At 52.0% G+C, this 57,415-nt stretch carries 55 protein-coding genes and 1 pseudogene (2 of these 56 only partly in view); 31 read left to right on the top strand and 25 right to left on the bottom strand.

Annotated features, from left to right (window positions below):
• From A9165_RS06505 to A9165_RS06480, 6 genes and pseudogenes are all read left to right on the top strand, one after another.
• Positions 1–183 carry the end of a YgiQ family radical SAM protein gene (locus A9165_RS06505; RefSeq protein WP_083216233.1) on the top strand. It extends 2,094 nt beyond the left edge of the window, so the window shows 183 of its 2,277 coding nt (coding positions 2,095–2,277); its start codon lies off the left edge, out of view; it ends in the stop codon at positions 181–183.
• Between the two features lie 157 nt (positions 184–340).
• Complete coding sequence (locus tag A9165_RS06500; protein ID WP_065955321.1) at positions 341–1,591, top strand: ectonucleotide pyrophosphatase/phosphodiesterase; 1,251 nt, start codon at positions 341–343, stop codon at positions 1,589–1,591.
• A 4-nt stretch (positions 1,592–1,595) separates the two neighbouring features.
• Positions 1,596–2,750 carry a 23S rRNA (uracil(747)-C(5))-methyltransferase RlmC gene (gene rlmC, locus A9165_RS06495; RefSeq protein ID WP_065955320.1) on the top strand — a complete coding sequence of 385 codons (1,155 nt, stop codon included), beginning with the start codon at positions 1,596–1,598 and terminating at the stop codon, positions 2,748–2,750.
• Positions 2,751–2,876: 126 nt separating this feature from the next.
• Positions 2,877–3,539 (top strand): translesion DNA synthesis-associated protein ImuA, encoded by a 663-nt coding sequence (gene imuA / locus A9165_RS06490; RefSeq protein ID WP_065955319.1) that lies wholly within the window; start codon positions 2,877–2,879, stop codon positions 3,537–3,539.
• A 10-nt stretch (positions 3,540–3,549) separates the two neighbouring features.
• Positions 3,550–4,953: a DNA polymerase Y family protein gene (locus tag A9165_RS06485; protein WP_065955318.1), complete on the top strand. Its 1,404-nt coding sequence runs from the start codon at positions 3,550–3,552 to the stop codon at positions 4,951–4,953.
• Positions 4,954–4,962: 9 nt separating this feature from the next.
• A pseudogene (locus tag A9165_RS06480) lies at positions 4,963–8,075 on the top strand (error-prone DNA polymerase).
• A gap of 29 nt (positions 8,076–8,104) precedes the next feature.
• On the opposite strand, the gene A9165_RS06475 reads toward A9165_RS06480, so the two are convergent.
• Entirely contained in the window at positions 8,105–9,661 is a 1,557-nt protein-coding gene (locus tag A9165_RS06475) for a methyl-accepting chemotaxis protein (RefSeq protein WP_065955317.1), read from the bottom strand.
• Positions 9,662–9,886: 225 nt separating this feature from the next.
• On the opposite strand from A9165_RS06475, the gene A9165_RS06470 reads away from it, so the two are divergent.
• Complete coding sequence (locus A9165_RS06470; RefSeq protein ID WP_065955328.1) at positions 9,887–10,309, top strand: YqaA family protein; 423 nt, start codon at positions 9,887–9,889, stop codon at positions 10,307–10,309.
• Between the two features lie 76 nt (positions 10,310–10,385).
• Entirely contained in the window at positions 10,386–10,778 is a 393-nt protein-coding gene (locus A9165_RS06465; RefSeq protein ID WP_065955316.1) for a DUF2750 domain-containing protein, read from the top strand.
• A gap of 80 nt (positions 10,779–10,858) precedes the next feature.
• Here the strand turns inward: A9165_RS06465 and A9165_RS06460 are convergent, their stop codons facing one another.
• Together A9165_RS06460 and A9165_RS06455 are read right to left on the bottom strand one after the other, a co-directional pair.
• Complete coding sequence (locus tag A9165_RS06460) at positions 10,859–11,839, bottom strand: 2-hydroxyacid dehydrogenase (RefSeq protein WP_008608112.1); 981 nt, start codon at positions 11,837–11,839, stop codon at positions 10,859–10,861.
• A 70-nt stretch (positions 11,840–11,909) separates the two neighbouring features.
• Positions 11,910–12,389 (bottom strand): glutathione peroxidase, encoded by a 480-nt coding sequence (locus A9165_RS06455; RefSeq protein ID WP_008608113.1) that lies wholly within the window; start codon positions 12,387–12,389, stop codon positions 11,910–11,912.
• An 80-nt stretch (positions 12,390–12,469) separates the two neighbouring features.
• Between A9165_RS06455 and A9165_RS06450 the strand changes: the two genes are divergently transcribed.
• A complete protein-coding gene (locus tag A9165_RS06450; protein WP_008608114.1) occupies positions 12,470–13,351 on the top strand; it encodes an NAD(P)-dependent oxidoreductase in 882 nt (293 codons plus the stop codon).
• A 568-nt stretch (positions 13,352–13,919) separates the two neighbouring features.
• On the opposite strand, the gene A9165_RS06445 is transcribed toward A9165_RS06450, so the two are convergent.
• The 9 genes from A9165_RS06445 to A9165_RS06405 form a co-directional block, all read right to left on the bottom strand.
• Positions 13,920–15,431: a leucyl aminopeptidase gene (locus A9165_RS06445; protein ID WP_065955315.1), complete on the bottom strand. Its 1,512-nt coding sequence runs from the start codon at positions 15,429–15,431 to the stop codon at positions 13,920–13,922.
• 146 nt (positions 15,432–15,577) lie between these two features.
• Positions 15,578–16,237, bottom strand: coding sequence for a CoA transferase subunit B (locus A9165_RS06440; RefSeq protein ID WP_057789013.1), 660 nt, complete (start codon positions 16,235–16,237; stop codon positions 15,578–15,580).
• Positions 16,238–16,247: 10 nt separating this feature from the next.
• Complete coding sequence (locus A9165_RS06435; RefSeq protein WP_008608117.1) at positions 16,248–16,949, bottom strand: CoA transferase subunit A; 702 nt, start codon at positions 16,947–16,949, stop codon at positions 16,248–16,250.
• Positions 16,950–17,652: 703 nt separating this feature from the next.
• Positions 17,653–18,564 (bottom strand): hydroxymethylglutaryl-CoA lyase, encoded by a 912-nt coding sequence (locus A9165_RS06430; RefSeq protein ID WP_065955314.1) that lies wholly within the window; start codon positions 18,562–18,564, stop codon positions 17,653–17,655.
• Complete coding sequence (locus A9165_RS06425; RefSeq protein WP_065955313.1) at positions 18,561–20,543, bottom strand: acetyl/propionyl/methylcrotonyl-CoA carboxylase subunit alpha; 1,983 nt, start codon at positions 20,541–20,543, stop codon at positions 18,561–18,563. The genes A9165_RS06430 and A9165_RS06425 overlap by 4 nt, the downstream gene beginning before the upstream one ends.
• An 81-nt stretch (positions 20,544–20,624) precedes the next feature.
• The gene (locus A9165_RS06420) at positions 20,625–21,416 is read right to left on the bottom strand and encodes an enoyl-CoA hydratase/isomerase family protein (protein ID WP_008608124.1); all 792 of its coding nucleotides are present in this window, start codon (positions 21,414–21,416) and stop codon (positions 20,625–20,627) included.
• A gap of 697 nt (positions 21,417–22,113) precedes the next feature.
• Positions 22,114–23,721, bottom strand: a complete 1,608-nt coding sequence (locus A9165_RS06415) for a carboxyl transferase domain-containing protein (protein ID WP_065955312.1) — start codon at positions 23,719–23,721, stop codon at positions 22,114–22,116.
• Position 23,722: 1 nt separating this feature from the next.
• Positions 23,723–24,892 carry an isovaleryl-CoA dehydrogenase gene (locus A9165_RS06410; protein ID WP_065955311.1) on the bottom strand — a complete coding sequence of 390 codons (1,170 nt, stop codon included), beginning with the start codon at positions 24,890–24,892 and terminating at the stop codon, positions 23,723–23,725.
• Between the two features lies 1 nt (position 24,893).
• Positions 24,894–25,307 carry a MerR family DNA-binding transcriptional regulator gene (locus A9165_RS06405; RefSeq protein WP_008983789.1) on the bottom strand — a complete coding sequence of 138 codons (414 nt, stop codon included), beginning with the start codon at positions 25,305–25,307 and terminating at the stop codon, positions 24,894–24,896.
• Positions 25,308–25,569: 262 nt separating this feature from the next.
• Between A9165_RS06405 and A9165_RS06400 the strand changes: the two genes are divergently transcribed.
• The 10 genes from A9165_RS06400 (at position 25,570) to A9165_RS06355 (ending at position 34,418) form a co-directional block, all read left to right on the top strand.
• Positions 25,570–26,754 (top strand): acetyl-CoA C-acyltransferase, encoded by a 1,185-nt coding sequence (locus tag A9165_RS06400; protein ID WP_008983788.1) that lies wholly within the window; start codon positions 25,570–25,572, stop codon positions 26,752–26,754.
• A gap of 185 nt (positions 26,755–26,939) precedes the next feature.
• A complete protein-coding gene (locus A9165_RS06395; protein WP_065955310.1) occupies positions 26,940–28,436 on the top strand; it encodes a CoA-acylating methylmalonate-semialdehyde dehydrogenase in 1,497 nt (498 codons plus the stop codon).
• A gap of 134 nt (positions 28,437–28,570) precedes the next feature.
• The gene (locus A9165_RS06390; protein WP_065955309.1) at positions 28,571–29,728 is read left to right on the top strand and encodes an acyl-CoA dehydrogenase family protein; all 1,158 of its coding nucleotides are present in this window, start codon (positions 28,571–28,573) and stop codon (positions 29,726–29,728) included.
• Positions 29,729–29,854: 126 nt separating this feature from the next.
• A complete protein-coding gene (locus tag A9165_RS06385; RefSeq protein WP_065955308.1) occupies positions 29,855–31,000 on the top strand; it encodes an enoyl-CoA hydratase/isomerase family protein in 1,146 nt (381 codons plus the stop codon).
• A gap of 50 nt (positions 31,001–31,050) precedes the next feature.
• Positions 31,051–31,944 (top strand): 3-hydroxyisobutyrate dehydrogenase, encoded by an 894-nt coding sequence (gene mmsB, locus A9165_RS06380; protein ID WP_065955307.1) that lies wholly within the window; start codon positions 31,051–31,053, stop codon positions 31,942–31,944.
• A 213-nt stretch (positions 31,945–32,157) separates the two neighbouring features.
• Positions 32,158–32,916, top strand: coding sequence for an SDR family oxidoreductase (locus A9165_RS06375; RefSeq protein ID WP_065955306.1), 759 nt, complete (start codon positions 32,158–32,160; stop codon positions 32,914–32,916).
• A 134-nt stretch (positions 32,917–33,050) separates the two neighbouring features.
• A complete protein-coding gene (locus A9165_RS06370) occupies positions 33,051–33,287 on the top strand; it encodes a hypothetical protein (RefSeq protein WP_057788048.1) in 237 nt (78 codons plus the stop codon).
• Positions 33,280–33,579, top strand: coding sequence for a type II toxin-antitoxin system RelE/ParE family toxin (locus tag A9165_RS06365; RefSeq protein ID WP_065955305.1), 300 nt, complete (start codon positions 33,280–33,282; stop codon positions 33,577–33,579). Before A9165_RS06370 ends, A9165_RS06365 begins: the two co-directional genes overlap by 8 nt.
• A gap of 18 nt (positions 33,580–33,597) precedes the next feature.
• Complete coding sequence (locus tag A9165_RS06360) at positions 33,598–34,023, top strand: nuclear transport factor 2 family protein (RefSeq protein ID WP_065955304.1); 426 nt, start codon at positions 33,598–33,600, stop codon at positions 34,021–34,023.
• A 98-nt stretch (positions 34,024–34,121) separates the two neighbouring features.
• Positions 34,122–34,418 (top strand): DUF6482 family protein, encoded by a 297-nt coding sequence (locus A9165_RS06355; RefSeq protein WP_065955303.1) that lies wholly within the window; start codon positions 34,122–34,124, stop codon positions 34,416–34,418.
• An 84-nt stretch (positions 34,419–34,502) separates the two neighbouring features.
• Here A9165_RS06355 and A9165_RS06350 read toward each other — a convergent pair whose 3' ends face one another.
• From A9165_RS06350 to wecA, 3 genes are read right to left on the bottom strand one after another with little or no spacing between them, the layout of a single operon-like run.
• Positions 34,503–35,660: a polysaccharide pyruvyl transferase family protein gene (locus A9165_RS06350; RefSeq protein WP_065955302.1), complete on the bottom strand. Its 1,158-nt coding sequence runs from the start codon at positions 35,658–35,660 to the stop codon at positions 34,503–34,505.
• A gap of 13 nt (positions 35,661–35,673) precedes the next feature.
• Positions 35,674–36,981 (bottom strand): flippase, encoded by a 1,308-nt coding sequence (locus A9165_RS06345; protein ID WP_065955301.1) that lies wholly within the window; start codon positions 36,979–36,981, stop codon positions 35,674–35,676.
• Positions 36,978–38,039, bottom strand: a complete 1,062-nt coding sequence (wecA, locus tag A9165_RS06340; protein WP_255365661.1) for a UDP-N-acetylglucosamine--undecaprenyl-phosphate N-acetylglucosaminephosphotransferase — start codon at positions 38,037–38,039, stop codon at positions 36,978–36,980. Before wecA ends, A9165_RS06345 begins: the two co-directional genes overlap by 4 nt.
• 200 nt (positions 38,040–38,239) lie before the next feature.
• On the opposite strand from wecA, the gene A9165_RS06335 reads away from it, so the two are divergent.
• From A9165_RS06335 to A9165_RS06315, 5 genes are read left to right on the top strand one after another with little or no spacing between them, the layout of a single operon-like run.
• Entirely contained in the window at positions 38,240–39,259 is a 1,020-nt protein-coding gene (locus tag A9165_RS06335; protein ID WP_065955299.1) for a glycosyltransferase family 4 protein, read from the top strand.
• Entirely contained in the window at positions 39,256–39,993 is a 738-nt protein-coding gene (locus A9165_RS06330; RefSeq protein ID WP_065955298.1) for a WecB/TagA/CpsF family glycosyltransferase, read from the top strand. The genes A9165_RS06335 and A9165_RS06330 overlap by 4 nt, the downstream gene beginning before the upstream one ends.
• A gap of 10 nt (positions 39,994–40,003) precedes the next feature.
• Complete coding sequence (locus A9165_RS06325) at positions 40,004–40,897, top strand: glycosyltransferase (RefSeq protein WP_065955297.1); 894 nt, start codon at positions 40,004–40,006, stop codon at positions 40,895–40,897.
• On the top strand, positions 40,894–42,234 hold the full coding sequence (locus A9165_RS06320) for an O-antigen ligase family protein (protein ID WP_065955296.1): 1,341 nt from the start codon (positions 40,894–40,896) through the stop codon (positions 42,232–42,234). The genes A9165_RS06325 and A9165_RS06320 overlap by 4 nt, the downstream gene beginning before the upstream one ends.
• Positions 42,231–42,920 (top strand): YdcF family protein, encoded by a 690-nt coding sequence (locus tag A9165_RS06315; protein WP_065955295.1) that lies wholly within the window; start codon positions 42,231–42,233, stop codon positions 42,918–42,920. The genes A9165_RS06320 and A9165_RS06315 overlap by 4 nt, the downstream gene beginning before the upstream one ends.
• On the opposite strand, the gene rrtA is transcribed toward A9165_RS06315, so the two are convergent.
• A complete protein-coding gene (gene rrtA / locus A9165_RS06310) occupies positions 42,907–43,485 on the bottom strand; it encodes a rhombosortase (protein WP_065955294.1) in 579 nt (192 codons plus the stop codon). The genes A9165_RS06315 and rrtA overlap by 14 nt on opposite strands.
• Positions 43,486–43,554: 69 nt before the next feature.
• Here rrtA and ggt point away from each other — a divergent pair, with 69 nt between their 5' ends.
• Complete coding sequence (ggt, locus tag A9165_RS06305) at positions 43,555–45,294, top strand: gamma-glutamyltransferase (protein ID WP_065955293.1); 1,740 nt, start codon at positions 43,555–43,557, stop codon at positions 45,292–45,294.
• Between the two features lie 13 nt (positions 45,295–45,307).
• Entirely contained in the window at positions 45,308–46,042 is a 735-nt protein-coding gene (locus A9165_RS06300) for an enoyl-CoA hydratase-related protein (RefSeq protein ID WP_065955292.1), read from the top strand.
• A 62-nt stretch (positions 46,043–46,104) separates the two neighbouring features.
• On the opposite strand, the gene A9165_RS06295 is transcribed toward A9165_RS06300, so the two are convergent.
• On the bottom strand, positions 46,105–46,554 hold the full coding sequence (locus A9165_RS06295; protein ID WP_255365660.1) for a hypothetical protein: 450 nt from the start codon (positions 46,552–46,554) through the stop codon (positions 46,105–46,107).
• 146 nt (positions 46,555–46,700) lie between these two features.
• Positions 46,701–47,672, bottom strand: a complete 972-nt coding sequence (gene cysK / locus A9165_RS06290; RefSeq protein WP_008608185.1) for a cysteine synthase A — start codon at positions 47,670–47,672, stop codon at positions 46,701–46,703.
• Between the two features lie 128 nt (positions 47,673–47,800).
• Between cysK and A9165_RS06285 the strand changes: the two genes are divergently transcribed.
• Genes A9165_RS06285 through A9165_RS06275 form a run of 3 tightly spaced genes read left to right on the top strand, consistent with a single transcriptional unit; the run spans position 47,801 to position 50,153 of the window.
• Entirely contained in the window at positions 47,801–48,646 is an 846-nt protein-coding gene (locus A9165_RS06285) for a MoxR family ATPase (protein ID WP_065955291.1), read from the top strand.
• Positions 48,647–49,816, top strand: a complete 1,170-nt coding sequence (locus A9165_RS06280) for a VWA domain-containing protein (protein WP_065955290.1) — start codon at positions 48,647–48,649, stop codon at positions 49,814–49,816.
• A gap of 43 nt (positions 49,817–49,859) precedes the next feature.
• Positions 49,860–50,153 carry a hypothetical protein gene (locus tag A9165_RS06275; RefSeq protein WP_065955289.1) on the top strand — a complete coding sequence of 98 codons (294 nt, stop codon included), beginning with the start codon at positions 49,860–49,862 and terminating at the stop codon, positions 50,151–50,153.
• Positions 50,154–50,157: 4 nt separating this feature from the next.
• Here the strand turns inward: A9165_RS06275 and A9165_RS06270 are convergent, their stop codons facing one another.
• The 5 genes from A9165_RS06270 to A9165_RS06250 form a co-directional block, all read right to left on the bottom strand.
• Positions 50,158–51,009: a PA4780 family RIO1-like protein kinase gene (locus tag A9165_RS06270; RefSeq protein ID WP_008951819.1), complete on the bottom strand. Its 852-nt coding sequence runs from the start codon at positions 51,007–51,009 to the stop codon at positions 50,158–50,160.
• Between the two features lie 75 nt (positions 51,010–51,084).
• Entirely contained in the window at positions 51,085–51,981 is an 897-nt protein-coding gene (locus A9165_RS06265; protein ID WP_065955288.1) for a hypothetical protein, read from the bottom strand.
• An 11-nt stretch (positions 51,982–51,992) separates the two neighbouring features.
• Entirely contained in the window at positions 51,993–52,757 is a 765-nt protein-coding gene (locus tag A9165_RS06260) for a hypothetical protein (RefSeq protein WP_008608194.1), read from the bottom strand.
• A 2-nt stretch (positions 52,758–52,759) separates the two neighbouring features.
• Positions 52,760–53,317: a hypothetical protein gene (locus A9165_RS06255; protein ID WP_065955287.1), complete on the bottom strand. Its 558-nt coding sequence runs from the start codon at positions 53,315–53,317 to the stop codon at positions 52,760–52,762.
• Positions 53,318–53,324: 7 nt separating this feature from the next.
• Positions 53,325–53,609, bottom strand: a complete 285-nt coding sequence (locus A9165_RS06250; RefSeq protein ID WP_008608197.1) for a J domain-containing protein — start codon at positions 53,607–53,609, stop codon at positions 53,325–53,327.
• Between the two features lie 209 nt (positions 53,610–53,818).
• On the opposite strand from A9165_RS06250, the gene A9165_RS06245 reads away from it, so the two are divergent.
• Together A9165_RS06245 and secF are read left to right on the top strand one after the other, a co-directional pair.
• Positions 53,819–54,121: a hypothetical protein gene (locus A9165_RS06245; protein ID WP_065955286.1), complete on the top strand. Its 303-nt coding sequence runs from the start codon at positions 53,819–53,821 to the stop codon at positions 54,119–54,121.
• 74 nt (positions 54,122–54,195) lie between these two features.
• On the top strand, positions 54,196–55,134 hold the full coding sequence (gene secF / locus A9165_RS06240; protein WP_065955285.1) for a protein translocase subunit SecF: 939 nt from the start codon (positions 54,196–54,198) through the stop codon (positions 55,132–55,134).
• Positions 55,135–55,148: 14 nt separating this feature from the next.
• Here the strand turns inward: secF and A9165_RS06235 are convergent, their stop codons facing one another.
• Entirely contained in the window at positions 55,149–56,231 is a 1,083-nt protein-coding gene (locus tag A9165_RS06235; protein WP_255365659.1) for a hypothetical protein, read from the bottom strand.
• 240 nt (positions 56,232–56,471) lie between these two features.
• Positions 56,472–57,415: the 3' portion of an asparagine synthase B gene (asnB, locus tag A9165_RS06230; RefSeq protein WP_065955283.1), read on the bottom strand. Its footprint extends 721 nt past the window's final position; only the last 944 of its 1,665 coding nucleotides appear in the window; its start codon lies beyond the right edge, outside the window; the stop codon is at positions 56,472–56,474.

Genomic DNA, 57,415 nt, shown 5'->3' with positions numbered 1-57,415 from the left:
GCATTAACGCGGCATACCGGCTTAAACCCGGCCGAGAAAGCCACGGCCAAGTCAAATAACGCCACTGCGAAAGGAAACGCGAAAGCAGGACAAGTTGCGCCTAAACCGGCTAGCCAGGCACCGGCAAAGAGTAAAACCGCTCCCAAAGGTAAACCAATGGCAAAAGCAGGTCGTGCAGGTTAGCACGATCTGAATGCGGCTGCTGATATTGTTAGTTACGCTGAAACGCCGATTATAAAAGGCAAATTGTCATGAATTGGTCAATAAAAGTCCGTACACTCAGCCGTTTTCAACTTGCGTCATTGATGTCGTTTGTCTATTAAGCCGGAATACTTTGTCCATGAGAATTTTTGTATTTTTATTCAGTTTTTTATTACTCGCCTGCAGTAAAACGCCGGACAGCGTCACTGTAGCTGAGACTGAACAGAGTCTGCTGATTATTTCAATTGACGGTCTGCGTCATGACTACCTGAGTTTGCATCAGGCACCGATGTTAGCCGAACTGGCGGCGGGCGGTGTGCATGTCAAACAATTACAGCCGGTCTTTCCAAGTAAAACCTTCCCCAATCATTATTCACTGGTCACCGGTTTACACCCGGAGCGGCACGGTATTGTTGATAACTCGATGTATGATCCTGAGCATCAACGCCAGTTTGCGATGAGTATGGCGGATCAGGTTGCAGATGGTTTCTGGTGGCAGGGCGAGCCGATTTGGATCACGGCGGAATTGCAAGGCGTGAAGGCGGCCACTTATTTTTTCCCGGGCTCGGAAGCCGAAATTAAAGGTAAGCGACCCAGTTACTGGTTCCCCTATCAGCATAATACGCCAAACCGCGAACGTACCGAGCAGGTACTGGCCTGGCTGGCGATGCCTGAAGCCGAGCGGCCAAGAGTGATCACCTTGTATTTTAGTGATGTCGATAGTGCAGGTCATAACTATGGCCCGCGCTCAGAGCAGGTAGCTCGGGCTCTGGCCGAGGTAGATGCTGAGCTTACCTATCTGGTGCAAACCTTACGTGAGCGTGGTCAGGCGGAGCAGGTCAACCTGATCATCAGCTCCGACCATGGTATGGCAGAGGTCGATCAGCGCAAATATATTATTGCTGATGAGTTGTTTGATGGCAGTTTAGCGCAGAATGTTCGCTTTTCACGTGAAATCGTCAGCATTTTCCCGAAAGATGGCCAGGAAGAGCGGATGTATCAGCAAATTGCCGGGCGTTATAACCCAGAGCAGATGCGCCTGTACCGCAAGCATGAGTTGCCAGAACGCTTTCAGCATCAACACCATGCCCGCATCGCGCCGATTATTTTGCTGGCGGAGCAGCCCTGGATCTTTGTCCGGCGCAGCTTATTACCCGGTTTAAAGGCTGATCCGTCTTTCCTCAGAGCACGTGGCAGCCATGGTTATGACAATACCGAGCCGGATATGCAGGGAATGTTGATTGCCTATGGACCGGCCTTTAAACAACAGGCGACGGTAGCGCAATTAAGCATGGTCGATTTTTACCATGTGATGGCCAGGGTAGTGGGCCTGACACCGGCGCCTAATCAGGGTGATCCGCGCGCGTTATCGCTGTTATTGCGGGACTAAGCGGATGCATTGCGCGCACTTTGTTGCTGGCCGTTGTCAGTCCTGCCAATGGCTGGCGATGCCTTACGCTGAGCAGTTGGCATTAAAGCAGCAACAACTGTTGCAGTTAGTCTCTCCTTTGGCGCCGCTGGAGATCCTGGCGCCGGTGGCAAGTCAGCAACAGGCGTGTCGTTATAAAGCCAAGATGGTGGTGCAGGGCAGCTGTGAAGCGCCGCTACTTGGGATCATTAATCAACAGGGGCAGGCAGTTGATCTCGCCGATTGTCCTTTATATCCGCCGGCCTTTGCAGCCGTTTTTACGGTGATTAAGCAATTGATTAGCCGCGCTCAGCTTACCCCGTACGATATTGCCGCCCGCCGCGGCGAGCTCAAGTATGTGCTGCTGCAGCAAAGTTATCATAGTGGTCACTTTATGCTGCGTCTGGTACTGCGTTCAAAGAACTGTCTGGCGGCGTTGCAAAAGCATTTACCCTGGTTATTGGCAAGCTTACCGGCGTTGTCGGTGGTCAGCGTTAATTTACAGCCCAAGCCGGCAGCACTGTTGGAAGGGCCGGAAGAAATCCTGTTAACAGAGCAGGCTTTGCTGCGTGAGCAACTTAATCAGGTACCGCTGTATTTAAGCCCGCAGAGTTTTTTTCAGATCAATCCTGAATTGGCGGCCCGACTCTATGCCACTGCTGCAACCTGGACGGCGGAACTCACGCAACAAGGCGTGCCGATCCGGCACCTCTGGGATCTGTTCTGTGGCGTGGGCGGTTTTGGTTTACATTTGGCCAGCAATGAAGTGGCGCTGACCGGGATTGAAATTGCGCCCTCCGCCATTGCCAGTGCTAAGCAGGCCGCGGCTGAGCTGGGGTTAACCCAGGTCGATTTTAGGGCGCTGGACTCCGCTGCTTTTGCCACGGCGGCGGTTAGCCCACCGGATCTCCTGGTCGTGAATCCACCCCGCCGCGGCTTAGGCGTCGAGCTGGTGACGGCGATTAAACAGCTGGCCCCCGCTTATATTATTTATTCCAGCTGCAATGCCAATAGTCTGGCAGCGGACTTGACCCTGTTGGATAACTATCAGTTACTGCGGGTGCAACTTTTTGATTTATTTGCCCATAGTAGTCATTACGAAGTGCTGACCCTGTTACAGCAGCGGGCTAAAACCGCCTGATCCGCTTTTGTAAACCTGCTAACCACTCACCTTTGCCTGCAGCCGGCAGCCTGTGAGCACTCTATGGGTGCTTGCATTTTTAACACCAGCAAATATACTGTATGTATAAACAGTATTTGGTGGTCTATGCACAGCTTACTTGAACAACTGACGCAGCGGCAATGGCTCTGGCAAGGTTCAGCCTTACCTGCTGCCGGTCAGCAGCTAAGTTCCGGTTATGCCGAATTTGACCGGCAACTGGGTGGCTGGCCGGCGTCCGGTTTGCTGGTATTGCAAAGTCAGCCGGCAATTGGCGAGTTGCGTTTACTGTTACCCTTATTCAAACAACTGCAGCAGCAAGGCCTGCTGGGGCTGATTAATCCGCCGCAGTTACTCCAGGCTGAGCCGTTGGCAGCACAGGGGATTAACCCGTCACAGTTGCTGTTGCTTTCCGGTGTCAGTGAAACGGATGCACTCTGGGCTGCAGAGCAGTTATTACAAAGTGGTTTATGTCGTCTGGTCCTGCTCTGGCAGGGGACGCTGGCGCGCAAGGCAGCACGCCGTTTACAGCTGGCAGCTCAGGCGCAGCAGGCGTTAGTGCTGCAACTGACCACGCAACAGCCGGAATTAACGCTGCCTTTAGCACTGGCGCTACAGCTACTGCCACAGCCTCAAGGTTTGCAGCTTAAAGTGTTAAAGCGCCGTGCCGGCTGGGCCGGGCAACAATTTTATCTTAACTGGCAAGATGAATGGCCTGAGCTTTATCCGGTACTGAGCCGCACCCAGACAGCTCTGGCTGAGACCGCCTGAGGGCTTTGTCATGCGCTGGCTTTATCTATATTTCCCCAGCCTGCAACTTGATCAACTGGCAGTGCAATATCCGGCACAGCCGATGGCGCTGGCATGTCCGAAACGACATCAATTGCTGGGGGTTAATGCACTGGCAGCGGCAGCCGGGGTCAAGGTCGGGCAAAGTGTGGCAACGGCCGTGTTACTGTGCCGTGAGTTACAGCTGTTTAGTCCTGAGCCGGCACGGGTAAAGCAGCTGCTGCAGCAACTGGCGGAGCGGTTATATCAGGTGACAGCCGATCTAGCGCTGCAGCCGCCGGATGCCTTGCTGATCCGGGTGAGTAGCATGCTTAAACTCTACCCGGATCCTGCCCGTTACTGGCAGCAACTCCAGCTGCAACTGGCAGACTGTCCCTATCAATATCTGGCTGCAGCGGGGCAAACTCCGCTGGCTGCAAAATTACTGGCCCGCTCCGGGCAGGCCGAGCTGTACTTAACGCCAGCGGCAGAGCAGGCCAAGCTGGCACTTTGTCCGTTAACTGCCAGCGATCTGCCGGCGGCTAGCATTGAGCAGTTAGCCCGGTTGGGGATCCGGCAGTTAGGTCCGTTGCTGGCATTGCCGGCAGCGGAGTTAGCCCGGCGTTTTGCTAAGGATGTGCTGCATTATCTGGATGCGTTAACGGGCAGAGCTGTGCAATTACCACAATTTTACCGACCCCGGCTGCAATTTAATTGTGAATTACAGCTGCATTATGAAATTACTGAAAGTCCACAGTTATTAAAGCCGTTACAGCCATTGTTACAGCAACTGCAGCAGTTTTTACGCCGGGCCAACTTATTGTGTCAGCGTTTGCAGCTTACTCTACAGTTTCGCCAGCATAGCCCCTTACCTCTGCAGATCCGCGCCCGGGCCGGTGAAGCCTGCGCCGCAAACTGGCAGCAATTAGTGTCCCTGCACCTGGCGCAGCTGCAGCTGCCAGAGCCGGTGTATGCGCTGCAATTGGCGGCAACAGACTATGTACCCGATCAGCGCGCAAGTTGTAATTTACTGGCACAGCGCTCACAGCCGCTGAGCAAAGCACAACTGCTCAGTGTGCTGGTGGCCCGCCTGGGGGAGCAGGCGGTGGTGACACCGGTGCTAAACCTGAGTCACTGGCCGGGGGCAGAGTCATCGGTATCAGCAGTAGCGGCGCTGCCGGCATTGAATGCGGCGCTTTGTTATCAACTCAGACCTATTTTACAACTGCCCAAAGCCCTGCCTTTAACCGAGGCGGTGACGCTGTTAAGTGGTGCCGAGCGTTTGGAGCAACTGTGCTGGCAAAGTGGCACCTTATTGCAGCGGGATTATTATCTGGCCCGCACTGAGCAGGGGCAGCGGTGGTGGGTATACCGCACACCGCAGCAGCAATGGTATCTGCAAGGCTGGTTTAGCTAAGGGGGGCCGATGAGCGAAACGTCAGCGGCAGCGCCGCCATCCGAGGCCGTGGCCTACGCGGAGTTATTTTGCCGCTCGAACTTTAGTTTTTTACAAGGCGCTTCCTCGCCGGAGGAGTTAGTTAGCACGGCGGCAGCTTTGGGCTATCAGGCGCTGGCACTGACCGATGAATGTTCGGTCGCCGGGGTAGTGCGGGCACACCGGCAAATCAAGCGGCAGCAATTACCGTTAAAACTGATCATAGGCAGTTATTTTCAGCTGCCTGGCCTGTCCTTAGTGCTACTGTGTCCGGATCGGCATGCCTATGCTGAGCTGTGCCGCATTATACCAATGCCCGACGGCGCGCTCAAAAAGGCCATTACCAGCTGGAAGAATGGGATTTACGCAGCAGCAAGCATTGCCTGGCACTCTGGTTGCCGCAAGGCGAGGCAGAGGTTGACCAGTATTGGGGGCAATTATTAAGCCGGCATTTTAGTGGCCGCCTGCACCTGGCGCTAGTACGGCAATTGCGTTATCGCGAAGCGCGCTACCTGGCGTATTGCCAGACGCTGGCCCACGATTTTGCACTGCCACAGCTGGCGGTTGGTGCGGTATTAATGCATCAGCGTGAGCGACTGGCATTACAGCAAACCTTGACTGCCATTCGCCTGAAAACGCCGGTCCAGCAATTAGGCCGCCAGTTGCTGAGTAATGCTGAGGCCTGTTTAAGACCCCTGAGCAAACTGGCGAAGCTCTATCCCGCTGCTGCACTGGCGCAGAGCGTGACGCTGGCGGCTGCGTGCCAGTTCTCGCTGGATGAGCTGCGTTATGAATATCCATCTGAGCTGGTGCCGTCTGATCTTAGTGCCAGTCAGTATTTGCAGCAACTGGTGCAAGCCGGAGCCCGGCAGCGTTTTGGTATAGCAGGGCCGGCAGCGTCGATCCAGGCGCTGATCGATAAGGAATTGGCGCTGATTGCTGAGCTGCGTTATGAGTACTTTTTTCTGACCATCTATGATTTGGTTCAGTTTGCAAAAGCGCGCGGCATTTTATATCAGGGCCGCGGCTCTGCCGCTAATTCGGTGGTCTGTTATTGCCTGGAAATTACCGCTGTCGATCCGCGGCAGATTAATGTGCTGTTTGAACGCTTTTTATCCCGCGAGCGGCAGGAGCCGCCGGATATAGACGTAGATTTTGAGCACGAAAGGCGCGAAGAAGTGATGCAGTATCTGTATCAGAAATATGGCCGCGAGCGGGCAGCGCTGGCGGCAACGGTGATCAGCTACCGCTTGAAAAGCGCGATCCGTGATGTTGGGAAGGCGCTGGGGATTAATGAAATGCAACTGGAGCATTTTATTAAAAACCTGAACCGCCGCCATGGTGTGGTCAGCTGGCAACAACAGCTTCGCCAGCTTGGACTGAATACCGAACAAGGTCTGGGGCAGCAGCTGGTGCAGCTGGTGGAGCAAATCCGCGGCTTTCCGCGGCACTTATCACAGCATGTCGGGGGCTTTGTGATCTCGGCCGGCCCTTTGTATGAGTTGGTACCGGTAGAAAATGCGGCCATGGCTGAGCGCACTGTGATCCAATGGGATAAAGATGATTTGGAAACACTTGGGCTGTTAAAGGTCGATGTACTGGCCTTGGGCATGTTAACGGCAATCCGCCGCTGTTTTCAGTTGGTGCAGCAACACTATGGCTTGACGCTCAGTATTGCGGCAATTAATGGTTATGGTGATGATCCTCAGGTGTACCGGCAAATTCAACAAGCGGATACAGTAGGGGTGTTTCAGATTGAATCCCGGGCACAGATGAGCATGCTGCCAAGACTCAGGCCAGCCTGCTATTACGACTTGGTGATTCAGATAGCGATAGTGCGGCCAGGACCAATTCAGGGGGATATGGTGCACCCTTATTTATTGCGCCGGCATGGCAAGGAGGCGGTAACCTATCCTTCCGAGGCAGTCGCCGGCGTGTTATCCCGTACCCTGGGCGTACCCATTTTTCAGGAGCAGGTGATTCAGCTGGCAATGGTGGCCGCTGGTTTTAGCGGTGGCGAAGCGGATCAACTCAGACGCGCCATGGCTAGTTGGAAGAAAACCGGTGAGCTGTTGCAGTTTAAAGAAAAGCTGATCAATGGCATGCTAAGCCGCGGCTATCAGCAAGACTTTGCCGAACGGATCTATCAGCAAATTTGTGGCTTTGGCGAGTACGGTTTTCCGGAGTCACATTCTGCCAGTTTTGCAGTACTGGCCTATGTTTCTGCCTGGTTAAAACATTACTTTCCGGCGGCATTTTATACCGCCCTGTTAAACAGCTATCCCATGGGGTTTTACAGCCCGTCGCAGCTTATTCAGGATGCCAGACGTCATCAGCTTAGGGTGCTGCCGGTCTGTATTAATGCCTCCGCTGCCGCTCACCAATTAGTACTGCATCAGGGGGACTGGGCTATCCGGCTTGGTTTACAACAGGTTAAGGGCTTAAGCCAGCAGACGATTGAGCAGTTATTACAGCAGCGGCCAGCGGCGGGCTTTTGTCATCCGGCACAGTTAAAGCAACTCGGGTTAAATGCCCGCGAACTGGCGGCGCTGGCCAGTAGCAATGCCTTGCAGAGCTTAACTGGCGATCGCTATAACAGTCGTTGGCATTTGTTGGATCAACAAACGCAGCTACCGTTATTTGCCGCTGTAGCTGAACCGGCGGCGCCGCTGCTGCAGCCACCCGGCGAGCGCGAAGCGATGCTGGAAGATTATCAGGCGCTGGGGTTTAGTCTTGATTATCATCCTCTGCATTATTTGCGCCAGCGTGGGAAGTTGGCCGGTTGTACGTTGGCTAGCGACTTGGCGACAGTGCGACAACAGGCAGTGGTTAAGGTCGCCGGCTTAGTGACTTGCCGGCAGTGCCCGGGTACTGCCGCCGGCGTCACTTTTTTAACGCTGGAGGATGAAAGCGGTAATATTAATATTGTGGTATGGCAGGGGACGGCTCAGGCACAGCAACAGCCCTATCTGACAGCGAAGATCCTGCAGGTAAATGGTATTTTAGAGCGCGAAGGCGAAGTCGTGCACGTGATTGCCGGACGTCTGACCGATTTGACGCCCTTACTGGAAGCTCTGCCGGCCGGGTCACGGGATTTTCACTAGCCAACAAGGCTGGCGGTTAACCGCTGAAGTTAGCGTTTAAAGCCAATCCGAAAGCCGCCCCAGTGCTTGCCATTAACATAGATAGGTACCGATAAGTCATGCACAATTTCGCCGGTATCTCTTTTATAGGTTTGCAGTAGCATCGGCTCAGTGTTGCTGCCACAGCGGCTACCGGTACGGTCACTGAATATCCGTTTGGTGCGATTCTGCAGCAAATCCTTATCATAATTACCGGTCAGCGGCTGACTGAATTTTTTATTATGGGTCGGGAAGTAACCCTTGCGATCGACAGCACCGGCATAGAGTACATTCTGATGCCGGCTTAAAATCGGTTCCTGAATAGCGGGGAATAATTGATCAGTCAGCTTGTCATAGGCAGTACTGAATTTTTGTGGGTTAGTATTGGCGATAGGTTGATATTTCTCGGCAAATAACTCTGCATCTGAGACTTTACCTTCTTTAATCAGCTGGCTAAGCGTCGCAGCAACCGCCGACGCTGCTTGTTTGGCTTCTTCAAAGATCGGTTGGTAAAAACTGTTACTGGCCTGAGTACTCAGTTCCCGGTAGATGGTTTCAGTTTCAATCGATACCTCTACCGCCTGACCGGCAATCCGGGTACCTTTTTGCTCTATTTGTACCAGCGCGCTACTGATATTGTCGATAGCACCACTGATTTGACTGCTATTACTTTGCAGGGAGTCACTTAATTGTTCAATTTCCCGCAGAGCACCTGATGCTTGCTTGACTTCCTGGCTAATATGATTGACGCCTATTGCCACCTGTTGTAATTCGTCTTGTGCTTGATGGCTGGAATGTTCTAATTGCTGCATTAACTCGGCAGTATGGCTACTTTGGTTGCGGATCTCCTGCAGCATATTCGCAATATCCTTGGTTGCGCCGGCTGTTTTACCTGCCAGCGCCCGCACTTCGTCGGCTACTACGGCAAAGCCGCGTCCCTGTTCACCGGCGCGAGCCGCTTCAATGGCGGCATTCAGCGCCAATAAATTGGTTTGCGCGGCAACGTTATTAATCACTTCGGTGATATGCTGAATTTTATCGGCGCTGCTACGCAGGCTTTGTAATTCGGCTGCCGCATTGGCGACCGCTTGCGCCAATGCTTCAATCCGCACCACACCATTTTGCAGGTTTTTATCTGCCTGCTCTGAAGCGCTGGCGGTTTGATTTATCGTTTGATTAATGGTTTGCAGGTTATGGTTTAAATCACTGCTGCCGGCTGCCACATTCTGGCTGGCATTAGCCAGTTGTTGGCTATCATCGCTACTATGTTTAATATCTTTGATCAAGGCATCAATATAAAACGAGACTTCTGCTGCGCCAATCGCCATCTTCGAGGTTGCTTCGGTGATATTGCGGACCATCCGATCTGAGGTTGGTTGAGTCTGAACCTGAGTCTGATTGGGATCTGACGCTGCCATTTTTTGTGCTGGTAGCAAAAATAAATAAGCAGCACTTAACAGCACTGTTATAAACACAGCCACTATTGGCTTGGTCAGCCACAACAGTAAGCTTAGCAGTGTCGTTAACATCACCAGAAATAAGATATTACGGATCAGCGGGGTAGACATAGGCACTCCGGAAACACTAATACTTTTGGCAGGTTGGAGAATGCCGCGATCTTTGTAAATAGCTAACGGCGGCTTTTAGACTAAAGTCTATCGGAAAGCTTATTTTTTGCCAGTGACTTAGCCATGGTTTTACCTATAACAAACCTAAACAAAAACCGGCAGCTTTACCTAAAAGTCACTTGAAAATGCTAGACTTTGCCGCACCTGATTAAACAGAACTGTGTTGTGGCTTATTTTTCACTTTTTCTAACCGGCTTTATCGCCGCGACGCTATTCCCAGCCTCCTCCGAAGTGCTGCTACTGGCCTTACTGGCGCAGGGCTATCTGCCTGTTTGGTTGTGGTTGGCAGCGACCCTTGGTAATACCCTGGGATCCTGTGTTAACTGGTATCTTGGTCGGGAGTTGCTACGCTTTCAGCATAAAAGTTGGTTTCCCATTTCAGCCGCTGCACTGACGCGGGCGACAACACAGTTTCAGCGTTATGGCTGCTGGAGTTTACTCTTTGCCTGGTTACCGGTGGTGGGTGATCCGCTGACTATGGTAGCCGGGGTACTTCGGGTACCGTTCCGGTTGTTTTTGCTGCTGGTGGCACTGGGTAAGGGGCTACGCTATGCGCTGTTGATTTGGCTGGGACATCAGCTCTGGTAACAGCGTGTTTTTCTGATAGCTTTTGCGCAGCGGATCCGTCATCATTAGCAGTATTTACTGGCAAAGAGAACACACTATGGATTATCAACTGACTGCTGAAGAACTGGCCCGGATCACCGCGCTGGATGCGGAACAGCGCTATGAGTATTTTATTAAGGCCGTCGCCGATCTGGAGCAGATCTGGATCCTGACCGATGACGAAGGCTTTGTGCTGGTCAGCGCCGAGGACGAGCGTTGCATTCCGGTATGGCCACATGCTGAGCTGGCAGAACAGTGGATCGAAGGCGAGTGGTCAAATTGTACCGCTCAGGCTGTTGCCATCGATACCTGGCTGGAAAAATGGACTGAAGGTTTAAACGGTGACGAATTAAGTATCGCTGTACTGCCGGATACGGACGGTCCTGGCGTGGTGGTAACGCCGGACGAATTAGCCGAAACTCTGGTGAACGAGCTGGAAGACGAAGCTTAAGCCAGCGGCAATACCAGAAGAAACGGCAGGGGAACCTGCCGTTTTTTATGAGGTAACATCAAGGATAAAGAGGATAAGCCTTAATTAACCAGCTCATTACCATTACTTTGCCCCCCGGCAAAAGCCACCAGATTATCACTGGTGATCTGGCTGATTTGTTGCAGCGCTTCGCGGGTGAAAAACGCCTGATGGCCGGTGATCAGCACATTAGGGAAGGTGAGTAAGCGTTTAAAGACTTCATCTTCAATCATCTGCTCAGACAGATTCTCAAAAAAGATATCCGCTTCCTGTTCATAGACATCCAAACCCAGATAGCCGATTTTCCGGTTCTTCAGGCTATGGATCACGGCTTTAGTGTCAATCAGGCCGCCACGACTGGTATTAATCAGCATCACACCGTCTTTCATCTGTGCCAGACTATGTTGATTAATCAAATGCTTAGTTTGCGGGGTAAGCGGGCAATGTAAGCTGATAATATCGCTTTGCTGATACAGATTTTCCAACGTGGTGTAGTGCTCGGTTAGCTCAGCGTCTGGCTGAATATCGTAACAGAGCAACTTACAACCAAAGCCTTTCAGAATGCGTGCTGTTGCCAGACCGATACGGCCGGTACCAATCAGACCAACGGTTTTGCCGTGCATGTTAAAGCCGAGCAAGCCATCCAGGGCAAAGTTATCATCCCGTACTCTGTTATACGCCTTATGCAGTTTGCGATTTAAGGTCAGCATCATTGCGATAGTGTGTTCGGCTACCGCCTCTGGTGAATAGGCCGGCACCCGGGCTACTCTGATCCCTAACGCCTTGGCGGTATCCAGATCGACATTATTAAAGCCGGCGCAGCGCAGGGCGACCATTTCGATGCCCATTTCGGATAGCAGCTGCAGTACCGGAGCAGACAGATCATCGTTGACGAAAACACAGACGGCGTGACAGCCCGCGGCCATCTTCACCGTCTCAACATTCAGACGGCTGTCAAAGTATCGAAATTGCAAGCTGGCATCAGCCCACTGGCTAAAGCCGTCCTGATCGTATTTTTTCGCACTGAACACAGCGATTTTCATGGCTTCTCTCCCATCTTGATGACGGGAGAATACCGGATCCTGATTTTGCATATTTAGCGCCAGATCAAAGTTACAGTAATTCTTCGATGGCTTGCGCTATGCTGGCAGGTTTAGTGCGCGGGGCGTAGCGTTTTACCACCACCCCCTCTTTGTTTACCAGAAATTTGGTAAAGTTCCACTTAATCGCACGGCTTTTTAGTAAACCGCGGGCATGATCTTTTAAATACTCAAATACCGGCGCGGCTTCCGGACCATTCACATTGACTTTTCCCATCAGCGGAAAGGTCACACCGTAATTCAGTTCACAAAACTGCATAATCTCAGCGTTAGAGCCTGGTTCCTGGCTGCCAAACTGGTTACAGGGAAAGGCCAGAATCACCAGACCACGCTGGTGATACTCTTTATGCAAGGCTTCAAGATCTTTATATTGCGGCGTAAAACCGCACTTACTGGCGGTATTGACAATTAAAACCACTTTACCGCGAAACTGGCTTAGCTCAAGCGGCTTACCGGCATTGTCCTGGACGGTAAAATCATAAAGTGTCGTCATGGTCATTCCTTTAGACTTTCAATTAGGCTGATAACTTTGTAAGCTCACACTCCACTATGTCACAGCTTTAAGTCATTTTTATGTCAAATATTAGCAATAAAAGCGTCGCCTTTATTGGTCTTGGGGTAATGGGCTATCCGATGGCCGGTTATCTGCAGCAAAAAGGCTATCAGGTTTGTGTGTATAACCGTACTACGGCCAAGGCTGAGGCCTGGGTCAGTCAGTATGGCGGCAAGTGCGCGCTAACGCCAGCAGCGGCGGCAGCGGGCGCCAGTCTGGTATTTATGTGTGTCGGTAATGATGATGATGTGCGCTCTGTAGTTTACGGCGAGCAGGGAGTACTGGCCACCATGGCCGCCGGCGCAGTGCTGGTCGATCATACTACGGCATCTGCCGAATTGGCGCGTGAACTGGCCGCAGCTTGCGCTAAACAGCAGTTGGGCTTTTTAGATGCGCCGGTATCCGGTGGCCAAGCAGGTGCTGAGAAGGGCATTTTAACGGTGATGGTCGGTGGCAGTGCAGCCGACTACAGTCTGGCTGAGGCGGCGATGCAGAGCTATGCCCGTTGCGTTAAGTTACTCGGGCCGGCTGGCTCTGGCCAGTTGGCGAAGATGGTGAATCAAATCTGTATTGCTGGTGTGGTGCAGGGGCTGGCTGAGGCCCTAAACTTTGCTAAAAATGCCGGATTAGACGGTGCCGCTGTGGTCGAGGTGATTTCGCAAGGTGCCGCATCCTCGTGGCAGATGCAGAACCGCTCACTGACGATGCTGGATGATAAATTTGATTTCGGTTTTGCGGTGGATTGGATGCGTAAGGATTTATCAATTGCGTTAAATGAAGCCCGCAAAAATGGCAGTGCTTTACCGCTGACGGCGCTGGTGGATCAGTTTTATGCTGAGGTGCAGCAGATGGGCGGCGGACGCTGGGATACGTCGAGTTTAATTAAGCGGTTGAGCCGGTAAAAGATCATTTACTATCTAAGATTCGTGCATCCGGCGGCTAAACACGCCGTACAACTTTCCTGGGACTCGCCGCGAATACCTCACTGGGGGTTATAAACTTCATCCTGAAGTTTACCCAGCTAAGGTCGCAGCAATGGGCTCGACGCTTCAGAATCGTGATATAAGCATCCGGTGGCAAGCACACCGTACAACTTTGACGGGACACGCTGTGAATACATCCCTGTACGCTTGCATTTTTCATCCATGAAAAATACATTCCCTTACAAAGTGTACGGAATGCTTACCACCTCGTTTTATATCTGCTGTGTTCTAAGATGTTTTTCGTGACGTCTAAGAGATTCTATTTAAGCCCTTGGCTGCGGTAGAATTTTCGTAACAGCAGCATGGATGCTGCGGAGGCTGAAAGGGCACAGGGACGTGATCCTTGAAGCCGGTGGAGAAAATTGCTACCCAGCTAAGGGCGTTGAGCAGGTCTTAAATCTGCATGTCAGGTATCGAACTCAGATTGTAGTGACAACAATGATAAACCGGGTAGCCAGCAAAGCGACTACCCGGTTTAATTTGCAGATTACTCAGCGGTTAAAACCCACTCGGTTAACAAGCGCACACCATAGCCGGTGGCACCCTCAGTTTGTAAGCCACGATTACTGCTACTTAGGGCATTACCCGCGATGTCCAGATGTGCAAAAGGCGTGTCTTTAACAAACTGCTGCAGGAATAAGGCGGCAGTTGAAGCGCCGGTGCTGCTGCCGGTGTTGCGTAAATCGGCGATGCGGCTCTTTAACTCCGGTAACATCTCATCTGTCATCGGTAAACGCCATAATTTTTCCTGCGTTTTCTCCCCTGCCTGAGTTAATTGCGCAACCAGGTTATCATCCTTACTGAAAATACCGGCGTAGTAAGACCCCAGGGCGCCCACTTTAGAACCGGTTAGCGTCGCAATATCAACAATGGCGCGCGGTTTAAAGTTGGTCTCGGCGTAGAACAGCGCATCGGCCATCACCAGACGACCTTCGGCATCGGTATTGATAATTTCGATAGTTTTACCGTTACCGGCGGTAATCACATCACCTGGCAGGTAAGCGCGATCAGAAATCATATTCTCGGCCAGAGCCATCAATCCAACCACATTAACCGGCGCTTTCTGCTTCGCCAGCGTATGCATGGTACCCAGTACAGCGGCAGCACCCGCCATGTCACTGGTCATGCGCAGAATTGAATCGGCCTGGGTTTTTAGGTTGTAACCACCAGTATCAAAGGTGATACCTTTACCAATTAACGCCACAGGCGCTTGCTTGCTACCTTCCCAGTGCACGATGACCAGACGTGGTGGACGGGCACTGCCGCGGCCTACGGCCAGGATGGCGCCTAAACCAGCTTTTTCCAGCGCTTTTTCATCCAGTACTGTAACTTTAGCGCCAAGTTTACGCAGTTCCAGTGCCTGTTTGGCGAAGGTCTCAGGATAAATCCCATTGGCCGGTTCATTGGTCAGATCGCGGGCCAGAGCTACGCCTTCACTTAGTGCCGTTAATTGGACTAGACGTTGTTCAGTAGCCGCTTGCTCCGCACTCAGCATATGCAGTTGGCGAACTTTTGGAGTTTGCTTATTGGTATGGTAACGAGTGAAGGTGTAGCTTGCTAAATCAATACCATGACTGATTTGAGCCAGTAATTCTGCCTGGCCAATCGGCGCCTTAATTAATGAGGCATCAAGCTGGATGGTATTGGCAGCGCTGCCTTTCAGGCTACGAGCTGCGGCGGCACCGAGCAGGCTGGCCTGATAAGGAGTCAACTTAGCACTGTCGCCGGTACCCAGTAGCAATACGCGCTGATACTGAGAATAGGGCGAAGCCGGTGCCAGCCAGTTCAGCGTTTTGCCATGCGCGGCGCTAAAATTCTCTTGTTTGCTGATCGCTTCCAGTTGCGGATTAGCATTGAGTTGATCCGGGCTAACCAGCAACACCAGGGTATCAGCAGTGGCAGCAATACTGCTGCTGGCTTTTACCTGAAATTGGTCAGCAATAGCCGAAAAACTGCAGCTGGCGGCAAGGATGGCGGCGATAGCGCTTAAACGAAACATAGACAAGACTCCTGTTAATTCAGTTTGTCGCTATAGTGACGAAAAGGCTGCATTTATACAATAAAACGGCGGGTAATCTGTCGTGAATTTCTGCGGATACAACAAAAAGGCGCCATAGCGGCGCCTTGTCTGATAGGCATTACGGCTTAGTTAAACTGCATTTCCGGAATATCGCCGTTAATCACCAGTTTACCGGCGGTTTTCTGCTGAATTTCCTCAACCGAAATGCCCGGTGCGCGTTCCAGTAGGTGGAAGGCGCCGTCTTTGACTTCCAGCACCGCCAGATCGGTCACGATCTTCTTAACACAGCCCACGCCGGTCAGTGGCAAGCTGCAGTTTTCCAGCAGTTTGCTGCTGCCGTATTTGTCGGCGTGGGTCATCGTCACAATAATATTCTGGGCGCCGGCTACTAAGTCCATGGCACCACCCATGCCCTTAACCAGTTTACCCGGAATCATCCAACTGGCGATATTGCCGTTTTGGTCTACTTCAAAAGCCCCCAGTACCGTCAGATCAACATGACCGCCGCGGATCATGGCAAAGCTTTCGGCTGAGCTGAAAATCGCCGCGCCTTTAATCGCAGTGACGGTTTCTTTACCGGCGTTAATCATATCGGCATCAATTTCGGCTTCGGTTGGGTAGGGGCCCATACCGAGTAAACCGTTTTCCGATTGCAGCATTACTTCAATACCGGCTGGTACATAGTTTGCGACCAGGGTCGGGATGCCGATGCCGAGGTTAACGTAGTAACCGTCTTTTAATTCCTGCGCCACCCGCATGGCGACTTGTTCACGTGATAAAGCCATTGTTGTCTCCTTAACCCTGACGAACCATACGGCGTTCGATGCGTTTCTCAAAGTTGCCTTTGATCACGCGCTGCACATAGATACCCGGCGTATGAATTTGTGAGGGTTCTAATTCACCCGGCTCAACAATTTCTTCGACTTCGGCCACGGTAATTTTACCGGCAGTCGCCGCCATCGGGTTAAAGTTCATCGAGGTATGACGGAATACCAGGTTGCCGTAACGGTCTGCTTTCCAGGCGCGTACTATGGCAAAATCACCGGTAATGGATTCTTCCAGAACATAGTGCCGGCCATTGATTTCGCGGGTTTCTTTGCCTTCAGCCACTGGTGTGCCGTAGCCGGTGGCTGTAAAGAATGCGGGTATTCCGGCGCCGCCGGCGCGCATCTTTTCTGCCAGCGTGCCTTGTGGGGTTAATTCCACTTCCAGCTCGCCGCTAAGCAGTTGTTTTTCAAACAGGGCGTTTTCGCCAACGTAGGAGGCAATCATTTTTTTAATTTGCCGATCTTCCAGCAGAATGCCTAAGCCAAAGCCGTCGACGCCGCAGTTGTTTGAAACCACTGTCAGATCTTTGGTGCCCATTTTTTTTATCTGGGCAATCAGGCCTTCCGGAATACCACATAAACCAAAGCCACCGGCAATAACGGTCATGCCGTCTGTCAGGCCGGCCATGGCGTCTTCGTAGCTATGTACGACTTTATTAAACCCTGCCATTTGTTGTCCTCTGTTTTTTTACTCTGCAGTTACTTATCGTCTTGCAGGCTCGACTACCGGGCATCCGGCGGTCAAGCACTCCGTACAACTTTCCTGGGGCACGCCGTAAATACATCCCTGGGGGGTTATAAACTTCATCCTGAAGTTTACCCTGCGGGCCAGCGCAAGCGCTGTTCAAATTCGTTCCCGACGAATTTGTCTCTTTGGCATCCATGCCAAAGACGTCCCCAGAAAAGTGTACTGCGCGCTTGCCACCTCGTTCACTTTTTGCGAGTCGTCATGACTCACCGATATTCGTTAAGCCCTTGGCTGCGTTAGAATTTTCGTAACAGCAGCATGGATGCTGCGGAGGCTGAAAGGGCACAGGGATGTGATCCTTGAAGCCGGTGGAGAAAATTACTACCCTGCTAAGGGCGTTGCACCAATCTCAAATCTGCGGTTACTTATCGCTAAACAAATGGCGAGTCCGTTGCATCCGGCAGTAAGCACACCGTACAACTTTGCCGGGACACGCTGTGAATACCTCCCTGTACGCTTGCATTTTTCATCCCTGAAAAATACAGTCCCTTACAAAGTGTACGGAATGCTTACTGCCTCGTCTTGTCTCTGTTTTGCTCTAAGACCTTTTCTGTCATGACATCACTGATTTTCGTTAATTCCATGACTGCGTTAGAATCTTCTTAACAGCCGCATGGGCGCGTTATCAACTAGTTTGACTGCACTTGGCTTGTAACGCCAATCCTACTTTAGAACTAGGCTGCTTCCCCAGCTCGCGGGTGATAAACCAGCCGGCCTGCGCCAGCAGGGTTAAATCTACGCCATGTGCAATGCCAAGACCATTGAGTAAATACACCACATCTTCGGTAGCGACATTGCCCGAAGCGCCGTCAGCATAAGGACAGCCGCCTAAACCGGCGACTGCGCTGTCAATGACGGCGATACCGCGACTGAGCGCCACATAAATATTAGTCAGTGCCTGGCCATAGGTATCGTGAAAATGCACCGCCAGTTGTTCTTTTGGTACTACTGCCAGCACCGCATCCAGCATAGCATTGACTTTAGCCGGGGTGCCGACACCTATGGTATCACCCAGTGAAATTTCGTAGCAGCCCATGTCCAGCAGGGCTTTGGCGACGAAAGCCACGTCAGCTGGTGCAACCTCACCCTGATAAGGGCAGCCGACCACGCAAGAGACATAACCGCGCACTTTGATACCATCAGTTTTCGCCGCTTCGAGTACCGGCGCAAAGCGCTGCAGGCTTTCAGCCACCGAGCAGTTGATATTCTTTTGGCTAAAGGCTTCCGAAGCCGCACCAAAGATCGCCACCTCTGTGGCGCCAGCGGCTTTGGCAGCTTCATAGCCTTGCAGATTTGGCGTGAGCGCGGCGTAAGTCACACCGTGATGGCGCTTTATCCCGGCAAAGACCTCAGCTGAATCGGCCATTTGCGGCACCCACTTGGGTGAGACAAAGGCGCCGGCTTCGATATACTGATGGCCGGCCGCGCTGAGCAGATCAATCAGTTGAATTTTTGCGCCGCGGCTAACGCTGCTTTCGTTTTGCAGGCCGTCACGCGGCCCGACTTCGACCAGCCGGACCTGTTTTGGAAAACTCATGCTTCCTCCGGGCTAAAGTCCACCAGTTGGGCGCCATCTTTTACCAGATCGCCGGCAGCATAGAATACGGCATTGACGGTACCGGCTTTAGGGGCCTTAATCGCATATTCCATCTTCATCGCTTCCATAATCACTAGTGTTTCACCGGCTTGCACCTGCTGCTCTGGCTGACACAGCACGGCAACGATAGTGCCGTTCATCGGCGCGGTCAGGCTGCCGGCGTTATCGGCGGCATCAGTAACCGTAGCGACTTCGGTCTGATAGACGATGTCGTAGCGCTGATGTTTGATAAAGACACTGATGGTGTCCTGATACTGGCTAACCCGCACTTTCATCCGGTGCCCGGCGAGGATGGCGCTGAGCTCATCGCCATTTAAACTGGCCTGACAATCCAGCGTCTGGCCGTTTAACGTCAGGCTATAGTGCTGTTGCTGCGCCGCTACGTTAATCAGCTGCTTGTCATCACCCAGCTTTAACTCCAGGTTTAAGCTTGGGGTTTCGTTTAGCCGCCAACCATGGCTGAATTGCCAGGGGCTGCTGGCCGTTTGACAGCTTGGAGCTTGTTGCTTACTGACAATATAAAGTGCGGCCAGCAATAATGCCTGGCTTTGCTGGTTATGCGCCGGCGCAAACAGACTGGCCTGATGCTTATTGATAAAATTGGTATCCAGCTCCGCTGCTTTAAAGGCCGGATGCTCGACCAAGCTGGTTAAAAAGCCAAGGTTGGTAGTAACACCAGCAATGCGGTAATCATCCAGCGCCCGCAGCATACGGCTGATGGCGCGGTCGCGGCTTTCATCCCAGACAATCAGCTTGGCGATCATCGGATCGTAGTAGGGCGTGACTTCGTCGTGCTCGACCACACCGGTGTCCACCCGTACATGCCGGCTTTGCTCTGGCTGGCGCAGGTAGGTGAGCTTACCGGTAGCAGGCAGGAAGTCGTTATCCGGATCTTCGGCATAGACCCGCACTTCAATAGCATGGCCATCCAGCTGAATTTGCTGTTGCGATAGTGGCAGTTTCTCCCCGGCAGCGACCAGCAATTGCCATTGCACTAAATCCTGACCGGTAATCATCTCGGTGACCGGGTGCTCAACCTGCAACCGGGTATTCATTTCCATAAAATAGAAGGAGCCGTCTTCGTCAAACAGGAATTCGACGGTACCTGCACCACGATAATCAATCGCCTGAGCTGCCTTTACTGCCGCTTCACCCATCGCCTGACGCTGTGCCGGGGTAAAATTCGGTGCCGGTGCTTCTTCAATCACTTTTTGATGCCGACGCTGAATCGAGCAGTCACGCTCGGCCAGATAGACCGCATTGCCGTGGTTGTCGGCAAAGACCTGGATTTCGACATGGCGTGGTTTGGTCAGGTAGCGCTCCAGCAACATCTTATCGTTGCCAAAACTGGCTTTGGCTTCGCGGCGGGCGCTGGCCAGTGCCGGTGCAAATTCATCGGCGTTCCAAACCACGCGCATACCTTTACCACCGCCACCATAGGCAGCTTTTAACAATTGCGGATAGCCAATTTTGGCAGACTCCGCAGCCAGGGTGGCATCACTTTGATCATCGCCATGATAGCCCGGCACTAGCGGCACGCCGGCGTGCTGCATAATTTTCTTGGCCGCGCTTTTTGAACCCATGGCTTCGATAGCTGGTACCGGTGGGCCAATAAAGACTACACCTGCTTCAGCGCAGGCGCGGGCAAAGTCTTCGTTCTCAGATAAAAAACCGTAGCCCGGGTGAATCGCCTCGGCGCCACTTTGTTTGGCAATAGCGAGGATTTTGTCTGCCCGCAGGTAAGAATCTTTACTGGCGGCAGGGCCAAGTAAAAAGGCTTCGTCGGCCAGACGCACATGGCGGGCGTTGGCATCGGCTTCTGAGTAAACTGCCACACAGCGAATACCCAGCTTGTGTGCGGTGTCGATCACCCGGCAAGCGATTTCGCCGCGGTTTGCTATCAGTATTTTACGGAACATACTTCCTTATCCTGCTGAGTTGGCCGGTATCATCTCCGGCTGGCGTTATTCGTGATAATGCTGTGCTTTACGTTTTTGCTGTTAATTCGTCAACCAGCCTGGCTTGCGCTTTTCTAAAAAGGCCGTTAAGCCTTCCTGGCCTTCTGCCGAAACCCGAATTGAGGCAATAGCTGCGGTGGTATCACCAATCAGTTCGGCATTAATCGGGCGCTGGTAGATATGCTGGATCAGCTGTTTGGCACTAGTCACTGCTGCAGGACTATTTTGCAGCAGGCTGTTGATCAGCGTTTCAGATTGAGATTCCAGTTCACCGGCAGCGACAACCTGATGCAATAAGCCCAGAGTTAAGGCGCTGTCTGAACTAAAGCGCTCGGCAGTTAAAAAGTAACGCCGGCACTGGCGCTCACCCAGCGCCCGCATGACATAGGGGCTGATTACCGCCGGGATCAGGCCGATTTTTACTTCGCTCAGGCAAAAACTGGCGCCTTGTTCGGCCAATGCCATATCACAGCATGCGACTAAACCCACAGCGCCACCAAAGGCGGCGCCCTGTACCAGCGCGATGGTAGGTTTAGGAAATTTATCCAGCTTATGCATCAGTGCGGCCAGTTCGTTGGCATCGTCCAGATTTTGCTGGTAGTTTTTTTGCGCCATTGAGCGCATCCAGTTGAGATCAGCACCGGCCGAGAAGTTTTTACCGCGGGCGCTTAGCGTTAATACTTTGACCTTATCGTCGGCAGCCAACTGGTCCAGTACCCTGATCAATTCTGCGATCATCTGGTCGTCGAAGGCGTTGTGGACTTCCGGGCGATTTAGGATCAGGTTAGCGACACCGCGGGAGTCAATGCTGATTTCGGTATAATGTTGGCTCATAATGATGTCGCTCCGTTATTCTTGCTGTGTTCTGAACTGGAATCTGCGGCCCCCGGTTCAGTGCATCCGATGACGAGCACACCGTACAACTTTGCCGGGACACGCTGTGAATACGTCCCTGTACGCTTGCATTTTTCATCCCTGAAAAATACAGTCCCTTGCAAAGTGCACGGAATGCTCATCATCTCGTTCGCAATCGCTTGTTAGTTAAGCCCTTGGCTGCGGTAGAATTTTCGTAACAGCAGCATGGATGCTGCGGAGGCTGAAAGGGCACAGGGATGTGATCCTTGAAGCCGGTGGAGAAAATTACTACCCAGTTAAGGGCGTTGCACCGATCTAAAATCTGTAAGTCAAAATCCGGTGCATCCGGCGGCTAAACACGCCGTACAACTTTGTCGGGGCACGCTGTAAATACCTCCCTGTACGCTCTTGTTTGGCATCCATGCCAAACAGGTCCCCGAGCAAAGTGTACTCTGCGTTTACCGCCTCGTTTACTTTTTGCGAGTCGTCATGACTCACTGATATTCGTTAAGCCCTTGGCTGCGGTAGAATTTTCGTAACAGCAGCATGGATGCTGCGGAGGCTGAAAGGGCACAGGGACGTGATCCTTGAAGCCGGTGGAGAAAATTACTACCCAGTTAAGGGCGTTGCACCGATCTAAACTCTGCTATTTTCAAACACTCACAAGGTGTTTTATTTACATCCTGAACACGCCAAAGCGGCTCTCTTCAATCGGTGCATTTAACGCTGCAGCAAGCGCCAGTCCTACCGTCATGCGGGTTTGCGCCGGATCGATAATGCCATCATCCCACAGCCGCGCACTGGCATAATAAGGATGCCCCTGCTGCTCATACTGCTCAATAATCGGCTTTTTCAGCGCAGCTTCGGCTTCCGTTGATAAGGTTTCACCCTTACGTGCCAAACCGTCTTTCGTTACCTGCGCCATGACACCGGCAGCTTGCTCGCCGCCCATTACTGAAATGCGCGCGTTGGGCCACATCCACATCATGGTTGGATCATAAGCGCGGCCGCACATGCCGTAGTTACCGGCGCCGTAGCTGCCGCCAATCAGTACGGTAAATTTCGGTACTTTGGCACAGCTTACTGCCATCACCATCTTGGCGCCGTGCTTGGCAATACCCTCGGCTTCATACTTTTTGCCGACCATAAAGCCGGTGATATTTTGCAGGAACAACAGCGGGATCTTGCGCTGGGCACAGAGCTCGATAAAGTGCGCGCCTTTTTGCGCTGATTCTGAGAATAAAATCCCATTATTGGCGACAATGCCTACCGGATAGCCGAAGATGCGCGCAAAGCCACAGACCAGGGTCGCGCCATAGTATTGCTTAAACTCATCAAATTCTGAGCCATCGACAATCCGCGCTATCACTTCTTTCACATCAAACGGCTTACGCAAGTCGGTACCGACAATGCCGTACAGCTCTTTGGCATCGTACAGCGGTTCTGCTACCGGTTTCACGTCCAGCTGCGCTGGCGCAGGGCGGTTTAAGCGTGATACCGCATTGCGTGCCAGTTGCAGCGCGTGTTCGTCGTTTAGTGCGTAATGATCGGCGACGCCGGAAATTTTACAGTGCACATCGGCACCGCCCAGCTCTTCGGCGGAGACCTCTTCGCCCGTCGCTGCTTTAACCAGCGGTGGACCGGCCAGAAAGATGGTGCCTTGTTCTTTAACGATAATGCTTTCATCAGCCATTGCCGGCACGTAGGCGCCGCCGGCGGTACAAAGGCCCATTACCACTGCAATTTGCGGGATGCCTTTGGCAGACATATTCGCCTGATTAAAGAAGATGCGGCCAAAGTGCAGCTTGTCCGGGAAGACTTCATCCTGCCGTGGCAGGTTGGCACCGCCGGAGTCAACCAGATAAATACAGGGCAGGTGACAACGCTCAGCAATTTCCTGGGCCCGCAGATGTTTTTTTACCGTCAGCGGATAATAGGTACCGCCTTTGACGGTGGCGTCATTGGCGACAATCATGCATTCGACGCCGCTGACACGGCCGATACCAGCGACGACACCGGCGGCAGGGACATAGTCGTCGTAGCATTCCCAGCCGGCAAACTGGCCGATTTCCAGGAAAGGTGAGCCCGGATCCAGCAGCTTTTGCACGCGGTCGCGGGCAAAGAGTTTGCCGCGCGCCACATGGCGGGCGATCAGGCTCTCGCCACCGCCCAGTTTAATTTGCCGGACTTTGCTTTGCAGATCATCGACCACCGCCTGCATCGCTGCGGCGTTTTTCTGAAACTCGTCGCTGCGCGGATTAATTTTACTGGTGATTTTTGCCATCTTAGTTCGACTCAGTAAACAGCTCACGGCCGATCAGCATGCGGCGTATTTCCGAGGTGCCGGCACCGATCTCGTATAACTTGGCATCCCGTAGCAAGCGGCCTGTCGGATATTCATTAATATAGCCATTACCGCCTAATAACTGGATGGCATCCAGCGCCATCTGCGTTGCCAATTCAGCCGCATACAGAATTACACCAGCGGCATCTTTACGGGTGGTTTCGCCACGGTCACAGGCTTTAGCAACCATATAAACGTAAGAGCGGGCGGCATTCATTTTGGTGTACATATCGGCAACCTTGCCCTGTACCAGCTGGAATTCACCAATCGCCTGGCCAAACTGTTTCCGATCATGGATATACGGCACGACCACATCCATACAGGCTTGCATAATGCCCAGTGGGCCTGCTGACAGTACCACGCGCTCGTAGTCCAGACCGCTCATCAGTACCTGCACGCCGCGGCCAACCTGACCCAGTACGTTTTCTTCCGGGACTTCGCAATCTTCAAATACCAGCTCACAGGTGTTGGAACCACGCATCCCCAGTTTGTCGAGCTTTTGCGCCTGCGAGAAACCTTTAAAGCCCCGTTCAACGATAAAGGCGGTGATGCCTTTGCTACCGGCGTTAACGTCAGTTTTGGCGTAAATAACATAGGTATGGGCATCCGGACCATTGGTGATCCACATCTTGTTGCCATTCAGAATATATTTATCGCCTTTTTTCTCGGCGCGCAGTTTCATGCTGACAACATCAGAGCCGGCATTCGGCTCACTCATCGCTAAGGCACCAATATGCTCACCAGAGCAGAGTTTCGGCAGGTATTTTTGTTTTTGTGCTTCAGTGCCGTTACGGAAGATCTGGTTTACGCACAGGTTGGAGTGCGCGCCGTAGGACAGTGCTACTGAGGCTGAGGCGCGGCTGATTTCTTCCATCGCAATCACGTGCTCTAAATAGCCCAGGCCTGAACCGCCGTATTGCTCATCGACGGTAATGCCCAATAAGCCTAAATCGCCGAATTTACGCCATAAGTCATTGGGGAACGCATTGTCATGGTCAATTTGTGCCGCACGCGGGGCAATTTCTTCGCGGGCAAAGCTGTTTACCTGCTCGCGGATCATATCTACAGTTTCGCCCAGGTCGAAATTCAGGCCTTTATATGTACTAATCATCTTATTCCCCGTTTGCGTTCTTTTGCTGTTTGGCTTCGGCCAGTGTTTCGCGGCAACGTTTTTCTACCGTCACCAGCTCCATCAGCACCACCTTGATATCGTCCAGCTGCTGCTGCAGCTCGGACTTTTTATGTTCAATTAACTTCAGCATGGTATTGAGCTGGGTCACGCTGCTCTTATCGGCATCGTACAGCTCAAATAACTGGCCGGTTTCGGACAGACTAAAGCCCAGACGTTTACCGCGCAGGATCAGTTTCAGCCGCACCCGATCGCGTTTGCTGTAAATGCGGGTTTGGCCGGCGCGGGTTGGCGATAACAGCCCCTGGTCCTCATAAAAGCGGATACTGCGGGTGGTGATATCAAACTCTTTTGCCAGTTCACTGATACTGTAGGTTTTTTCGTCTTTTTCTTTCATTGCAGGCCTTCCCGAAAAGTGCAGGCAACTATAAGTGAAGTTTACGTAAAGGTAAAGCTGTGGGCGCGCGAATTAAGGCCTGCAGACGGGCGAAACGGTAAAAATGTAAAGATAAGATGCCAAATAGCCGGCACTTTTCGGGACGAAAATCGCCGCTGCGTTTTCCGGCTACAACCATAGTGTTATGATGTTGACGTTGGCGTAAACGTAAATTTGGTGTAGGCTCTGTGCCAGAAAAAATGCCGTAACGGGAGAGAACCGCATGACTCAGCAGAATAGTATTGTGATTGTTGCCGCTAAGCGCACCGCCATGGGTGGCTTTATGGGCGGTCTGGCCGAGGTGGATGCAACCGTATTAGGTGCCACGGCAATTAAAGGTGCTTTAGCAGATGCCGGCATCGCGGCTGAGCAAGTTAGCGAAGTCATTATGGGTAACGTGCTGCCAGCCGGTTTAGGCCAGGCGCCAGCCCGTCAGGCAACCTTAAAAGCCGGGCTGCCACTGAGTGCCGGCGCCACTACTATTAATAAGGTATGCGGCTCCGGCTTAAAAGCGGTGATGTTGGCTGCTGACTTACTCAATGCCGGCAGTGCTGATGTTGTGGTTGCCGGTGGTATGGAGTCAATGAGCAATGCCCCGTATTTACTGGATAAAGCACGCAGCGGCTACCGCATGGGCCACGGCCAGATTAAAGATCATATGATGCTGGATGGGCTGGAAAATGCCTATGACGGCAAAGCCATGGGCTGTTTTGCCCAGGACACGGCGAACGAGAAAGGCATTAGCCGTGAGCAGATGGATGCCTATGCGGTGGAATCATTACGCCGTGCGCAGCACGCGATTAGCAGCGGTGCTTTCGCCGCTGAAATTACCCCGGTGGTGTTCCAAACCCGCAAAGGTGAAGTTAGCTTTAGTGTCGACGAACAGCCGGGTAATGCCAAACCAGAAAAGATCCCTTCGTTAAAACCGGCTTTTGCCAAAGACGGTACCATCACTGCCGCCAACTCCAGCTCGATTTCAGATGGTGCAGCGGCGCTGGTGTTGATGCGTGAAGCCGATGCCAAAGCGCAAGGCTTGAAGCCACTGGCGCGGGTCGTTGCTCATGCTACGCACTCGATGGAGCCGGCGCTGTTTACGGTAGCACCGGTCGGTGCCATGCAAAAAGTATTGGCCAAAGCCGGCTGGCAAAAACAGCAGGTTGATCTGTGGGAAATTAATGAAGCCTTTGCCATGGTGACCATGCTGGCGATTAATGAGCTGGGCTTAGAGCACAGCAAGGTTAATGTCAATGGTGGCGCCTGTGCCCTTGGCCATCCGATTGGTGCCTCTGGTGCCCGGGTATTAGTGACCTTAATCCACGCCCTGAAACAGCGCGGTTTAAAAACCGGTGTTGCTTCACTGTGTATTGGTGGTGGTGAGGCCGTTGCCCTGGCTGTGGAAGCGCTGTAAGTCAAATTAGCTGTACCACTATAACAAAAAGCGGTTGGGGAGAAGCGCCGCAAATTGCCTGAATAATAATAGGTCAAAAGATCAGCCAGGCACGCTTAACAGGGTAGGAACCGGCCAACAACACAAACAATAAAGCGCCGGCCGCCCGTTTACTAATAGCAGTTAAAAATCAAAGAGATACTAAAATGACACAACAGGTTAAGCTTTTTATTGATGGTGAATTTGTGCACTCGAACAGTGACAAATTGATCCCGGTAACCAATCCGGCCACCCAGGAAGTGATTGCACAGGTACCTTGTGCCACTGCCACCGAGATGCAGCAGGCGATTGACTCTGCCAAAGCCGCCTTTAAAACCTGGAAAGAAGTGCCAGTGTCTGAGCGCGCCCGTTTAATGATGCGCTACGCCCAGTTGTTAAAAGATCACCAGGGCGAAATCGCTGCCATTATCTGTGAAGAGCTGGGTAAAACCGTTGAAGATGCCAAGGGCGATGTCTGGCGCGGTATTGAAGTGGTGGAGCAGGCAGCGAATATTCCGTCGCTGATGATGGGTGAAACGGTGGAGAACGTCGCCCGCAGCATTGATACCTACAGCTATATTCAGCCATTAGGTGTCTGTGCCGGTATAACGCCGTTTAACTTCCCGGCGATGATCCCATTGTGGATGTTCCCGATGGCGATTGCCTGCGGTAATACCTTTATTTTAAAACCGTCTGAACAGGATCCGATGACAGTAAACAAGCTGGCGGAGCTGTTTGTCAAAGCCGGTGCACCCAAGGGCGTATTACAAGTTGTGCACGGTGCCAAAGAGCAGGTCGATACCATTTTGCATCACCCTGATATTAAAGCGATTTCATTTGTCGGTTCGGTTAATGTCGGCCAGTATATTTACAAAACCGGCACTGACAATTTAAAGCGCGTACAAGCCTTTGCCGGTGCGAAAAACCATATGGTGATTATGCCGGATGCGAATAAGCAGCAGGTGATTAATGCGCTGGTGGGAGCCTCTGTCGGCGCGGCCGGTCAGCGTTGTATGGCAATCTCTGTGGCGGTGTTTGTGGGTAGTGCAGCTGAGTGGATCCCGGAAGTAGCTGCAGCCATTGGTAAGGTTGGTCCAGGTCATTACAGCAATGACAAAGCAGCCTATGGCCCGCAAATCAGCCCGCAAGCAAAAGCCCGTATTCTGTCGTTAATTGCCCAGGGTAAAAAAGAAGGTGCAACCTGCCTGTTGGATGGCTCTGACTGTCAGGTTGACGGTTACCCGAACGGTAACTGGGTTGGCCCAACGGTGTTTAGTAATGTCACCACCGAGATGGAAATCTACAAACAAGAGATCTTCGGCCCGGTATTAACCACTATGACAGTAGCTAACCTGGATCAGGCTATTGAGCTGGTAAATAGTAGCCCGTACGGTAACGGTACCTCGATCTTCACCGCCAGTGGTGCTGCTGCCCGTAAGTATCAGCATAATATTGAAGTGGGTCAGGTCGGTATCAATGTGCCGATCCCGGTGCCGCTGCCGTTCTTCTCGTTCACCGGTTGGAAAGGCTCTTTCTACGGTGATCAGCATGCCTACGGTAAGCAAGCGGTGCGGTTCTACACCGAAACCAAAACCATTACAGCGCGTTGGTTCGATGACGATATTCAGGTCAGTGGCCCGAATATGTCAATTAACCTGCGTTAACCGGTGACAGGAGCAGGCGTGGCGGCGTCTAAAGTAAAGACAAACTAAAAAAAATTTGCAGCTTTAGCGTCGCCCGTTTTGCCTTTTACTGTGCACTTTTACTGTAATTAATCTGGTAGTACAGGACAGTAACGATGAATTTCAATCTGACTGAAGATCAACAGGCCTTTGTTGAGGTCGCCCGCCAGTTCGCTGAGCAAGAGTTAGCGCCGCATGCTGCGACCTGGGATCGCGAACACCATTTTCCGAAAGACGTGCTGCATAAAGCCGGTGAGCTTGGCTTCTGCTCGCTGTATACGCCGGAAGAGTTTGGCGGTATGGGCTTATCCCGGCTGGATTCCTCCATTATTTTTGAACAGCTGGCAATGGGCTGTACCGCGACGACTGCGATGCTGACGATTCACAATATGGCCACCTGGATGATTGCCAGCTTCGGCACTGAGGCGGTTAAAGAGACCTGGTTACCCAAGCTGGTTACCGGTGAGCAATTAGCGTCCTATTGTTTAACCGAACCGGGTTCAGGCTCAGATGCCGCCAGTTTACGCACCAGTGCCCGCAAAGACGGTGAGCACTATGTATTAAACGGCTCAAAAATGTTTATCTCTGGCGCCGGTTCAACTGAAGTATTAGTCGTGATGGCACGGACCGGTGAAGCCGGCCCGAAAGGGATTTCTGCCTTTGTGGTACCTGCTGATGCGAAGGGCGTAATCTACGGCAAAGCCGAAGAAAAAATGGGCTGGAATGCGCAGCCGACCCGACTGGTGACCTTTGAAGACGTGCGTATTCATCAGTCTGCGCTGTTGGGTAGTGAAGGGCAGGGCTTTAGCTTTGCAATGAAAGGTTTAGACGGTGGCCGGATTAATATTGCTACCTGTTCTATTGGTACGGCGCAGCAAGCCCTGAATACCGCCCGTAACTATATGCTGGAGCGGCAGCAATTTGGTAAGCCGCTGGCGGCGTTCCAGGCACTGCAGTTTAAACTGGCTGATATGGCGACCGAGCTGGTCGCCGCCCGTCAGTTAGTGCGCTTAGCTGCCTTTAAACTGGATACTCAGGATCCGGAAGCAACCGCCTATTGTGCGATGGCCAAGCGTTTTGCCACTGACGTTGGTTTTAGTGTCTGTGATCAGGCGCTGCAGCTGCATGGCGGCTATGGCTATATTAAAGAGTATCCGCTGGAGCGGCACTTCCGTGATGTACGGGTACACCAGATCCTGGAAGGTACCAACGAAATCATGCGGCTGATTATTGGTCGTCGTCTGCTGGACGAAGCTGCCGGCGCTATCCTGTAATACAGCCAGGTTAAACTCGGGTAGGTTGTTTCCCGGCTTGCCCGTGGCCGTCACCGCTTAGCCAGATGCTATGCGGTGACGGCAAGCGCTGCGCCTTACGCCTGCAGCCAAACAGAAGGACTCATCATGCTTGAACACTCTGTTGCTCCGGTGCTCTATCAGGAGCTGACCGCAGTTAATGGCAAAAAAATTGCCGTCGCTACCCTTAATTCTGAAAAATCCTTAAACGCGCTAAGCTTGCCGATGGTGGAGTCATTACTGCCACAAATGCTGCAATGGAAAGCCGATCCGCAAGTTGCGCTGGTAGTATTACAAGGCGCTGGCGATAAAGCCTTTTGTGCCGGCGGTGATATCCGCGATCTGTACCAGGCGATGAAAGATCAACCTGGTACTTATCAGCCCTATGTCGAAGATTTTTTTACCAAAGAATACCGGCTGGATTATTTAATTCATACTTTTGACAAACCGGTACTGGTTTGGGGCAACGGTATTGTGATGGGCGGCGGGCTGGGTTTAATGGCCGGAGCCTCGCATCGCGTAGTCACGGCGAGCAGCCGGATTGCCATGCCGGAGATGGCCATAGGCCTGTATCCGGATGTTGGTGCCAGCTGGTTTTTAAATCGTATGCCAGCGGGCTGCGGCCTGTTTTTAGGTTTAACCGGCGCCTCAATTAATGCTGCTGATGCGCGCTTTATTGGTTTGGCTGATGTCTTTATCTGCCATGAGCAAAAAGCCGAGCTGCTGGATAAACTGTTGACGGTTAATTGGGGCAATACGGTGGCGCTTAATCATCAGAAGCTCTCTGATGTACTGCGTGCGCAGGAAGAAGGCTGTCGTACCCAGATGCCACTTAGTCAAATCCGGCTGCATCAGGATGCGATCAGCCGCTTACCCGGGCAAGCGGATCTGGCTGGCGTAATGGCAGCAATAGACGCTATGCAGGGTGAGGATAAATGGCTGCTAAAAGCCAAGGACTCACTGCGCTACGGTAGCCCAATCACGGCACATGTTGTGTATCGCTTATTGCAACTGGGGCAAAGTTTAATTCTGGCCGACAGTTTCCGGCTGGAGCTTGGCTTAAGTGTGCAATGCGCCAAACTGGGCGAGTTTCAGGAAGGGGTGCGGGCGCTGCTGATTGATAAAGATTTACAACCCAAGTGGCAGTATCCGGATGTGAGCACGGTGCCGCAGGCGGTGATCGATGAGTTATTTCGCTCCCCCTGGAGCGCCGGGCAACATCCGCTGCAGGATTTAGGCAAGCTAGAAAACTAATTTATGGCGCTGGCCGCAAGGCGGTCAAACCTGATAACAAGGACAAGACAATGGCAAAAGTAGCTTTTATTGGTTTAGGTAATATGGGCGGCCCGATGGCGGTCAATCTGGTTAAAGCCGGTCATCAGGTAGCGGCTTTTGATTTATCAGCCAATGCGTTGGCGCAGGTAAAAGCCGAAGGGGCAGCGGTAGCTAGCTCGGCAGCCGATGCCGTTGCCGGCGCTGACTTTGTGATTTCGATGCTGCCTGCGGCGAAACATGTGCTGAGCTTGTATCTGGGTGAGCAGGGCATTGCCACCCACATTGATAAGAAAGCGCTGGTAATTGATTGCTCGACTATCGATGCGGATAGCGCCCGTAAACTTGGTGCTGCTTTGGCAGAGCAAGATCTGGCCTTTATTGATGCGCCGGTTTCCGGTGGTGTCGGCGGCGCTAAAGCCGGTACCTTAACTTTTATTGTCGGCGGCAGTGACGCAGATTTTGAGCGGGCGAAAACCGTACTAAGCAATATGGGGAAAAACCTGTTTCATGCCGGCGCGGTTGGCGCCGGGCAGGTCGCAAAAATTTGCAACAATATGCTGCTCAGTATCCTGATGGTCGGTACCTCAGAAGCGCTACAAATGGGGATTGATAACGGTCTGGATCCGAAGGTTTTGTCGGAGATTATGCTAAAAAGCTCGGGCCGTAACTGGACCCTGGAATTATATAACCCTTGCCCGGATGTGCTGCCAAATGTGCCGTCATCTAATGGCTATCAGGGCGGCTTTATGGTCGACCTGATGGTCAAAGACTTAGGTCTGGCGCTGGAAGCTTCGCTGCAAAGTGGCAGCAGTACGCCGCTGGGGGCGTTGGCGCGTAGCTTGTATGTGGCGCATCAGCGGGCCGGTAATGGTAAGCTGGATTTTTCCAGTATCTTCACCTCATTTAAGAAAATGGATGCTTAATTCGGTTCATTCTGAGAGAGCGGCTAACACTGCGTACATTTTTTGTCGGACACGCCGTGAACCCATCCATGGGGGCTCCTCTTTCGCATCCATGCGAAAGACGTTCCGCCAAAAAAGTACATCCGCGTTAGCCGCGTTAAGCGTCTGGCAAAGTCGCACTTAAAAAGCATATACGGCGTCGAAACAGATATTAAACAGGCAACGGATAATATTATGATTTTAAAAGATAAAACAATAGTAATTACCGGTGGCGCTCAGGGCTTAGGTCTGGAAATGGCGCTGATGTGTGCTGCAGAGGGTGCCAAACTGGCGCTACTGGATATGAACCCGGAGCAGCTAGCAGCGGCGAAGGCGGAGCTGTCAGCGCAAACCCAGGTGGCAGTCTACGTTGCTAACGTGGCGGATGAGGCGCAGGTCGAAGCCACTTTTGCCCAAATCGATGTCGATTTTAACGGCATTGATGGCCTTATTAACAACGCCGGTATTTTACGCGATGGCTTGCTGCTGAAAGTTAAAGACGGTGAACTGGCTGCCAAGATGCCATTACAACAGTTCCAATCAGTCATTGATGTTAACCTGACCGGTGTATTCCTGTGTGGCCGTGAAGCCGCTGCGCTAATGGTTAAACACGGTCGTAAGGGCGTCATTATCAATATGTCGAGCGTGGCCCGTGCCGGTAATATGGGGCAAACGAACTATGCTGCCTCTAAAGCCGGGGTAGTGGCGATGACTGTCACCTGGGCACGTGAACTGGGCCGTTACGGCATCCGCGTGGGCGCTATTGCGCCTGGCGTGATCCGCACCGCCATGACCGATGCCATGAAGCCTGAAGCGCGCGAGCGCCTGGAAAAAATGAAACCGGTTGGCCGTTTAGGTGAAGCTGCAGAGATTGCGCATACAGCTAAGTATATCTTTGAAAACGATTTCTTTACCGGCCGGGTGGTAGAAATTGACGGTGGTATCAGTTTCTAAACCGTTGTTTTCTCTTTGCTAAAGAAAAGGCGCTGCGGCGCCTTTTTTAATTGCATTATTGAGTTGCAGTATTTATATTGAGATTTAACATTTTGTGGTGCAATAACGCATCACTTTTGCACCAGAGGCGCGCAATGACGAGACAGAGTGTAACACTTAGCCAAGCGAACGAGCAGTGGCTACAAGAAAAGGTGCAGAATGCTCATGAATACAACAGTAAAAGTGAGCTGATCAACGAGTTAATCCGCAACGCGAGGCGAGCTGATGCCATCAATCAAAAACTCGCGGCAGCAGAAGCGGCCGGCTTTACTGATAAAAGTGCGGAGCAAATACTTGCAGAGTTTAAAAAAAAGCTGCTGATTAATGACTGAGTTTTATCAATATCGCTTATCAGAATTAGCAGTAGCTGATTTAGAGCGGATCTATGCTTACGGGATTTGCAACTATGATGTTTCGCAAGCGGATCTTTATTATTATGAATTTTTTCAGATGTTTCAGAAAATAGCAGAAAATCCTTTTTTATTTCAAACGATTGATCACATAAGACCAGGATATAGACGCTGTCTTTGTGGTCGTGACCATATTTATTTTCGCATTAATGGGCAAATAATTGAAATTATGGCAATAATAGGTTCTCAATCATTAGAGTTATGGCTACCTTAACCGGCGTACGGAGTTTATATGCGAGCTATCTTTATAATCTTGTTATTATTAATGTCTTCTACTGCTTATGCTGATGATAGGGCCGAGCTGACTGCGTTACTGGCCGAATTTCTGGATGGCGCGACCCGTAATGACCCTGCGGTACACGATAAGTATTGGGCGGAAGAACTCATTTATACCAGTTCGGCTGGGCGGCGCTTCGGCAAAGCCGAGTTAATGCAAGGGGTTAATAGTCGTGGTGAGTTGCCAGCGGCTGAGATTAGCATGCGTTATAGCAGTGAAGATCTGCAGATCCTGCAATATGGTGATACCGCAGTAGTGGCTTTTACTCTGGTTGGTACTTCTGCGCAGGAAACCTTGCGGTTTTTAAATAGCGGCACCTTCGTCAAACGTAATGGTAAATGGCAGGCAGTAAACTGGCAGGCGACGCGAAAGCTTGATTGATTTATGTACAAAGTTTTCTTTTGCGGCGATCTAGTTGAAAAATCGCCGCGTAAGCTTAGCAGGATATCTCGATATATCTAGCTAAGCAGGAGCAAACTATGCCTTATCATCGTGCAGCGCATCTTAATCATCAGGATGTACGGATTGACGAGCTGGTGGTGCATTCTTACGAAATGGGGGTCTATCTGGTCGAGGCCGACTACGATGGTCGTCGTGGTTTTTTGGTTAATGATGACAATCATCCACAGCGGTTTCAGAGTGTGGAGCAGGTTAAGCAATCGCTGAGTGATTGTACCGTGCGCCAGGCCTGGCTGGTGCATCAGTCGGCCTATGATGAGATGTGCGGTGGCCCGGAAAAGACTGACAACACTTTAAAAGTGCCGCTTTGGGTCTGAATCCAACACTAGCCCCCGGTTAGAAGTCCGAACTGGGGGTAAAATGTTGAATGTTGAATGTTGAATTTTAAGCGTTCAGTTAATTCAAATTGCTTGTGCCAGACGCTGCCACATTTTCTGGTTGCGTTGTTTTAACGTTGCGGCGCGTTCAGCAACGATAGCTGACAGGGTGTCTTTTTCGTGCAGTAGCTGCGCTAAGGCATCCAACAGGCTTTGCTCTGACAGTTCAGCAACACAAAAATCGCCCATGCCAAAATCGCTCATCATCGCATGATATTTATGGCTCCAGCTGGTAGCAATACAGGGGACACCCTGGCTTAGCGCATTTACCGCACCGTGAAAACGTGAACTGACCGCCAGCTCCGCCTTACCAATAAAATATTTTACCGCCAGAGGATCTTCGATTTGCACCAGACCGCAGGGCGAGCGGGCGGCGATTTCGGCGCACAGCTCAGCATCTTCTTTGCCTTCGTGATTCACCAGCACCGGCTGAATACCTAATGCCGTAAGATAATCAGCTGCAGCAGCAAAGGCGGCAACATAGTCGCTACGCATCGCTTCGGCATTGGCATGATTAAACTTGGATACCACCTTGGAATTGGGGATCAGCGCCGCGAAGGGCACATTCAGCTGTGGCACTTCGGCATTGGCTTCCGCACTTAAACCGACAGTAAAGTCCGGCGTTAACACTACATGCTCTGGCAGCACCTCAACGCAGCTTTGTAAATGTTGCAGCGATACCGGATCACGGACAAAAATCAGCCGTGCGTGTTGAATAATATCGCGCATTGCTGCTTTGCTCTCGTTGGTGCTAAAGGGGCCAAAGGCTTGCGGCATAAAGACAAAGGGTTTGCCGGCTTTGCTAAAACGCACCACTTCTTTGGCGGTATTCTGCAAGAAGGTCAGCGGCCACTGGTCACCATAGGCAAAGCCACTGGCTTCCAGAATTAGATCGACATCGCGTTCGGTAACCATACCGTAACGTTTAAATAAACGCAGTAAAGGCCCGGGTAACTTGCCCAGGGTACCGGTGAGATCCAGACCTTTGCGGCGGAATGATAGTTTTTGCCAGGCGCCATGACGGGCGCGCTCCGGGTAAGGCAGATTCGGGCCAGGAGACAGCACCAGCTCAAAGGATTTATTCAGTTTTTTCAGGCCATGTAAACAGGCCAATAGCATCAGATAGGCGCCTTTGTTACGGAATTGCACGCCTTTAATTTCGACAAAATAGGGTTTAGTCATAAGTTTTCCTTGATCAGGCTTTTACTCGCAGCAGTTGCCAAAACTGCTCGCGGGTACGCTTGGCGAAAAATAAAAAGAAGAAAGAGGCATAGGCATAGGAAATCAGCGTCGCCCAGGCCGCACCCACAATGCCGTACTGGGGGATTAGCCACAGGTTAAGGCCAACATTGAGTAAAGCGCCCATACCGTGGCTAAACAGGGACAGCGGCTCTTGCTCGGTGATCACCAGGTGTTGGCCAATCAGATAACGGACAAAGATAAAACAGCCGGACCAGATATGAATTTGTAATACGGTTACCGCGTCGCTAAAAGCTTCACCAAACAACAACACCACTATCCCATCTGCTGTCAGGCTCATCACCACCGCAATCGCCAGGGCAGCACTAAAAAACAGCAGCGCAAAACGGCGTAGCTTGATTAAATAACCGTCCCAGCTTTTTTCATAGGCTTTTAGCATATCCGGGTAATAGCGTACGGCCAGCGTGGCCGGAAATACATACCAGAGTTCAGATAGACGGCTGGCCGCGGCATAGATACCGGCTTGCTCAGTGCCGGCCATCGCACCCAGCATCACGATATCAATTTTCAGATAGATCACCGTGACAATACCGGATAACCACAGCCAGGATGAGCGTTTTAATAACTGCTTCCCATAGGTCAGGTTAAAGTATTTCGGGTGATAGCCCGGCCAGCGCTGTTGCTCTTCTTTAAAAGGCCGGTGTTTCTGGCGATAGATCCAATACTGGGCCAGCGCGACAATCAAAAACTCGCCGGCGTAAATCAGCAATAAACTGGCAATACCGAAGCCCTGATAGAGCAAAACCAGTTTTAAGCCAAAACTTACCAGTGAAATTATCGATTTAACATAGGCCGGGGTGCGGAAAGTTCCCTGATAATTCAGATAAAATTCAAACAGCAGAAAGCCAAAAAACGCCTGCAACATAAACAGCAGCGGTATGGTATAGCTTAAATGGCCGCTAAAGAGTTCGCCATTAAGCAGGTAGAATAGCGCCAGCATCAGGGCGCCGCCGAGTAGCCCCAGCCCCAGCCGGATACTGACGGCGGTGTAGAGCATCGTCATGGCTTGCTGACCGCTATCTAGCTTAACCATTTGCCGCACGACCAGATTATTTAGTCCCATGCTGGTTAGCGGCACTAAAAAGGCACTCCACGCCATCACGATAGAGTATATACCCAGCTCACTGGCACCCAGCATGCGGGCGACAAAGATCGTCAGTACTGCACCGGCACTGAGTTTAACCAGCTTATCACCCAGCATCGCCGTAGCGCGGGCCAGTAAGATTTTTTTAAGCAGTTTCAACCTTTGGCTCCCTGTAAACGGCGGCGTAGCGCCGATAGAATGCGCCAGACATTCTGCAATAGCTGGATATAACCGGCGAATAGCAGCAAAAACAGCAACAACATAATGCCCTCCGGGATCAGCAAATACTCACCGATAATGCCGATACAGGCAAAGATACAAGCCAGAGCGGTAATCAGCGTTAACGATTCGCGGGAGTTCAGGCCCAGACGCAGCGAGATATGGTGTAAGTGTTCGCGATCGGCCTGAAAGGGGGACTGGCCTTTGCGGATCCGTCGCACCATAATAGCGACCATATCCATCAGCGGTATGGCAATTAACCACAGTGCAGTAACGGGCCGGAAACTGGCACTTTCACTCTGGGTGCCGACGATCAGCAGCCAGATCACAGAAAAACCAATTAACATGCTGCCGGCATCGCCCATAAAGATCTTTTTACCGGGCACCAGCTGTAAATTAAACGCCAGATACGGCAGCATAGCGCAGATCAGTACCATCGGTAGCAGCGCCTGTTCAACCTGACCCCACAACAACATAAAGCCGGCAATGGCAACAAAACTAACCAGACTGAGCATGCCTGCTAAGCCATCGATACCGTCAGTCATATTAAAGGCGTTAATGGCGGCTATCACCGCAATCAGGGTGACAGGGATGCCGAGAAAACCGAGCCTGACATCGCCATAACCAAATAAATTACCCAGATTTGCCAGGTGCAAATCGAGTACATAGACCATGGCTGCACTCAGCAGTAACTGCACCGCCAGGCGTAATTTCACACTCAGATCCAGATAATCATCAAAGGCGCCGAGGATCACCAGCGCACCGGCAAGTGTCAGGTAGTAGCCGGCATCTAAGTCCGCAACCGGAAACAAGACAAAGCCAAGCAGCATGCCGGTAAATACCGATAAGCCGCCGATCAGCGGAATGGCGCCCTGATGTTGCTTACGGCCACGCGGAATATCGACCAGACCAATACGTTGCGATAACGGATAAAAACTTAAAATGGCAAGCAGGCAACCGGCAAACGCCGTTATCATCAATAGAAGCTGAGTTGTCATAGTGGTTTCTTTTTCATCATCTTTTTATTCAGCTGGCTGTCAGCAGCACTCTGGTGTAATGATACTGCTTAGTGCGACAATAAACGACTAGCTGGCCGCGGTCCTGATAAATAAATTAATGGAACCGGCAATTATCCGTCTTCTCAGGAGTAAAGCACAGGGTGACTGCAACACAACCCCGGGTCCTCGTGATCACTAATATGGGTCCTAAACCCTCATCACCGTTTCAGGGCAACTTTGTGCGCGCCCAGGTCACAGCATTACAGGCTCAGGGCCTGCAACCTGCCTATCATTATATGCGCTGGCACCGTGACTCTTGGCTGAACAGGTTATTGAAGTATCCGGTTTTTTTCCTCGATTTTTGCCGGCGCTTTCTGTTTAGCCGCCAAGGCTATCAGATATTGCACGTCCATTTCTTTTATCCAACAATCTGGTTAGCGCTGTTATACCGTTGGTTACGCAATCCGCAGGCGAAAATTGTCGTCACCTGCCACGGCTCAGATATCTATCATTATCAGCCACCCGGGCGCCTGTATCGCTGGTGTGCGCGGCAGGTGGATAGCTGGATCTTTAGTAGCGAGGCGCTGCAGCAACAATTTTTTATGCAGCCAGAGCGGGCGCAGGTGTTGGCGGCCGGTATTGATAACCGTTATGCTAGCGCGACCTGGCACAGCAAAACCGATAAAGATATTGATTTGCTCTATGTTGGTACACTGGACCAGAATAAAGGGATGGATCGTTTACTGGCCATGCTGCCACAGCTGCAAGCCTGGCGCGTAGTGATCGCCGGTTCAGGGCCCTGGCAGGCAGCACTGGCACAAGCCACTGCTTCCTATCCCAATATCACCTTGCTTGGCCCACAAAGTGGTGCGGATTTGCTGGCACTGTATCAGCGCGCCCGTTGCTTTATCAGTTTATCGCGCAAAGAATCTTTTGGTCTGGTAATGGCTGAGGCGATGGCGTGTTATACGCCTGTTGTGGCGACCGATACTGATGGTGCCAGGGCGCAAGTACGGCAGGGTGTCACCGGTTATGCTGTGTCACAGCAGGATGAAGCCTTATGCCAGCAGCAGTTGCTGGCTGCGATCAGGCAATTGCTGGCGCTGGATGAGACCGCCTACCAGCAGTTGCAACAGCAGGGCCGGATGCAGGCCGAGCAAATCTTACTGCCCGTGATCGTGAATAAACTACGTAAACATTATCAGGAACTTATGTTATGACGAGCACATCCTCGACCGCTATCGCTGAAATCGGTATCGGTCCGGTTCAGGTGTCGGCCTTTGCCAATATGGCGCAATTGCTGTCCTATATTATCCGTGATGATGGTTCTGTTTATGCCGGTTCGGCCATTGCCATTAATCCGGAAAAAATTCTGACCGCACTGGAAAACCCGCAGGTGTTAGCCGTGATCCAACAAGCCGATCTGCGCTATGCCGATGGTATCGGGGTGGTGAAAGTGATGCAAAAACGTCTGCTGCGGCCGGTGGAGCGGATCCCGGGTTGTGAACTATGGCAGGCGTTGATGGCGCGGGCAGCAGAGTATCAGGTACCGGTGTATCTGGTCGGTGCCAAGCCCGAAGTGCTGGCGCAAACCCGCGATAAGTTACAGCGGCTCGGGGTGCCGGTAGTGGGCGCGACCGATGGTTATTTTAAAGATGAAGCGCAATTGCTGCAGACGATCAAAGCCAGTGGCGCCCGCTTTGTCAGCGTGGCGATGGGATCGCCCAAGCAAGAGTTGCTGATCCAGCGCATCCGGGCAGTCCATCCGGATTGTTTTTATATGGGCGTTGGTGGCACCTATGACGTCTTTACCGGCAATGTAAAACGCGCTCCGGCACTGTGGTGTAAGCTTAATCTGGAATGGGCTTACCGTTTATTGGCGCAACCAAGCCGCATTGGCCGCCAATTACGCTTATTCAGGTACCTGTGGTGGGTGCTGATTGGAAAAATTTAAGGAGCAAAGGGTGAGAGCATTACCGTTAATCAGTGTTTATATGCCTACCTATAACCGGGCTGAGATGGCCTGCCGGGCCATCGACTCGGTACTGGCGCAGGATTATCCGAACTTTGAGCTGATCGTGGTGGATGATGCGTCAAAAGATCAGACCTATGAACAGCTGAGTTCGCGTTATGCTAACGAGCCACGGGTACGGATCCTGCGGCAGGAACAGGGGCAGGGTGCCTGCGCCGCCCGCAACAGAGCCATTAATGAAGCACGTGGCGACTTTGTCACCGGCCTGGATGATGACGATGAGTTTTTACCGCAGCGCCTCAGTAGTCTTTATGCGGCCTATGATGATCAATTCAGCATGGTCTGCAGCGCCTATATCTGGGATTACGGTACCTTTAGTAAAACCTTGTTTGCCGATGAAGCTACGGTAAGTCTGAGTGAGTTACTGGATTTGCACACGCTGTCAAATCAGGCGTTGGTGCGCCGTGAGCGGATGTTAGCACTGGGTGGTTTTGATACCGGTCTGGCGGCGTTTCAGGATTATGATATGTGGGTGCGGGTGGTCGCGGCCTATGGCCCGGCGAAGCGGATTGCCAATGCCAGCTATAAGGTGAATGTTGGGCATGAACTCGGCCGGATCACCGATTCGCCAAAACGACTGGACGCACATCAGCAATTTGTTGCCAAACACCGGCCACTGATGAGCGAGCGTAACCTGCAGAATCAGATGTTTTACCGCTTAACAATGCAAAAGAAACCTCTGACACTGACGGAGTTTTTCCGCCAATGCCGCTATGGCCTGTTAAATCTGAAATGGCGTTATTTTTTAAAGCATAAGTTATCGTGGTTTAGCGCGCTCCGTTTACGGTTGATGAATAAAGGTATCCGGGGTTTGCTTAAAAAATGAACTGGCAAAACCGGCTGCTTTTCGTGTCGCCGCAGCTGTTAGATCGGCTGATCCTGGTGCTGGCAGCACTTTTTGTGCTGGTCGACTGGCTAAACGGTCTGTTACGACACAGTCTGGGCAGCGTGCTGCCGCTGTCAGCAGCATTTAAAGCCTTGCTGTTAACGCTACTGCTGTGGCGCGGCTGGCAACTGTGTCGCAGTGAGCTGCGTTTACCCTTACTACTGCTGGTACTGATGCTACCCGGTCCTTTGTATATCAAATGGTTGACCGGTCATCCTTATTTGTTGAGCGACCTGCAACTGATAGCCAAAGCTGGCGCCATGCTACTGGCACTGGCCTACTTTGCTGCCCGCGCGAAAACACTGCAACAAGACTACCTGCGCTATGTTGATGCCGTGGTACTGGCGGCCTTTATGCTGTTACTGCTCAATACTGTGCTCGGTACTATCGGCTACGGTGGTACTGCCTATCAGCCGATGGAGCAGGTCAGTCAGAAATTTCTCGGTATCAAAGGCTACTTTGTTTCTACTAACGAGCTGTCCGCTTTGTTATTAGTGTTAAGCGGCTGGTTACTTTGCCGCAGCTGGCAACGACGGCGCTGGGCCTACCCACTGATTGCACTTGCGGCGTTTTTTATCGCTGCACTTATGCTGACCAAAACCGGTTTATTTGGCATCCTGCTGCTGGTACTGCTGACGCCGCTGCTAGTAATGGATAGAAGGCAGTGGCAACAGGCTAAGCCTTATCTGCTGGCCGCTGGCCTGGTAGTCGTCGTACTCACCGCTTTGCTGCTCTATCATCTGACCGCCTTGCTGCAGTGGGTTGGGCTGTACGATAAGTTGCAGTTTGCCTATCAACAGCGAGGACTGAGCGGCATTTTGTTGTCATCGCGCGATTTTTACCTGCAACGTAACTTTGCGTTAGTTGCTGAGCACTATCCGCACTGGTTACAGGTATTAGGCGTCGGTCAGGGCGGCGTGCGCCTGCTATTGAAAAAGTATTTTATTGAGTTGGATTTTTTCGATCTGCTACTGTTTTATGGGTTGGCAGGTGCTTTATTGTTCTGCTTAAGTTTTCTGCGTCTGTTTAGTTTGCTGTGGAGTCGCATGGCAAAGAGTGAGCTGGCATTGCCATTAGCTTTGCTCAATCTGCTGTTATTGGCAGTGGCCTTGCTGGCCGGGCATGTTCTGACCTCGGGTATGTTATGGTTACCCTGGGCGCTGGTTAACGCCGCGGTACTGGTAAATCGTGGGCCATCAGTGTTAACTGCAGCCATGCCGCAGACGGTTGACAGTGCGTCAACGCCAGTCGCTCAGCCAGATAAGGAGGCAAGATGAAGGATCTGTTAGAACCCTTTTTATATCCGCACAACCTGTTGCTTTATGGCCTGTTGCTCGCGTGTCTGCTGTATCGCAAAAAAGGCCTCTGGGTGCTGTGGGGCTTTTACTATCTGGTTGGCAATACCTATATCGCCAATCACGCCCGGCTCTGGTACCAACAGGGCATTTCCAACGCCACAGCCCCGGCCAGCCTGTATGTGGTGCTGGGCTGTGGTGGTTCAGCAACGCAGCTACCCGCCTGCGCCAGAGCCCGGATCCAGCAACTTAGCGCTGAAGTCGCACAGCCGGAGCCAGTGGCGGTATTAATCACCACCCGTTATTGCCAGCCTTATCTGGATTATCTGCAGCAGCAACTCCCCGCTGTGGCTGCTGACTGTTTTGATGCCGGTGACAATACCTATCAGGAGTTTGCCAGTCTGGCGCCACGACTGGCACAGCAGCGGCAAATTCGTTTTATTACCAGTGATTTTCATAGCTGGCGCGTTAGCCGGCTGATTGCGGAGTATCAGTTGGACGCCAGCATTGGCGCCGCCAGCAGCCAGACACTGAGGCCGGTAAACTGTAGTTTAAACTGCTTCTTTACCGTTAATCTGTCAAACCTGGATTTTTACAGTAAATTGACTGCAGAGTTTAGTAGTTACGCGGTTTACAAGTTAGGCGGACGCAAGCTCACTGGTGTTTGATCTGACGCCAGCTAAGCAGCGCCAGCAATACGCCACAAAGCGCACCGAGCAGGTGCGCATCAATCGCGACTTCGGCCCCGATCTGTGCTCCTAACACCGGATCAGGGCCTTGCCATTGCTCTAGCGCCAGTTTTGCACTTACTCCGATTAGAATCAGCATACCGGAGCGATAGCCCTGACGCAGATCGGCCACGGCACCATAGCAGAGTAAGCCATGCAGCATACCTGATAATCCGACATAGATGTCAATCTCAGGGGCGAGTAGTAATAAAGCCAAGGCTGTGGCCAGCAGTAATAACAGGAGCTGCCAGCCTACAGCTAAACGCCCCGGCAACCGGCCGTGTAGTATCATCAAAACCGCTAACCCTGCCAAATTCATCAGCAAATGATAAACATTGCTATGCAGCAGCTGACCACTTAGCAGGCGCCAGAGCTCGCCACGCCAGATCATCGTTTGGTTGTATTCTAATGCGTGTTGCCAGGCCGGGGGCAATAAAAACAGCAGGACACAGCAGCTGGCCAACAACAGATAAGGCAGATCAGACTTTAGCTTTAGTATGGGCATCAGATGGTTGAATTTGCACTAAGAACTGGTTAGGGTGTCAGGGAGCCGTTAATTAGTAAAGTCCTGACGATGAAAAAATCCCTCACTGCTTTAAATCTGTTACTTTGGGCGCTACTGCCCGTGCTAAGTGTGGCGGTGACGCCACAGGAAACCCGTGAGCCGGAAGCGGCTACGGGGCTGGTGCAACAGCAATTGACCCGTCATGCCAATGCGATGGTCGCGGCTGCGCATCCGCTGGCGGCGGAGGCGGGCAAGCGGATCCTGCAAGCCGGTGGTAGCGCTATTGACGCGGCCATTGCCACCCAGTTAATGCTTGGCCTGGTTGAACCGCAGAGCTCCGGGATTGGCGGTGGCGCCTTTATCCTGCATTTTCAGGCTGACAGTGGTCAGTTAACCAGCTTTGATGGCCGTGAAACGGCGCCTGCTGCCGCCGGCCCCTGGTTATTTGCCGAGGACGGTAAAGTATTAGGCTGGCGAGAAGCCTATGTTGGCGGTAAGTCTGTTGGCGTGCCGGGAGTGTTACGGGCGCTCGCTGATGCCCATCAACAGTTTGGTAAGTTGCCCTGGGCTGCGCTCTTTACCGATACCATCGCCGCTGCAGAGCAGGGCTTTATTGTGAATGAGCGGATGGCGAAACAACTGGCGCTGGGATGGAATCAGGGATTACGGCAGTTGTCACCGGCAAAAGAGTTTTATTACCCGGATAATCAGCCACTGGCTGCCGGTACCCTATTAAAAAATCCCGAGTACGCGGCCTTATTGCGAAAAATTGCCAGCGAAGGTGTCAGCGCCTTTTATCAGGGCGCGAATGCAGAAGCGCTGGTGCGCACTGTCAATCAGGCTGCGGTCAATCCTGGTACTTTGACGTTACAGGATCTTGCCAATTATCAGGCCCAGCAAAAGGATGCCCTCTGCATTCCGTACCGGGTGTATCAGATCTGCTCGATGACCGCACCCAGCTCTGGTGGGGTGGCGGTACTACAAATTATGGGTATGCTGGCGCAGTTTGATTTGGCAGCGCTTAAACCTAACAGTCTGGAAGCTGTGCATCTGATCAGTCAGGCATCGCGCGCCGCCTTTGCCGATCGAGATCGTTATCTGGCTGATCCGGATTTTGCACCGGTCCCGGTGGCGGGTTTGCTGGCTGCGGAATATTTGAAGCAACGCGCGGCGTTACTAACAGGTCGTGATCAGACATTTAGCGCCGGTCAACCTGAAGGTGCCCAGCCGCTGGCCAGCAGCCAGGCAGTGGAATTTCCCAATACCAGCCATTTGTCAATTGTCGATGCTGCTGGCAATGCGGTCAGTATGACCACCAGTATTGAAAACGTCTTTGGCTCGGGCTTAATGGTGAATGGCTATTTGCTGAATAATCAGCTAACCGATTTTAGTTTAGAGCCTGTCGTAGGCGGCATGCTGGTAGCAAACCGGGTTGAGGGCGGTAAGAGGCCGCGCAGTTCCATGGCACCGGTGATGGTGTTTGATGCCGACAATCAACTGAAACTGGTGATAGGATCGCCAGGCGGCAGCCGGATAATCAATTATGTGGCGCAAAGTCTGGTTGCGGTTTTGGATTGGCAGCTTGATGTACAACAAGCCCTGAATTTAGCCCGCTTTACCCATCGCAATGATTATTTGGCGCTGGAAGCCGGTACTGAGCTGGTAGAACTAGCGCCGGCACTGCAGGAGCTGGGTTATCAGGTACAACTGCAGGATCTGAATAGTGGTTTACACGCCATTGAGGTAAAGTCAACCCAGCTTGAAGGTGCTGCCGATCCCAGACGTGAAGGGCGGGTAGCCGGATTTTAACAAGGAATACCTTATGATACAGCAACAACAAGTGGATGCCGTACTGATCCTGAGTATGCAACGCTTTGAAAAGAAAAATGCGCTGAACTTACAGATGTACCGCGAGTTATCTGCGGCTTTGCAAAGTGCGGCGGCAAACCCGGCGATCAAGGTTGTACTGCTGCAAGGCAACGAACACTGTTTTAGCAGCGGTAATGATCTGAAAGATTTTTTATCGGCCGGCGAATTAAATCGCCAGCATCCGGTGGTGGAGTTTCTGTATACCGTCGCCGCCTTTCCCAAGCCGCTGGTGGCTGCGGTAGCAGGGTTAGCGATTGGTATCGGCACCACGGTGTTACTGCATTGTGATCTGGTTTATGCGGCGCCGGACTGCCGTTTTCAATTGCCCTTTACCCAGCTGGGGCTTTGTCCTGAGGCCGCTTCCAGTTTGTTGTTACCACAAATCGCCGGTTACCAGCGTGCGGCACAATATTTACTGTTAGGCGAGGCTTTTAGCAGTGAGCAGGCTGCGGCCTTTGGTCTGGTAAATGAGATTGTGCCTGCCGCGCAACTACTGGCGCATGCTGCCAGCAAAGCGCAAGCATTAGCGGCGTTACCGGCGCAGGCGGTACTGGTTAGCAAAGCGCTGTTAAAAGCCAATGATAAACAAACAGAACACGCGATAGCGACAGAGTTGGCAGAGTTTCAGCAGCTATTACAGAGTGACAGTTGTCAGCAACGACTACAGGCTTTTTTCAGCAGAAAATAGACTGTGGCAAGCGGGACGCCGGCAGGTTTTGCCGGCGCGCTGCTTTTACGGGTGCGCTGCGCTTAACGGATGCTGGTACTGAATTTATCTGCCTGCACTTCGCTGACCAACCAACTGCCGCGCTGGCGGATCAATTGTACGGTCCGTACTTCCTGCACTCTTTTACCATCGAACTCACCATCCAGAATTAACTGGATATTGGCATCATTCTGATACTGCTCGCGCAGATTACGGCCACTGCGGTTAACGTTAATTTGTACGGTATCGAAATTCATGTTGTATAAAATGCGGCCAGCTTGCCGCGCTGTACCGTATGATGCCAGCAATTTCGCGTAATCAGCAGTCGCCATGCTTTTGGCTTTGTCTAAATCCTTCGCGTTATAAATGGCGTCGAAAAAGGCCTCCGCTACGCTTTCCGGACTACCGCTCTGTGTGCTCAGTTGGGTGTTGCCGTCGCAACCTGATAGCAGCAAAGCAGCCAATAACAGCAGGCAATATTTTTTTAGCATCATGTGTTCACCTGTAGGGGCAAGCCTGAGCCTGCAGTTTTTCGCTGGCAAAATTGTGCGACTATTTAAGCTGGGTGTAAAGTAAAAAGGCCGCGAAGGCGGCCTTTTTACTTATGCTGGCGTTAAGCCGACATGATTAGTAACGAAGATTAAGCACTAAGTTCTTGTTCACTAAACACATTGGCAAATAATGGGCTGGTTAGGTAACGCTCAGCCGCGCTGGCCAGCACTACGACAATATTCTTGCCAGCATACTCTGGTAATTCCGCCAGGCGAGCAGCGGCCACAACGGCAGCACCCGAGGAAATACCGGCCAGAATGCCTTCTTCTTTCATCAGGCGGTGCGCCATGGCAATGGCGTCATCGCTGCTGACTTGCTCGACGCGGTCAATCAGATCCAGCTCTAATACTGACGGGATAAAACCGGCGCCAATGCCCTGGATTTTATGCGGACCTGGCTTTAATTCTTCACCGGCTTTGGCCTGGGTAATCACCGGTGATTCCACTGGCTCCACGGCGACACTGACCAGCGGGTGATTTTTTTCCTGTTTAAAGAAACGGCTGACTCCGGTAATGGTACCGCCGGTACCGACGCCAGCGACAAAGACGTCAACCTGACCATCCAGATCATGCCAGATCTCCGGGCCTGTGGTTTCAAAGTGAATTTGTGGGTTGGCCGGGTTATCGAACTGGCCGAGGATTAAATACTTATCCGGATTAGAAGCCTGAATTTCTTTGGCTTTTTCAATAGCGCCCTTCATCCCTTTTGGGCCTTCGGTTAGCACCAGATTGGCGCCCAGTGCCTTTAACAGCTTACGGCGTTCTAAACTCATGGTCGCCGGCATGGTCAGAGTCAGTTTATAACCGCGGCTGGCGGCAACAAAGGCCAGCGCAATACCGGTATTACCCGAGGTAGGCTCTACCAGCTCTTTGTCAGCGGTTAAGATGCCACGTTTTTCGGCATCCCAAATCAGCGCCGCGCCTAAGCGGCACTTGACGCTGAAGCTGGGGTTGCGTGCTTCAATCTTGGCATAGACATTGGCGCCTTTAACCACGCGGTTTAATTTGACCAGCGGGGTGCGGCCGATCGACAATGAGTTATCTGCGTATACATTTGCCATAAAAAACTCCAGAATCAGAAGATATTGGTTATAAGAATACGCGTCTTAATAAAAAACTGAAGAAGCATTTGGCTATAAGTTATAGCGGATTGCACTTTAAACTATGGAAGTTATAAGCTGAGGAAGTTATGTCATTTCAGAGTACTGAAAATTATATTGTCTCCGATGAACTGGCGCTGGCAGTAAATGCGGCTATGACGCTGCAAAAGCCGTTACTGTTAAAGGGCGAGCCGGGTACCGGTAAAACCCGGCTGGCGGAGGAGCTGGCGCAGAGCCTGGGCGCAGAACTGATCCAGTGGCATATCAAGTCGACAACCAAAGCCCAGCACGGCCTCTACGAGTACGACGCCGTATCGCGGTTACGTGATAGCCAGCTCGGCAGTGACAAGGTGCATGAGATTGCCAACTACATTAAGCCGGGCAAGTTGTGGCAGGCCTTTACAGCACAGCAGCGGCCGGTGTTGTTAATTGATGAGATTGATAAAGCCGATATTGAATTTCCAAACGATTTATTGCACGAGTTGGATCGGATGAGCTTCTATGTGCATGAGACCGGGCAGCAGGTCAGTGCCGCGCAGCGGCCTATTGTACTGATCACCTCAAACAACGAAAAAGAGCTGCCCGATGCCTTTTTGCGCCGCTGTTTTTTTCACTATATCCGCTTTCCGGATGCCGACATTCTGCGCCAGATTGTGGCAGTGCATTTCCCGCAGATCCGCCAGCAGCTGCTTAGTACTGCGCTGGACGTCTTTTTTGAACTACGCGAGCTACCGGGGCTAAAGAAAAAGCCCTCGACGTCCGAATTATTGGATTGGTTAAAACTGTTACTGGCAGAGCAGATCCCGGCTGAAGTGTTACAGCAAAAGCAACAGCAGGGCGGCCTGATGCCGATGTTTGGTGCCCTGCTAAAGAACGAACAAGATGTGCAACTGGTCGAAAAGCTGGCCTTTTTGGCCAAGCGGCAAGGGCGTTAAATGCTGGTCGAGTTCTTTTTTACGCTGCGCAAATATGGCCTGAAAAGCAGTATCACTGAGCTGCTGGATTTACTGCAGGCGTTGCAGCAGCAGGTGATTTTTGCCGATACCGAAGCTTTCTATCAGCTCGCCCGGCTGACACTGGTCAAAGATGAAAGCCAGTACGATAAGTTTGACCGGGCTTTTGCCGAGTATTTCGAGGGCGTCGCAGCGATAGATCTGGCCAGCCAGATCCCGGATGATTGGTTAATCCCGGATATTATTCGCCAGCTCTCAGCTGAGGATAAAGCCGCCTTGCAGAGGCTCGGTAGTTTAGAAGAGTTGTTGAAGCAACTTCGCGAGCGCCTGGCTGAGCAGCAAAAGCGCCATGCCGGCGGCAATAAATGGATCGGTACCGGTGGCACCTCGCCCTTTGGGGCTTACGGCTTTAATCCGGAAGGAGTGCGGATTGGTCAACAAGGCAGTGGCGCACGGCGCGCGGTAAAGGTGTGGGATAAACGCGAATTTAAAGATTTAGATAGCCAAAGCGAGTTGAATAACCGCAGTATTAAACTGGCGCTGCGTCAGCTAAGACGCTTTGCCCGCAGCGGTGCAGCGACCGAGCTGGATCTGAATGGCACCATTCAGGCTACGTCTGAGCAGGGCGGTTATCTGGATCTGCGTTTTGTACCAGAGCGGCATAATGCGGTTAAGGTGCTGATGCTGTTTGATGTCGGTGGCTCGATGGATGATTATATTGAGCTGTGTCAGCAAGTCTTTGCTGCCGTGCGCACTGAGTTTAAACATCTGGAGTTTTTTTACTTTCATAACTGTGTCTACGAAGGCGTCTGGCGCAACAATCAACGCCGCCATACCGAGCAAGTCAGTGTGCTGGATCTGATCCATACCTATGGCAGTGACTATAAACTGATTTTTGTCGGCGATGCCACCATGGGCCCCTATGAAATTGATTACCCGGGCGGCAGCGTCGAACACTGGAATCAGGAGCCGGGCCGGCTTTGGTTAGAGCGATTGCTGGCACAGTATCCAAAAGCGGTTTGGCTGAACCCACAACCTGAGCAGTGGTGGCGGCATTATCAGTCAATCAGTATTATTAAAGACATTATGCAGCAGCGGATGAAGCCGTTAACGCTGGAAGGGTTAACCCAGGCCATCAAACTTCTCAGTTAAGCGCATTGCAAAGATGCTGTAAGGATAAAGCGAAGCGAGACAGATGTTGACAGTAGAATTGGCAGTGATTTTGTTAAATGCGGTGTTGTTGCTGTTGGCCTACTTCTGGTGGTATCCCAGAGTAGCCGGCGCTGATCTGCGTAAAGTGGCGGTATTTGATACCCTGATAACGCTGCTGGCGTTGCTGATTGTCGGCTCCCGTTTCTGGGGCACGGAGCAAGCCTTTGAACTCTTTGGTTTTAATACTAATTGGTTCTGGTTTACTCTGGTGACTTATCTGATCCTGGAAATGCCGCTGGCCATCTGGTATTTCCGCCGCTATGGCCCACCGCGCTAGCGGCCTATTCCGGTTCGGCTTGTTGTCTGGCGCGACGTAGCGCCGCTTCGTCACTGGCCGCCTGAATTTCACTGAGGATAGCGTCAAGATCGACAGCACCTTGCTGCTCGTTGTAGCAGCCGGTTAAGGGATGCTTGGGGTCGAGATTGCCGGCTTCAAATAAGGCCCAGATTTCATCGGCATAGCGGGTTGCCGCCAACTCCGGCGCAAAGCGGGCATAGTAGGCGGTAATATTGTCGACATCGCGTTTCAGCATCCAGCGCGCATTATTATTGGCCGCGGCATCCACCGCCTGGGGTAAGTCGATAATTACCGGCCCCTCGCTGCCTTGCAGCACATTAAACTCAGACAGATCGCCATGCACCAGGCCTACTGCCAACATCTGCAGTATGGCTTGCATCATTTGATGATGGTCTTGCCTTGCTTGTTCTGCCGTTAAGCTGATGTCATTTAAGCGTGGGGCGACATCGCCTTCGGCATCGACCACCAGTTCCATCAACAGCACGCCGTCATAGCAACCGTAGGGCGTCGGCACCCGGACACCGGCAGCAGCCAATTTAAACAGGGCATCGACTTCAGCCGATTGCCAGCTTTCTTCAGCCTGCTCACGGCCAAACCCTGAGCCTTTTTCCATCGCTCTGGCGCGACGCGAGTTTCTGACTTTACGGCCTTCCTGATATTGGGCGGCCTTTTTAAAGCTGCGCTGGCTTGCGTCTTTATAGACTTTGGCGCAGCAGATCCGCCCGGCGCTTTGCACGACATAGACGGACGCCTCTTTGCCACTCATTAAGGCATAATGCACTTCATCAATTAAGCCTTCCTCCAGCAGAGGGTGTAAGCGGGCTGGCGTTCTCATAATGTGGCCTTAACAGAGTGGAGGGTAGTCAGACCGGCAGCGAAGTGCGGTCTGAGCACCGTCTGAGCTTTGAGCTTAGAGTTCAAGATAGTGCGGCCAGCCCAGTAGTGGGCTTTGCAGGCCTTGTTTATGTTCAAACGCATCCAGCTTTTCCGGGCTGGCATCGGCTTGTTGCAATTTTTGATAGTCGCGGCAAAAGTGTAGGGTACGCAATAGCGCCGGAATAAAATGCTGGCCCAGATCAGCGCGGATCGCCTCGGCGTTAGCCTTGGGTAAGGCCGATAGCACTGCCTCGGTTTGTAAGCTAAGGTAGGTATCGTTAAACCAATGTTCGGCCAGGCTGATTTGCCGCAAGCGTTTTTTCAGATCCTGCTTCACTTTGTCGCCACTACAGAGCGCGCGGTACAGCACGATTTCGGCCAGCACTTCTTCCAGACTAAAGTGTTCAAATTCGTCAAAAACCTGCTGCTGGTAAAAATGTTGCCGTAACAGCTGCATCGCCTGATGCCGGTGATGTTCAGTCAGGGCTTGCTGGTAAGCCTGCCAACCTGGCCAGTCTTCGGCATCCGGCGGCGAGGAGACTTGCTGTAATAGCTGTTCATCGACGTCGCCATATAGCGAGGCCTTGCCTGGTACTTTCTTGCTGACTAGGCTTAACATCGACCAGCCTTTTTGAAAGGGCATAACCACACCCTCCGGGCTTAACAGCAGAGCTAGCGCCTGTCTGGCATCGCCATCTGACAAGGCCTGTAGGCCCAGACTGGTAATTCCAATCACATCATGCGCGGCCTGTTCTAACAGATGCATCTTGTACTTATTGTAGAATTTATCTGCAAACTTCAGGCTCATCAGCACCGCTTTGCTTTTGATCTGTTGCAGCTGTTCGGCACTGAGTTGTTGCTCAGCGCGTGCTAAGGTCAGGACCTGGCTTAAAAATGGGCCGGCACCCTGCTCACGTACTACTAACTGCATTGAAAAGTCCTTTAATCCAGAAAACTGAACATATCGTCGACTTCGGCAAACTCATCTTCGACCTTGTTCTTTTCTTTCGCCTGCATCACCAGTTCAGTGGCAAATTTGCTGATGATGGCTTCCCAGCCCGATTTCTCATCGCGGATCAAGGCTTTGATCGAGGTTTCCACCTTAGGGGTCAGTTGCCGGATCAGCGCCAGTAAACTTTTCGGATCATCATAGCCAATATTGTGCGCATCTTCCGCTAGTTGCCGCTCGGTATAGCTTTCGGCTTCTTCCAGATGTTCCTCATCTTCATACAGCTTATCTTCCCAGTAGTTTTCATACTCAAGAATTTCACCGCGATAGATCTCAATAAAGGGGATCGACAGATAAAACAGACCCGCCGGATCTTCGGCTATGCATTCCAGAATTTCTGCCTGTTTTTCTTCGTTGTCCTGAGTGCGGATCAGGTAGGTCAAAAAGTCGAAGGTATGCTGCTTCAGTTCTTCGGCATTATTTTTGATTTTCTCTTCCCAATACAGCGGTTGCTGGCAGACGATGTCGCGGATTTTCTCTGGCGTCATTAACTCGGAAATAATCGAAGGGAACGACAGATCATGCTGGCTGTTAATTTGCGTCAGGGTCACGATATCAATTTGTTCAATGACCTCGGACAGCTGCTCATCGCTCATGGTATTGGCAATGATCTCGAAGCGTTCGCTGGCTTGTTTCGGCTCCACCAGCGCCAGTTGTTTAATTTCATCAGCCGCGATTTTAATCAGCTCAGTACTCATTATTAGCCCTCGTGCTTAAAGCGGATTTCATCGTATTGATCGTCGTAGCCTTCTTCATCGCTATCCTCATCATCGGCATAGGGATCATCATAATCCGCCATATCCTCATCATTTTCATCGTCTTGATAGTCGTCGGCTTGGTCGGTGTCTCGCGATTTGGCAGGTAAAGGCTTATCCTGGCTAAGTAAATACAGCGCAGCGCAGGCCTCAATTAAGACGCTTTCTGAGTAGGCCCGAATGGCTTTAACTAAAGCCAGATCGGCATTATTAAAGGCAACTGAGATTTTAAATTCGTCCCAGGACGGCACCTTGCCGCTGCTAAGCCATTGCTGCCATTTGAGCTTAGCGGCGCTCGGGAACTGCACCCGGCCAAACAGTGCCATCGGCAGGTATTCCGGTACCGACTCCAGCATTTCCGGATCGGCCAGCAATACGGCTTTCATTTTGTTGGTAAATTGTTCCAACGCTTTCGGCTGCTCGGGATCGATATAGGAGTCCATATTTTCCCGGGCATCGGTTGTTAGCTGTTTAATTTTCGCCAGATTAAGTTTGGTCGCCATCTTGGTCTCACGCGTAATATTCGTCCCACAGCTCGCGCATTGCCGCGGCCGGATCATTCACAATAACGTTGTTAAAGTCTTTTAAAAAGGCACTGCGCTGTTTCGGATCGGACAGCACCTCGTAAGCGGTTTTTACCTGCTGTAGTTGTGTCGCGGCCCGTTGTTGTTCATCTTCCGACAAACCATGCAGTTTATCCGGATGATATTTATTGGCCAGCCGCCGGTAAGCTTTTTTGATGTCTTCGTCACTGGCATTCGTTTTTACGCCCAGGATCCGAAAATGATTTTGCATCGCTGTGGTTCCTCAGATCGCTAACGGTTAAGCGCCTTGCGTCGCTAATCTGTCGCGCAGCTATGATAAAGGGCTGATCATAGCAGATTGCACTGCTCAGCACATAGCAGGAGTTTTTTTAAATCGCCCCCTTGTTTATCGCCGGGCGCACCGTCATCATAAGCAGCATAACTGCAATCTGCTGCAGTTGTTGTCGTTGGCGGGAAGTCATGCGCTGGTTCAGTGGTTTAGCCATTTTGTTGTACCTGAGTTTATTGTGCACGCCACAAGGCTTTGTGGTGCACGATTTACGTCTGGCACCACTGGCCGATCAGCAACTGACAGCTGTTACCGCCAAACCACATAGCCTAAATGAGCGCACTCTGGCTGCGGATGACAATGATGACGTTGTCAGCGGTGGCGAAAACGGCGCCCCGGCTGTTACCGCACCGCCGGTAGTCACTGCCTTACCTGCTTTTGCTGCTGCCGGCTTTTATCGGTACTTCAGCGCCCGTGGCCCGCCACAACCCTAATCCCAATCGTTAAGTATCTATATTGGGCGCCCTCTGGGTTTGCCTGTGTTTGGGTTTATGGTAATGGAGCTGTTATGCAGCTATTTCGTAATGATCTGTCGATCAATTTTATGCGTTGGCGTTGGCTGGCCGTGGTGCTGTCCAGCCTTTTAGTGGTGTTGTCTTTAGTGTTATTACTGACCCGCGGTTTGAACTGGGGATTGGATTTTACCGGCGGTACTGTGCTGGAGCTTAGTTTCGCGCAGGCGGCCAACCTCGATCTGCTGCGGCAACAGCTGACGCAGGCCGGCTATGCAGAGGCGGTAGTGCAGTTTTTTGGCAGTACCCATGATGTGTTGGTGCGGTTGCCTTCAGAGGCGGGCGCAGTGCAACAGCAAGTCGGGGAGCAGGTGTTTCGTGCCTTACAGGCGCAGAGTGAGGTGGCAATGACACTGAGCCGGGTCGAGTTTGTCGGGCCGAGCGTCGGTGAAGAGTTAAAACAGGATGGTGGCCTGGCGGTATTGGTCGCCCTGTTGGGGATCCTGGTGTATGTTGGCTTTCGTTTTGAATGGCGGCTTTCGCTGGGCGCCGTCTTGTCGCTGGCGCACGATGTTATCCTCACCCTGGGGCTATTTTCGCTGTTACAACTGGAGTTTGACCTGACAGTGCTGGCGGCCATTTTGGCGCTGATTGGCTACTCGATTAACGATACGATAGTCGTATTTGACCGGGTACGGGAGATGTTCCGCAAGCTGCGCGACGAAACGGTACTGGAAACCATCAATCAGGCGATCACTTCCACCTTGAACCGTACAGTGATTACCTCACTGACGACCATGCTGGTACTGGTGGTATTGTTTTTCAAAGGCGGGGCTTTGATCCACGGCTTTGCGACCGCACTGTTGTTTGGTATTGCCGTGGGTACCTATTCGTCAGTCTATGTTGCCAGCGGTGTGGCAGTGTTGCTCGGACTAAGCCGCGAAGACCTATTGGCCCCTAAACCCGTTTCTGAGCAGGAAGAGCTGCAGCCTTAGGCTGCAGCAGTAGTTTAATACCAGCGCGGATCAAGCTGCAGTTTAAACAGCAGTGGCGAAAACTGCTGAAACGCCGCAGCATTATCCGGACATTGAATATTCTCCGGATAATGCCGCTTCCATGGATCGTTGACGAGCACCACCTGATCACCTACCACGGCAACACCCTCGATCGAGGTATTGGCCAGCGGCTCATAGGGCGGGCAACTGCTGTCTGGACGGGTCGGCGCGTAAAAACGCAGTGGAATCACCTTTGCCGGTTGCTGGCGGCTTAAATCCAATACCCAGAGCTGATCATCATTGCGTGCCGCAGCCAGCAGATAACCGGGATGGCCCTCTTTTCTGGCTGGCAGAAAGTCCAGACCATTGATCGGGTGATCTTTGGCATCCGGTACCGGCAGCGGCAACTTAAGGTCGGTAACCTTAACAAAATCATCGCTGAGCCAGAAATCGTCGCTATAGGGCGTGACAAAGATCATCGGTGCATTGGCCTGATTTTTCTCCAGCGCCAGATACAGGTTACGTTGATTATCAAACGCCAGGCCTTCAATGCCATCATTCGGGAAGTCACCGACCTTTGCTGCTGCCGGGAACTGTACTGGCCGCACCGCCACGACTTCGGCAAAGCTTAAGGCTTTATCGGTACGGATTTTTACCAGTAGGGTCGGATAGGCGGTGGCATGGGTAACGCCGAAGCGCCGGGCGCAATCTGCGGTTAAGTGAAATTTGCTGGAGTCTTCGGTGACGCTGATTAGCGTGCTGTCGTCCAGGCGATCCCAGGTCAGGGATTCCCAGTCTGGATCGCCGGCTAACAGCTCGGCAAAGCAGCTCTGTTTTAGCGCCGGGTTAACGTTAATGGCAAGAGGCGGGGCGACCAGTTGCCCGGTCGCCGGGTTGATCCGTAGCAGCTTGTTTCTAAGCGCCGGGGTCGCGCTATTATCGCCAATATGCACCAGTTCACCATGGCGGTAGGTTAACCCTGAACTTTGTGGATCGGGGATCGTCTGCCCGTTGCCATCGGTGAGCCATTGGCCAGCGAGATGCTGTTCGGTTAACCATAGCGCAGGCGTATCTGCCGCAACAGCAAGGCTGCTCACAAGATTGCCAGCAAGGTTGAGAATGCAGCCAGCGGCGAAAAGTAAAGACGTAACAGCAGGTTTCATTAGCGAATAGTCCTGAAATAAAAGGCGTATTCTGCCAGTGTCGGATGACAATTCAAGTTTTGGTGCTCTAGTGGCAACAAAAAACCCGGCGGACCGGGTTTGGCTTGTTAGTGCTTGGCTTTCGCTGCGCTCTGCTTTGTCAGCGCTTGGCTGGGTTTACGCCTGGCTTTGCGGTTAATAACCCTGAGCGTGTACATCGCGCACGGCACGACCAGACGGATCCGTCAGCTCGGCCATTTTGGCATCCCAGGCCAGGGCTTCCGGCGTAGAGCAGGCGACGGATTTACCGCCCGGTACACAGGCAATGGCACCGGCATGCGGGAAGTGCTCTTCAAAGATCACCCGATAGTAATAGGCCTCTTTGCTGTCCGGCGTATTGACCGGGAAGCGGAAGCTGGCGGTCGCCATCTGCTGATCACTGATCTCTTTCGCGGCATGGGCTTTCAGGCTGTCGATCCAGTTATAGCCAACGCCATCTGAGAATTGCTCTTTCTGACGCCACAGGATTTCATTGGGTAATAAACCATCAAAGGCCTGACGCAGGATATGTTTTTCCATCTTACCGCCACCGCACATCTTCGCTTGCGGGTTTAAACGCATCGCCACGTCCATAAATTCCTTATCCAGGAAGGGCACCCGGGCTTCAATACCCCAGGCTGACATCGCTTTGTTGGCGCGGTTACAGTCGAACATATGTAAGCGCTCCAGCTTACGCAGCGTCTCTTCGTGGAACTCTTTGGCGTTGGGCGCCTTATGGAAATACAGATAGCCGCCGAAGATTTCGTCCGAGCCTTCGCCCGATAACACCATCTTAATGCCCATGGCTTTGATTTTCCGGGCCATCAGATACATCGGGGTAGAAGCGCGGATGGTGGTAACGTCATAGGTTTCTAAATGATAAATCACATCACGCAGCGCATCTAAGGCTTCCTGCACACTAAAATGGATGGTGTGATGCACAGTACCGATGGCATCCGCAACTTTTTGCGCAGCCGCCAGATCCGGTGAGCCGGGCAAGCCGACGGCAAAAGAGTGCAAGCGTGGCCACCAGGCTTCGCTTTGATCATCATCTTCAACCCGGCGTTTGGCAAATTGCTGAGCAATTGCCGAAATCAGTG

The sequence above is a fragment of the Alishewanella sp. HH-ZS genome (genome assembly GCF_001704375.1).
Lineage (GTDB): Bacteria > Pseudomonadota > Gammaproteobacteria > Enterobacterales > Alteromonadaceae > Alishewanella > Alishewanella aestuarii.
This window is presented reverse-complemented; position numbering and strand designations above follow the sequence as displayed.

Bases quoted from the DNA above. Each gene is read 5' to 3' on its own strand.
- A9165_RS06400 (WP_008983788.1), top strand. From the start codon at position 25,570: ATGACTCAGCAGAATAGTATTGTGATTGTTGCCGCTAAGCGCACCGCC.
- A9165_RS06360 (WP_065955304.1), top strand. From the start codon at position 33,598: ATGCGAGCTATCTTTATAATCTTGTTATTATTAATGTCTTCTACTGCT.
- A9165_RS06260 (WP_008608194.1), bottom strand. From the start codon at position 52,757: ATGAGTACTGAGCTGATTAAAATCGCGGCTGATGAAATTAAACAACTG.
- wecA (WP_255365661.1), bottom strand. From the start codon at position 38,039: ATGACAACTCAGCTTCTATTGATGATAACGGCGTTTGCCGGTTGCCTG.
- A9165_RS06315 (WP_065955295.1), top strand. From the start codon at position 42,231: ATGAAGGATCTGTTAGAACCCTTTTTATATCCGCACAACCTGTTGCTT.
- A9165_RS06410 (WP_065955311.1), bottom strand. From the start codon at position 24,892: ATGATTAGTACATATAAAGGCCTGAATTTCGACCTGGGCGAAACTGTA.
- A9165_RS06280 (WP_065955290.1), top strand. From the start codon at position 48,647: ATGCTGGTCGAGTTCTTTTTTACGCTGCGCAAATATGGCCTGAAAAGC.
- rlmC (WP_065955320.1), top strand. From the start codon at position 1,596: ATGCATTGCGCGCACTTTGTTGCTGGCCGTTGTCAGTCCTGCCAATGG.
- A9165_RS06295 (WP_255365660.1), bottom strand. From the start codon at position 46,554: ATGATGCTAAAAAAATATTGCCTGCTGTTATTGGCTGCTTTGCTGCTA.
- A9165_RS06420 (WP_008608124.1), bottom strand. From the start codon at position 21,416: ATGAGCCAACATTATACCGAAATCAGCATTGACTCCCGCGGTGTCGCT.
- A9165_RS06440 (WP_057789013.1), bottom strand. From the start codon at position 16,237: ATGGCTTTATCACGTGAACAAGTCGCCATGCGGGTGGCGCAGGAATTA.
- A9165_RS06445 (WP_065955315.1), bottom strand. From the start codon at position 15,431: ATGTTTCGTTTAAGCGCTATCGCCGCCATCCTTGCCGCCAGCTGCAGT.
- A9165_RS06430 (WP_065955314.1), bottom strand. From the start codon at position 18,564: ATGAGTTTTCCAAAACAGGTCCGGCTGGTCGAAGTCGGGCCGCGTGAC.
- A9165_RS06375 (WP_065955306.1), top strand. From the start codon at position 32,158: ATGATTTTAAAAGATAAAACAATAGTAATTACCGGTGGCGCTCAGGGC.
- mmsB (WP_065955307.1), top strand. From the start codon at position 31,051: ATGGCAAAAGTAGCTTTTATTGGTTTAGGTAATATGGGCGGCCCGATG.
- A9165_RS06335 (WP_065955299.1), top strand. From the start codon at position 38,240: ATGGGTCCTAAACCCTCATCACCGTTTCAGGGCAACTTTGTGCGCGCC.
- A9165_RS06365 (WP_065955305.1), top strand. From the start codon at position 33,280: ATGACTGAGTTTTATCAATATCGCTTATCAGAATTAGCAGTAGCTGAT.
- A9165_RS06455 (WP_008608113.1), bottom strand. From the start codon at position 12,389: ATGACGACACTTTATGATTTTACCGTCCAGGACAATGCCGGTAAGCCG.
- A9165_RS06275 (WP_065955289.1), top strand. From the start codon at position 49,860: ATGTTGACAGTAGAATTGGCAGTGATTTTGTTAAATGCGGTGTTGTTG.
- A9165_RS06355 (WP_065955303.1), top strand. From the start codon at position 34,122: ATGCCTTATCATCGTGCAGCGCATCTTAATCATCAGGATGTACGGATT.
- A9165_RS06370 (WP_057788048.1), top strand. From the start codon at position 33,051: ATGACGAGACAGAGTGTAACACTTAGCCAAGCGAACGAGCAGTGGCTA.
- A9165_RS06460 (WP_008608112.1), bottom strand. From the start codon at position 11,839: ATGAAAATCGCTGTGTTCAGTGCGAAAAAATACGATCAGGACGGCTTT.
- A9165_RS06405 (WP_008983789.1), bottom strand. From the start codon at position 25,307: ATGAAAGAAAAAGACGAAAAAACCTACAGTATCAGTGAACTGGCAAAA.
- cysK (WP_008608185.1), bottom strand. From the start codon at position 47,672: ATGGCAAATGTATACGCAGATAACTCATTGTCGATCGGCCGCACCCCG.
- ggt (WP_065955293.1), top strand. From the start codon at position 43,555: ATGAAAAAATCCCTCACTGCTTTAAATCTGTTACTTTGGGCGCTACTG.
- A9165_RS06395 (WP_065955310.1), top strand. From the start codon at position 26,940: ATGACACAACAGGTTAAGCTTTTTATTGATGGTGAATTTGTGCACTCG.
- A9165_RS06255 (WP_065955287.1), bottom strand. From the start codon at position 53,317: ATGGCGACCAAACTTAATCTGGCGAAAATTAAACAGCTAACAACCGAT.
- A9165_RS06465 (WP_065955316.1), top strand. From the start codon at position 10,386: ATGGATTATCAACTGACTGCTGAAGAACTGGCCCGGATCACCGCGCTG.
- A9165_RS06245 (WP_065955286.1), top strand. From the start codon at position 53,819: ATGCGCTGGTTCAGTGGTTTAGCCATTTTGTTGTACCTGAGTTTATTG.
- A9165_RS06485 (WP_065955318.1), top strand. From the start codon at position 3,550: ATGCGCTGGCTTTATCTATATTTCCCCAGCCTGCAACTTGATCAACTG.
- A9165_RS06270 (WP_008951819.1), bottom strand. From the start codon at position 51,009: ATGAGAACGCCAGCCCGCTTACACCCTCTGCTGGAGGAAGGCTTAATT.
- A9165_RS06500 (WP_065955321.1), top strand. From the start codon at position 341: ATGAGAATTTTTGTATTTTTATTCAGTTTTTTATTACTCGCCTGCAGT.
- A9165_RS06285 (WP_065955291.1), top strand. From the start codon at position 47,801: ATGTCATTTCAGAGTACTGAAAATTATATTGTCTCCGATGAACTGGCG.
- A9165_RS06330 (WP_065955298.1), top strand. From the start codon at position 39,256: ATGACGAGCACATCCTCGACCGCTATCGCTGAAATCGGTATCGGTCCG.
- A9165_RS06350 (WP_065955302.1), bottom strand. From the start codon at position 35,660: ATGACTAAACCCTATTTTGTCGAAATTAAAGGCGTGCAATTCCGTAAC.
- A9165_RS06385 (WP_065955308.1), top strand. From the start codon at position 29,855: ATGCTTGAACACTCTGTTGCTCCGGTGCTCTATCAGGAGCTGACCGCA.
- A9165_RS06265 (WP_065955288.1), bottom strand. From the start codon at position 51,981: ATGCAGTTAGTAGTACGTGAGCAGGGTGCCGGCCCATTTTTAAGCCAG.
- A9165_RS06450 (WP_008608114.1), top strand. From the start codon at position 12,470: ATGTCAAATATTAGCAATAAAAGCGTCGCCTTTATTGGTCTTGGGGTA.
- A9165_RS06475 (WP_065955317.1), bottom strand. From the start codon at position 9,661: ATGTCTACCCCGCTGATCCGTAATATCTTATTTCTGGTGATGTTAACG.
- secF (WP_065955285.1), top strand. From the start codon at position 54,196: ATGCAGCTATTTCGTAATGATCTGTCGATCAATTTTATGCGTTGGCGT.
- A9165_RS06425 (WP_065955313.1), bottom strand. From the start codon at position 20,543: ATGTTCCGTAAAATACTGATAGCAAACCGCGGCGAAATCGCTTGCCGG.
- A9165_RS06415 (WP_065955312.1), bottom strand. From the start codon at position 23,721: ATGGCAAAAATCACCAGTAAAATTAATCCGCGCAGCGACGAGTTTCAG.
- imuA (WP_065955319.1), top strand. From the start codon at position 2,877: ATGCACAGCTTACTTGAACAACTGACGCAGCGGCAATGGCTCTGGCAA.
- A9165_RS06320 (WP_065955296.1), top strand. From the start codon at position 40,894: ATGAACTGGCAAAACCGGCTGCTTTTCGTGTCGCCGCAGCTGTTAGAT.
- A9165_RS06300 (WP_065955292.1), top strand. From the start codon at position 45,308: ATGATACAGCAACAACAAGTGGATGCCGTACTGATCCTGAGTATGCAA.
- A9165_RS06250 (WP_008608197.1), bottom strand. From the start codon at position 53,609: ATGCAAAATCATTTTCGGATCCTGGGCGTAAAAACGAATGCCAGTGAC.
- rrtA (WP_065955294.1), bottom strand. From the start codon at position 43,485: ATGCCCATACTAAAGCTAAAGTCTGATCTGCCTTATCTGTTGTTGGCC.
- A9165_RS06390 (WP_065955309.1), top strand. From the start codon at position 28,571: ATGAATTTCAATCTGACTGAAGATCAACAGGCCTTTGTTGAGGTCGCC.
- A9165_RS06435 (WP_008608117.1), bottom strand. From the start codon at position 16,949: ATGGCAGGGTTTAATAAAGTCGTACATAGCTACGAAGACGCCATGGCC.